Below are 56,981 nucleotides of genomic sequence, written 5' to 3' on the forward strand. Positions count from 1 at the left end.
GCAGATCCGGTTCTGCAACATCGTCGACGAGTTCACCCGCGAAGCCCTCGCCACCACGGCCGCTCGCTCGTTCACGGCTGATGACACGATAACCCTGCTCGATAAGGTCATCGCCGAGACCGGGCGCACGCCGCAGCATCTGCGGATGGACAACGGGCCAGAACTGACCTCCGCCGCTCTGGCCGACTGGTGCCGCTTCGGCGGCGTGTCGACCGAGTTCATCGAGCCCGGAGCGCCGTGGCAGAACGGCTACAACGAGTCGTTCAACGGCCGATTCCGCGACGAATTCCTGGCCACCGAGCAGTTCAACACGCTACTCGAAGCCCAGGTCCTGGCCGAGGACTGGCGCATCGAGTACAACACCTACAGACCCCACGGCTCGCTCGGCGGCCAACCCCCGACCACCTTCCGCGAGCAGTGGATCACCAACCAACCCGCACTCTCATAACCACTGGACCACCAAACGGGGCCCAGTCAGGGCAAGTCGATCACGGTGCACACGGGTAAGGGGAAGAACAATCCGTGGCACCGCTACTGGGGCCGGGGTTTCAAGCGTTACGTCTGGAACAACACCGGTGACCGCGCCACCCTGTTGGACGCGCGGGGACGCGCGTTGGACTCGTGTTCCTGGGGCCGCAGCGGCCGAGGCTGGGCCAACTGCTGAGTGGCCCGCCAGTGACCCGAAGGCAGATCTGGCGGCGCCGAACGCCGGTCTCGCGTGTCGGAGCGCAGACCTCGCGGTGCTGAATGCAGGAACGCCGCCCTCCGTGCTCGGAGGGCGCGTTCGCGATGCGCTGAGCGGGCGACGGGAATCGAACCCGCACCACCAGTTTGGAAGACTGGGGCTCTACCATTGAGCTACGCCCGCAGCGGCCGGTGACCGGCTGCGCAGGCAGTCTACCGGTACCCGCTATGGTGTTTGCACACCACCCTGCGGGTGGTGACACGGGGCGTGGCGCAGCTTGGTAGCGCATTCGCTTTGGGAGCGAAGGGTCGCAGGTTCAAATCCTGTCGCCCCGACCGGGAAGATGCAGGTCAGCGGGTCACACATCTGGGGGCGTCCTCACGAGCCCCCAGATGTGCCCCTGACCAGCGATGCGTTGGACACCTCAGGACACCTGACTCGCCGATCCCGGTACAGCGTGAGGCTGCCACGCCACCCCTCTACACGTGGGATTTGTACGGTCACCTCGCCGGTCCAGCTGCCATCGGCCATGACAGCCGCCACCGCGGCACAGCGGGAACCGCCGAGACTGCGGACGATCACGAACAGTAACCGGTGTGCATGTGGAGCCGGGCCGACTCAGCGGCGGGCTCGACGATCGCCATCGCGAACTCCCTGCGTGAACATCGAGGTTGATCACCGCTCAGCCTGCTGTTGCGACCTGGCGTCATGCGAACTCGCCAACCGCCACCGAAGCCAAGGATCCGGACGCGAATCCGGAAATCACTACAAGCGGTCGACATTGCTACTCCATTTGAACATTATGTCCTGATTGACCGAACTTTCCTGTAATCCCAGCGCAGGTCCGTCCACATCGACTGACGCCACGATCGTCCGATTAAGCGACGAGCACCACGCGGTCTTCCCTGAATACGTTGAACCACCCTGGCGTCGGTGCCACACTTCACCATCACAGCACCGCAAACATTTGAGGGGGCGCCATGGCGTTCGAGGCGAAAATCGAGGCCATCACAAGCGCTAGCACTGCGGCTGGAGAAGTGGCCGAAGGAGTGCGCTCGGTCAAACCGGCCGAGGCGCTTCCAGATGGCCCCGCGGGCGTGAAAGGCTCCCGGTCGGCCGCAAAGCTTGCACAGGTTAAGGAGTCCTGGCAGGGAAAGGGATCAAGGACTGCGGGCGCATTGGATCAGTACGCACAGGATCTGTCCACCGCCGCGGACCATTACCGCAGCTCGGACGAGGCCGCTCGCATCGATCTGGGCGGTTCGACAGGTCGCGCCCGGGCGATCTGATGGTCACCTGGCTGATGTGCGCCAGTGGAGCGGTGATCCGCTCGGCGAAGCGGTCGGGGCCCTGAACCGCGAGTACAACGAGCTCATCGCCGCCGGCGAAGACCTCGGCAAGATTGGCACCCCGGAGGGATGGTCCGGCGAAGCCGCGCAAGCGGCCGGCAGCCGGTGCGGCGAACTCGTGGAGAGCCTCGGTGAATGGACCGCTGAGATCGCAGCCGTTCGCAAGGCGTGCGGCGCGGCGAGCGATGCGATCGGCGGCGTGAAGAACGGTGTGACCGAGGCCGAGGAACTGGCGAAGGCCAACAACTTCAGCATCGCCGATGATGGTGCGATCAGGGATCAGGGACCACCGGCGGACACACCGGATGCCCAGCAACAAGCCGTCGCAGAAGAACGTGCCAAAATCAAGTCCGAACTGGACGAGCGGGTGAGCCAGGTTCTACGCAGCGCTCGGGACATCGACAGCGATCTCTGCGCCGTCCTGGACAAGGTCCTGTCGTCTGACACGATCGATGCCGACAGTACGGCGACATCTCTGTCGGCCGCAGGACACGCCGGCGCAAAACTCGGCGCACTCAGCATCCCAACCCCACCACTGATCAACGACGCAACCGCCGCGCAGAACGCAGCATGGTGGGCCACACTCAGCGACGCTCAGCGAAAGCGGTTCGCACAGGACTACCCTCGCCTGGTCGGACCACGCGACGGACTCGACACCACCACCAGAAGTTCGGCGAACATGACCATCCTCCGCGACGAACGCGAGAAACTTCGCGCCGAGCGAAAGTCCCTGAAGGAGGAGATGGGCACGAAGCACGGACCCGGTGGCCAACTTGAAAGGTCCAGCCTCGAGAGGAAGATCGAGAACATCGATGGCCGCATCAAAGGGCTGAACGACATCGAGAACAAGGTTAACGAAACCAAAGACCTCGACGATGACAGTAGCGAGAAGTACTTCATCCTTCAGGTTGACAGCGAAGGCGACGGCACCGCGGCTGTGTCACGCGGAAACCCCGATACGGCACAGTACGTCTCGACGTTCGTCCCGGGGACGGGGTCCGAGCTCGGTAACATCGACTCGACGATGGACCGCTCCGAGCGCATGGCTGAACAAGCTCGATGGGCGGGAGCAGAGTCGACTGCGACAATCTCATGGCACGGCTACGACGCACCTGACGAGTTCGCAAACGCCACGAGCGGAACCTACGCCGAAGAAGCCGAGCCCAAACTCGCCAAGTTCCAAGACGGGCTTCTTGAATCTCGAGACGAGAACGCATCAGAACGCCATAACACACTCGTCGGACATAGCTACGGAGCAACGACGATCGGTAAGACTGCGCAGAATCACGAAATGCCCGTGGATGATCTGGTCCTGGTTGGGTCGCCAGGGGTAGATGCACCACATGTCAGTGATCTTCAGATCCCAGAAGGGCACGTGTGGGCAACTGCGGACGAGAACGACCCGGTGGCAGAGGCTCCCGTGTTCGACATCGACCCCACCGAGCGTGAATTTGGAGCGAATGTGTTCGGGTCAAGTTCCGACTCCGAAGGAAAGTGGTACCAAGGTGGCTATAACTTGGACTCGCATAGTGACTATTGGGATTACAACAACCCGGCCCTGGAAAAAATGGGTAAGATAATCGCGGGGCAGTCGTGATGAAGTACTTCACAAGAAGGGCGGCAGCATGTGTCGCCACGACCTTCCTGCTCTGCCTGGGAGCATGTGGGAGTCCCACCGATGAATCCGGAGACACCATGGCAGAAACCATCACCATTCAGCGCGCAAACGAGAAGCTCGAAGAACACATGCAGCGCACCCGGGAAGCCCTTCCAGAAGAAGCGAGCTTCGAAACGTTCTCGCATCACAAGGAAAGTCCTTGCGAGGACCCCGGAGACCCGGGGCCCAAAGGTCGCGTGTTCGCGAGCCTCGCCTACCAAATAAAGAACATACCCGAAGAGTCTATCAAGGAACAATTCTTCCAACTGAAGGACTGGTGGAGAAAGAACGGCTATCGAGTACTCAGTGAGGACGCCGACACGCTACGTGTTGTCAGCGACGAAGACGAGTTCACAATCGGGCTCCGCACCAACCCACTGAATGAACTCTACCTGCTGGGAGATTCACCCTGCGTCTGGCCGAATGGAACGCCACAGCCCGAAGACTGACGGCAACAACACGGTTCACATCCTGTCGCCCCGACCGTACGAAACAAGGGCCCTGGCCACGTCGTGACGTGACCGGGGCCCTTGCTCGTGACTGCCCCGACCTCAGTCGAGGTTGTGGGTGTTCTTGTACTCCAGGGCGTAGGCGAGCTTGCCGGGTTTGTCGGCCGAGTAGGGGGTGGACAGGTCGGCGAACTCACCCTCGTCGGCGGGGTCGCCGTCGTTCCACTCGTCGAGGACGCCGAGGTCGCCTGCCGTGTACTCGCCGTCCACCACGTCGGACGGGTCGAGCTCGACCTGCGCCTCCGACACCGTGCGCACCGCGTCGAGGTAGCTGTCGAAGTCGGCGCGGTCCCAGTCGGACAGGTCGATGTCCGGGTTCGCGGTGATCCAGTTGCCCCACCGGAACTGGGCGTACAACGTGTCGGTCGACTCCCAGCCGATGTCACGCGTGTAGTACAGCAACGCCCGCAACTCGTCGTTGTTCATCGTGTCCAGGCCGAGCTGCCGCGGCAGCTGCGCGGGCGTGATCGTCGAACCGTCCGCGTCACGCAGCCACACCCGGTCCTCGTCCTTCATCCGCTGCCAGAACGCGCTCGGCGGCAACGTGGACAGGTTGTCCTGCACCTGCACCCGTACCCGCACGTCCGGACCGGCGACCTCCAACAGCGACGTGAACGTGTGGTGCCCGTCGGTCAGGTACGGCACACCGCCCGGGCCCACGACGAACGTCTTCATCTCGGCGATGTCGTCGTCGGTCTCGTCACCCAGGTCGACCTCGCACGTGAACGTCGACGGGTCGTGCAACGTCGCGTCCGGCTCCGCGTCCTCGACGCCGCCCTGCCCGTTGGCCTCGCACCAGTCGTCGAACCGCTTGTTCACGTCGTCCTTGCCGAGCGTGTACCGGCCCTGCTTGTAGTAGATCTGGTCGTAGCCGATCGCGGGCTGCGTCGGCCGCAGGTCCCCGATCCGCACCTCGACGAGATCGCCCTCCTCGGCACAGAACAGCTCCGCGGCGAGGCCGCCCCGCTGATCGTGCTCACAGAACGAGGGCCGCTCCCCCGGGACACCCGGCGCTCCCGGGAACGCCCCGGGCCCCGGAGCCGCCGGGGACGCCGCCGCGGGCAGCCCCGCCGCCAGCATCGCTCCTGCCAGGACCGGAACGCCCGCCGCCCACCTACCGATTCGACCGCGCACTACGTGACTCCTTCTCCGTTATGTCGGGTTCACACGGTCGGGTAGTCGTGTGACCCCGCGGAGAGCGGAGGACGAGCGGGCGGCGAACCCCGGGTGAACGGCTATTCCACCTGCCGCGCGGTCGCGGCCGCGCGATCGGCCTCCCAGAAGGCGCGCACCGACAGGATCCGCCCGTCCGACCCGGCCTTGTAGACGATCACGCAGTCGGTGTCGACGCGATACCCGCCGTCGAAGAGCGTCGTGATCGTGGCGACGTTCGCCACCTCGTCGCCACCCGCGTGCGAATCGCGGACGACGAACTGGAACCGCTGCACGTTCGCGATCGTCATGTCCCAGAACGCGGAGATCCCGTCCCGCCCGTGATGCCCCTTGCCCTCCTCGTCGAACCCCGACGGGCCGACGGGGTCCTCCACGACCGTCACGGGGTCGAACAGCTCGAGCCAGCTCTCCTTGTCCCCCGCGGTGACGGCCTCCATGGAGCGCAACGCCGCGACCCGGGCCGGCGGCTGCTCGGCGTCGACGTCCCAGCACACGGTCACACTCATACGCCTGCCCTTCTCAGAAGCGGTGGATGATCTCGTCGGCGAACTTCTTGATGGAGTCCTTCTTCTGCTCGATCGGCGCGTCGAAACCGAGACCCTCGAAAACCCAGGGCACGGTGATCACGTCGGTGACGCCGACGTCGGCCTGCTCGCGATACCCGTCGAGACCGAACCGGTCGATGCACACGGCCTGGATCTCGAACGGCTCCTCGGCGCGGCCGTACTCGGCGCGCAACGTGTGCAGCTGGTCGATCGTGTCGCGCAGGTCGTCGAGTTTCATCATCGCCGAGGACCAGCCATCGCCGACGCGGGCGGCCCGGCGCAGCGCCGGCTCGGTGTGCCCGCCGATGTAGAACGGCACGCGCTCGCGCGGCGCGGGACTCATCGAGAGCGTGTCGAAATCGAAGAACTCGCCGTGATACTCGACCGGGCCGCCGTCGAGGATCAACCGCAGCACGTCGATCGCCTCGTCGACGCGTTTGCCGCGGCGCCGATAGGGCACGCCGCACCACTCGAACTCCTCGGGCGCCCAGCCGACGCCGAGTCCGAGACCGAACCGGTCGCCGGTGAGGTTCGCGACCGACCCCACCTGTCGCGCCAGCAGCACCGGGTGGCGCGAGCCGAGTTTCAGCACCGCGGTGTAGAACGTGATCCTGCTCGTTGCCGCCCCCATCGACGCGGCCGCGATGAGCGGGTCGACCCAGGGCGTGTTCCGGTCCCAGAAGCGGCTGCCGTCCGGGGTGTACGGGTAGTCCGCCGACACCTGCTCGGAGTAGAAAAGTGAGTCGGGCAGCGCGATCGACGAGAACCCGCACTCCTCCGCGGTGACGGCCAGTTCGGTCAGCTGATCCAGCGGGCTCAGGGCCACCGACAGTGTGAACCTCATACGACAAAACAGTAACTTGTTCTAGTTTTCGGCGCCAGGGTTCGGCGGGGGCGAATACCGGGCGACCGAATCACCCGACATCACCCATTGATCACCGTTGTGGGTGCCGTCGAGTCGCGGACCTCGTCGAGCGCGTGTTTACGGTCGAGGCGGCCGACGGGGCGACTCGGCGGCCGGCACGGCGCCGATGCCACGAGAGCCTCGGCGTGGTCGGGGGGCCGTACGTGCACGATCCTTTCAGGAGGATTCGCGTGTCCACACCGTGGAAGCGCACAGCAGTGATCGGACTGGTCGGCGGCACGGCGCTGGTGGCGTTCGCCGGCAATGCCGGGGCGATCACACCGACGACCCAGTCCCTCGACGACGTTCCCGACAGCATCATGAAGGGGTCGAGCGTGACCCTCTCCGGCACGCTCACGGGAACCCGCGACCGGCCCCTGACCGACGAACCGGTCGCACTCGAACGGCGAACCGGCCAGGAGTGGACCCGGGTCGCCACGGCCGACACCGGCGACGACGGGAGCGTCACCTTCCGCCGCGCGCCGCACGCCACGGCCCAGTGGCGCATCACCTACGCCGGCGACACCTTCCGCGACGGCGCCACGTCCGAGGTCGCCCGGGTCGAGGTGCGAACCCCACCGCCGCCTCCCCCGCCGCGACCGCAGCCGGGCGGGTCGCAGCAGTCGACGCCGATCGGCCAACGGATCGTCGCGGTTGCCGCGGCGCACGCCGGGTCGCCGTACGCGTACGGCGCGAGCGGTCCCACCCGGTTCGACTGCTCGGGCTTCGCGCAACACGTGCACCGCGCGGTGGGTATCAACCTGCCGCGCACGTCGAGCGACCAGCACCGGGCCACCCGGTCGATCCCGAGGCACGCGAAGGTCCCGGGCGACCTGGTGTTCTTCCACAGTGGAGGGAGCGTGTACCACGTCGGCATCTACGCGGGCGGCAATCACGTGTGGGCGGCACCGGAGACCGGGGACGTCGTGCGCAAGCAGCACATCTACACGGGGTCCTACTACGTGGGCCGCGCCTGGTAGCGGTTCGCCCGACCCTGTGACCAGCTGGGGAACTCCCGGCGCGGCGTCCACGTTGTCCGGTTCGAAGGAGTATGTCCGGCGCAGGGCATACTGCGAGTGCCCCACGTGTCCGTCCCCGGGAGTTCCCCATGGATCTGATCTTCGTCGCCGTCCTGCTGCTGATCATCGTCGGCGGTGGGTACTACCTGGTGCAGTCACAGCAGGCGGCCAAACGCAAGCGGGTCGACGACGCGAAGGCCGAGGCCCGCCGCTGGGTCGAGCGGCTCGGGGGCCAGGTTCTCAGCCTGACCGGCACCGACCTCGCCTCGCAGCAGGCGCTGGCCGACGCGAGCGAGCGGTACACCGCGGCCGGGTCGCAGATGGAGCAGGCCGAGACCGAGGAACAGGCCAAGCTCGTCAAGGACACGGCCCTCGAGGGCCTGTACTACGTGCGGGCCGCGCGCGAGGCGATGGGCATGGACCCGGGCCCGGCGCTGCCCGAGGACCGCGAGCGCCAGGCCGCGGGCAAGGTCACCGAACACCGCTCGGTGGACGTCGAGGGCGAGCACTACGAGGCCTCACCGCAGCCGACCTCGGGCACGCCGCACTACTACCCGGGCGGCCGCGTGGCGGGCCGGCCGGTTCCGCAGGGCTGGTACAGCACGCCGTGGTGGAAGCCCGCGCTCATCGGCGGCGCATGGGGCCTGGGCTCGATGATGCTGTTCAGCGCGATGTTCTCCGGCATGGCCGGCATCCCCAGCGGTGAGGCGTGGGCCGACGGCTACGACGCGGGCCAGGAGGACGCCATGTCCGACGCCGGCGACGGCGGTGACGGTGGCGACATGGGCGACAGCGACTTCGGCGGAGACATGGGCGGCGGAGACATGGGCGGCGGAGACTTCGACTTCGGCTTCTGATCAGCCCAACGCCGTGAGGTCGATCGTCGCGGCAAACGGCTCGACGCTGGTGTGGACACCGGTGACCGCGCCGCTGTCCTGGTACCCGAACTCGCCTGCCCGATGGAAGGCGACGAGGGAGACGGGTGCGGTGAGATCGACGATCCAGTACGCCGGGATGCCGGCGTCCGCGTACTCGCCGCGCTTGTCGACGTTGTCGATCCGTTTCGACCCCGGGGACACGATCTCGACGACGAGTGCCACCTCGGAGGCCCGGAGCATTCCGCCGTGCTCGTTCACACGCTCGAACGCAGCACGATCGGCAACGACGATGTCCGGCCGCCGTGCGTAACCCGGTTCGTCCGGCGGCACCAGCTCCAGATCCACGTCGACGTCCTGAACTCCGTCCAGATCGGGCGGCAACTGCGGCTCAAGCTGCGCCAGCAGCCGGAAGGACGCCTTGTTGTGCCCCGGCGCGGGGCTCGGTGACATCAAGAGTCGTCCCCCAATGAGCTCCGAGTATCCGGGCTCGGTCTCCCCCAGTGCCAGATACTCGTCAATCGTCAGCAAGCGATCCATGCCGGGCATGCGAGACGGATCGCGATGGTCACGTGCAGTGGTCACAGCGACTCCTCATGGCTCCCTGACGTCCCAACAGAGTCTGCCACGCCGGGGTCAGTCCGGGGTGGCGTCGTCGAGCGGGGTCGACTCGGCTCCTGCGTTGCGCAGTTCGTCGCGCACGACTCCGTACGCCAGGCCCTGCGGGTAGCCCTTGCGGGCGAGCATGCCGAGCAGACGGCGGGTCGCCTTCTGCTCGTCCACGCCCGTCATGGTGCGCAGCTTCTTGCGCACGAGCTCCCGTGCCCGCTCCTGTTCGGCCGACGAGTCGATCTCGCCCGCCGCCTCGGCGGCGACCTCGCCGTCGACGCCCTTGCGGCGCAGTTCCGCGACGAGCGCGCGCCGGGCGAGCCCCTGGTTGTTGTGCCGGGAGCGCACCCACGTCTCGGCGAACGCGGCGTCGTCGATCAGCCCCGCGTCGTCGAGCTTGCGCAGCAGGTCTCGGCTGACGTCCTCGTCGAAACCCTTGCGGGTCAACGCCGAACGCAGCTCCTCCCTGGTGCGGGGTCGGGCGGCCAGGAGATCGAAGCAGATCTCCTTGGCCTTCCTCCTCGCCTCCTCGGGAGGCAGCTCCGACACCGGAGTGCGGGCTCGCGACCGGCGCGGGCCCGCCGTGTCCGGGTCACTCACGCCCGGTCCCCTCAGAACTCGACGGGTGCCGGCTCGGCCGCCGCGGTCTCCTCGGCGTCGACCTTGGCCCCGACCCCGAGCTTCTCGAGGATCTTCTTCTCGACCTCGTTGGCGATGTCGGGGTTGTCGCGCAGGTACTTGCGCGCGTTCTCCTTGCCCTGGCCGAGCTGGTCGCCCTCGTACGTGTACCAGGCGCCCGACTTGCGCAGGATCCCCTGGTCGACGCCCATGTCGATGAGCGAACCCTCCCGCGACACACCGTGCCCGTAGAGGATGTCGAACTCGGCCTGCTTGAAGGGGGGCGCGACCTTGTTCTTGACGACCTTGACGCGGGTGCGGTTGCCGACCGGGTCGCCGCCGTCCTTCAGCGTCTCGATCCGGCGCACGTCGAGCCGCACCGACGCGTAGAACTTCAGCGCCTTACCACCGGTGGTGGTCTCCGGGGAGCCGAACATGACGCCGACCTTCTCGCGCAGCTGGTTGATGAAGATCGCGGTCGTGCCGGAGTTGTGCAGCGCACCGGTGATCTTCCGCAGCGCCTGGCTCATCAGCCGCGCCTGCAGACCCACGTGGGAGTCACCCATCTCGCCCTCGATCTCCGCCCGCGGCACGAGCGCCGCGACCGAGTCGATGACGACGATGTCGAGCGCGCCCGAGCGGATCAGCATGTCGGCGATCTCGAGCGCCTGCTCACCGGTGTCGGGCTGCGAGACCAGCAGGGCGTCGGTGTCGACGCCCAGGACCTTGGCGTACTCGGGGTCGAGCGCGTGCTCGGCGTCGATGAAGGCGGCGATCCCGCCGTTCTTCTGCGCGTTGGCCACGGCGTGCAGCGCCACGGTGGTCTTACCGGAGGACTCGGGGCCGTAGACCTCGACGACCCTGCCCCGCGGCAGACCGCCGATGCCCAGCGCGACGTCGAGCGCGATGGCACCGGTCGGGATGACCTCGACGGGCGGGCGGGTGTCCTCGCCCAGCCGCATCACCGAGCCCTTGCCGTACTGCTTGTCGATCTGGGCCAGGGCAAGGTCGAGTGCCTTGCTCTTGTCCGGTGCACCCTTGTCCGCTGCTGCTGCCATGGAACCCACCTCATTGGCCTTGACGTTTGCTTGTGTCCGGTCGTTCTTGCGTCCGGGGCCCGACGGTACGGGCGGGGTCCGACAGTTCCAGGCCTGTCGTCAGATCTGTGGACAGCCGACCCCGGTGTGGACAACATCCTAGTGAACATCTGTTCGATCGCGAAACTGACACACCGAGGCGGTACGATTTCGCGCGCCGTCCTGTGCTCCGCGCCTGTGCCAGGGCCTGTGCCAGGGCCTGTGCCCAATGCCTGCTCAGTGCCTGATCACTGCCCTGACGACACGGGCGGTCACCGGCGTTCGGCCGGAACCTCGAACTCGACGCAGACCTGGCGCCAGACGTCCTTCGCGGGCACGCCCGCCTCGAGCGCCTCCTCGACCGTCCGACCGTCGAGACCGCTCAGCACATGGTCCTTGGCGAGCATCTCGGCCCTGGTGGCGCCGAACTCGTCGGCCATCAGCCGACGGAACACCGTGATCCGCATCGGCACCAGCGTAGCCACGCGCCCGCCCCGTACCGTGGGCGCCATGGAACTCGAAGCTGGATTGGGCTCGACGGCGCTGACCCTGGCCTCGATCGCCGCCGTCTCCGCCACCCTCGTCGTCCTCCTGGTGCAGATCCGAAGGAACCGCAAGAAGTGACCCGTCGTCCTGGCTCCGCGCCGGGATTGTCGGTGTCCCGACGCATCATGACGGGATGACCGAGTCGGCGACCGAGCTGTTCTCCCCCGCGACCAGGGACTGGTTCACGGGGGCGTTCGCCGCGCCCACGCCCGCGCAGGAGGGCGCGTGGCTGGCCGCGCACGCGGGTGAGCACGCACTGGTCATCGCGCCGACCGGCTCCGGCAAGACCCTCGCGGCGTTCCTGTGGGCCCTCGACCGGCTCGCCACCGCACCGCCGCCGGAGGACCGCAGGCGCCGCTGCCGCGTGCTGTACGTCTCGCCGCTCAAGGCGCTCGCGGTGGACGTCCAGCGCAACCTGCGTTCCCCGCTCACGGGCATCGCGCAGGCCTGCCGGCGGCGGGATCTGCCCGTCCCCGACATCACGGTCGGCATGCGAACCGGCGACACCACGGCGACCGAGCGCCGGTCGTTCCTGCGCACCCCGCCCGACGTGCTCGTGACGACGCCGGAGTCGCTGTTCCTCCTGCTCACCTCGTCGGCCAGGGAGTCGCTCCGCGGTGTCGAGACGGTGATCGTCGACGAGGTGCACGCCGTGACCGGCGGCAAACGGGGTGCGCATCTGGCGCTGTCGTTGGAACGGCTGGACGAGCTGCTGCCCGCGCCCGCGCAGCGGATCGGGTTGTCGGCCACGGTCCGCCCGGTCGACGAGGTGTCCTCGTTGCTGGCCGGCGGCAGGCCGGTGACCGTGGTCCAGCCGGCGACGCCGAAGACCCTGGAGGTCCGCGTCGAGGTGCCGGTCGACGACATGGCGACCCTCGAGGGCCCGGCGCGTTCGGCCGAACCGGGCTCGCTCGAGGACGAGGTCCCCGGCGCCGCGGCGCCGAAGCCGTCGATCTGGCCGTCGGTCGAACAACGCGTGCTCGACCTGGTGCGCGAGCACCGCTCCACGATCGTGTTCGCCAACTCGCGGCGGCTGGCCGAACGGCTCACCGCCCGGCTCAACGAACTGGCGGCCGAACGCACCGAGCTGGAGGCCGGCGACGAGTTCCCCGCCGAGGCGATCGGCGAGTCCGGGCTGACGACCGGTGCCGAGGCGGCCGTGGCGAAGGCGCACCACGGGTCGATGTCGCGCGAACAGCGCACCCGCGTCGAGGAGGAGCTGAAGTCGGGCACGTTGCCGTGCGTCGTGGCGACGTCGTCGCTGGAACTCGGCATCGACATGGGTGCGGTCGACCTCGTGGTGCAGATCGAGGCGCCGCCGACCGTGGCGTCGGGCCTGCAGCGCGTCGGCCGCGCCGGGCACCACGTGGGCGCCCCGTCGTCCGGGGTGATGTTCCCCAAGTTCCGCGGCGACCTCGTCTCGTGTGCCGTGACCGCCGAACGCATGAGCTCCGGCGCCATCGAACGCACCCGCTACCCGCGCAATCCCCTGGACGTGCTGGCCCAGCAGATCGTCGCGATGGTCGCCCTCGAACCCCGCACCGTCGAGGACGTCGCCGCGACCGTGCGCCGCGCCGCCCCGTTCTCGTCGCTGCCGGACGACGCGCTGCACGCCGTGCTCGACATGCTCGCCGGGCGGTACCCGAGCGAGGAGTTCGGCGAGCTGCGCGCCCGCATCACCTGGGACCGCGTCACCGGCGAGCTGCACGGCAGGCCCGGTGCGCAACGCCTCGCCGTCACCTCCGGCGGCACGATCCCCGACCGCGGCCTGTTCACCGTGATGACCCCCGGCGACGACGGCAGACCGGGGAGCCGGGTCGGTGAGCTCGACGAGGAGATGGTCTACGAATCGCGCGTCGGCGACACGATCCTGCTCGGCACGTCGTCGTGGCGGATCACCGACATCACGCACGACCGGGTGATCGTCGTGCCCGCTCCCGGGGTGCCCGCGCGGATGCCGTTCTGGAAGGGCGACGCGCCGGGCAGGCCGCTCGAACTCGGCAGGGCGCTCGGGGCGTTCCTGCGTGAGGTGGCCGGCGCCAAGGACGCGACCGCGCTGCGCCGCGCCGAGGCCGCGGGGCTCGACGAGCGCGCCGCCGCCAACCTCGTCGCCTACCTGCGCGAGCAGCGGGAGGCCACGCGGCACGTCCCCAGCGACCGGACGCTGCTGCTCGAGCGGTTCCGCGACGAGCTCGGCGACTGGCGGGTCGTGGTGCACTCGCCGTTCGGCGCGCAGGTCAACGCGCCGTGGGCGCTGGCGGTCGCCGCCCGGCTGCGCGAGAGCCGCGGCGTCGACGCCCAGGTGGCGCACTCCGACGACGGCATCGTGCTGCGCCTGCCGGAGGCCCTCGACGCCGACGGCCAGGAGATCACGATCACCGCCGAGGACGTGCTGCTCGACCCCGACGAGGTCGAGGCGTTGATCGTCGCCGAGGTGGGCGGGTCGGCGTTGTTCGCGGCGCGATTCCGCGAATGCGCCGCGCGGTCGCTGCTGCTGCCGCGGCGCACTCCCGGCCGCAGGTCCCCGCTCTGGCAGCAACGCCAACGGGCGGCGCAGCTGCTCGGCGTCGCCGCCAAGTACGAACGCTTCCCCGTCGTGCTCGAGGCGATGCGGGAATGCCTGCAGGACGTCTACGACGTCGGCGGGCTGCGCGAGCTGATGACCGACGTCCGCAACCGCAGCGTGTCCCTCGTCGAGGTCGAGACCCTGGCGGCGTCGCCGTTCGCCCGCAGCCTGCTGTTCGGCTACGTGGGCATGTTCCTGTACGAGACGGACGCACCGCTCGCCGAGCGCAGGGCCGCGGCGTTGTCGCTCGACTCGACGTTGCTGGCCGAGCTGCTCGGCACCGAGGCGATCCGAGAACTGCTCGACCCCGAGGTCGTGACGTCGGTGGAACGCTCGTTGCAGCGCCTCGACGAGGACCGGCACGTCCGCGACCTCGAGGACACCGCCGATCTGTTGCGCTTCCTCGGCGACCTGACCGTCGACGAGGCACGGGCGCGCGGGGCCGCGCCCGAGTGGTTGACCGAGCTGGTCGAGACCCGCCGCGCCATCGTGGTGCGTCTGGCCGGGCAGGACCGCTACCTGGCCATCGAGGACGCCGGTCGCGTCCGGGACGCCGTGGGTGCGGCGCTGCCCATCGGCGTGCCCGAGGTGTTCACCGAGCCGGTCGACGATCCGCTCGGCGACCTCGTCACCCGCTACGCGCGCAGCCGGGGTCCGTTCACCGCCGCCGACGTGGCCCACAGGTTCGGGCTCGGCGTCGCCGTCGTCACCGGCGTGCTCGACCGGTTGACCGGTGAGGGGCGGCTCGTCCGGGGCGAACTGCGACCACCGGGTGCCGTCGGCCTCGAGCTGGCAGGTGTCGAGTCCGGTGGTGGCGAGCACGGCGAGCGTGCGGGGACCGAGTACTGCGACGCCGCGGTGTTGCGCCGGCTGCGCCGCGCCTCGCTGGCACGGTTGCGGGCGGAGGTCGAACCGGTCGAACCGGCGGCACTGGGCCGCTTCCTGCCCGCGTGGCACGGCGTCGGAGCACGTCTGCGGTCGGCGCCGACCGCAGACGACGTGCTGGCGGTCGTCGACCAGCTCGCCGGCGCACCGCTGCCGGCGAGCGCGCTCGAATCGCTGATCCTGCCGGCACGACTGCCCGGCTATCACCCGGCGCTGCTGGACGAGCTCACCACGGCCGGCGAGGTCGTGTGGGCGGGCTGCGGGGCGCTCGCCGGGGGCGACGGGTGGATCTCGCTCGCGCCGGCCGACGTCGCCGATCTGGTGTTGCCGGACGCCGACGAGTCGGCCACGGAGACGAGCCCGCTGCACGCCGAGCTCGCGGCGGCCGTGCAGCACGGGGCGTTGTTCTTCCGGGATCTCGTCGACCGCGTCACCCCGCAGCTCGACGAGCGGCCCGCCGATGCGGACGTCGTGGCTGCGCTGTGGGATCTCACGTGGGCGGGACTGGTGTCCGGCGACACGCTCGCCCCGCTGCGCGCCCAGGTCTCCGGACGCGGGGCGACGCACCGAGCACGCCGGTCGCCGCCGCGCGGCCGCTACGCGCGCATGCGCGCCAGCCGGCCCGCGATGCCGTCCCGGACCGGACCGCCCACCGTCGCGGGCCGCTGGGGTCCGACGCCGCCGCGGGAACCCGATCCGACGCGGCGCACCCACGCGCGTACCGAGGTGTTCCTCGAACGGCACGGCGTGCTGACGCGGGGCGCGCTCGACACCGAACGGCTGACCGGCGGATTCTCCGGCGTCTACAAGGTGCTGCGCGGCATGGAGGACTCCGGCCAGGTGATTCGCGGCTACGTCGTCGACGGACTGGGCGCCGCCCAGTTCGCCGCGCGCGGCGCGGTCGACCGGCTCCGCGCCGTGTCCGACACCGCCGGCATGCGCGACACCCAACCGGCCGTGGTGCTGGCGGCGAGCGACCCCGCCCAGCCCTACGGCGCGGCGCTGTCGTGGCCCGACCCGCTCGGCACCACCAAGCACCGGCCGGCGCGGAAGGCGGGCGCGCTCGTCGTGCTGGTCGACGGCGCACCCGTGCTCTACGTCGAACGCGGCGGCCGCTCGCTGTTGTCGTTCACCGAGCACGAGACGGCGCTGCGCGAGGCGGCGCAGGCGTTGTCGGCCGCGGTCCGTGACGGCTGGCTCGGCCAACTGCAGGTGCAGCGCGCCGACGGCGAACAGGCCCTGACCTCCCAGCTCGCGGACGTGCTGCGCGAGGCCGGTTTCCGCGCGACCCCCAAGGGGCTTCGCCTGCGGGCGTGAGCGGGCCTGCGGGCGTGCACGCGGGCCGGGGCCTGGTCTGCACCAGCTGTGCGCATCGCCACTCGAGCGTGACGGGAACTTTGCCGGTTCGTAACCTGTCGACGCCCGGTCAGCCCAGCCCCCGATGAGCTGACACCCCCGAACGGGCCCACCCCGAGCGAAACCCCGAGGACCGTCCCCATGGCAGGTCGACATCGCGCGGACAACCGCGCCCGTCGCACACCCCGAAGATCCCCGTTCCACACCATCGGCACCGCCGGCGAGGCGCCCGAGAACGGCACCGAGGGGATCCCGAACCCCATCGGCGCCGACCCCGACGACGCCACCACTGCCACTGGCACTGGCGATACCGCCGCCGCCGAGGTGGGCGTCCACGCGGTCACGGCCGGTGCGGTGTCCGCCGCGCGGCAACCGTCCCGGTCGCGGTGGCGGACCCCCGTGGCGTTGGGCCTCGCGGCCGCGGCACTGTTGGGCGGCACGGCGTGGGCCAGCAAGGGCCTGACGACCGGTGACGAGCCGAACCGGGCGGCGATGGCGATGCCCGCGGCCACCGACCGCGCCACGTCGCAGCCGGCCGAGTCGAGCTCCGAGCGGCCGACGACGACAAGCCCCACCCCGAGCAGCAGCACCTCCACTGCACCTCCGTCGACCTCGTCGGAGCAGCCGTCGACCACCTCGCAGCAGCCGCCACCCCCGCCGCCGACGCCGACGCCGGAGCCGTGCTCGACGGATCTGGAAGGCACGCAGCCGCATGTGGCGCAGGTCGGCAACCATGTGCTGACGCAGTTCGACGTCGACTCGGTCGGCGGCGTCGCGAGCCGCTCCGGCGCGAGCGACCACCCGAGCGGGCTGGCGCTGGACTTCATGACGACGGGCGAGAACGGCGACCGGATCGCCGAGTACGTCCTGGCGAATCAGGCCGAGTTCGGCGTCACCTACGTCATCTGGGCGCAGCAGTACAACGACGGCAGCGGCTGGTCGATGATGGAGGACCGCGGCAGCGACACCGCGAACCACTACGACCACGTGCACGTGTCGTTCGCGGCCGGAGCCGAGGTCGACGTCAGCTGCTGATCGTGACGCGCAGGTAGCCGTCGTCGGTGCTGCCGGCCGGGTCGAGTCCGGCGCGGACCGCGGTGCGGCTGAGCACGTCGTGGTTGCCACGGGCCGAGGCGACGAGTTCGTCGTGCCCGCGCGCGGAGGCGACGTCGGAGAGTCGACGCAGCAGTGCCGTGCCGACACCGTTGCGCTGCCAACCGTCCTCGACGAGCAACGTCACCTCGGCCGGGCTGCCCGGTTCGTCGATCAGCTGGCCGAGTGCGACGATCTCGCGTCCACAGACGGCGACGACGCTCGTGCCGTGGGCGGGGGTCAGCAGGTCGCGCACTCCCCTGCGTCCGGTGTCGGCGGCACCGGGCATGCCGTCGCGGTAGCGGCCGGCCAGTGTCGCCGGCGAGCAGTGTTCGTGGAGCAGGACGACCGCGTCGGTGTCGGCGACGGCGCCGACCCGCAGGACGAGTTCGGCACCGTCGCCGCATGTGACGACGGTGGGGCCGGCGAGGTTCGTCCGCACGGCTGTGAGCAGGGCGAGCAGCGCCTCGGCCCTGGCGAGTTCCTGATGCAGGAACGGTGCCCAGCGGCGGCGCGCGACGAGCGTGCGGCCGTCGCCGACGGCGAAGACGCCGCGGTGCCCCGTTTCGTCGCGGTCCGGGTTGGCCTCCTCGTCGGGCACGACGGTCACGACGTCGGCGGCGAGAATGTCCCGGACGGCGTCGGCGAGTTCCTCGGGCGCGGTGACGACCCGACCGGCCGCGCCGAGGCTCGCGGCCGCAGGGTCGACGAGTTCGCGCACGTCGCGTCGGCGACTCCGACGCATTCGCAGTCCTCGTGGTCGAGGGCCCCGATGACGTCGGCGCGGGTGATGCCGGGTGCGGGGCGCACGACGATCTCGTCGAGCACGCCGCCCGGCACGGGCAGCACTGTGACGCCGAGGATGTTGCATTCGAGGTCGGCCAGCCGAATCGCGACCCTAGCCAGGGTTCCCGGCCGGTCGTCCATGCGCACTCGGAGGCGCCACGTGGCCGTTACCGGATCACCGTCGGTCACGTCGCCGGGCCACGCACGAGGGACGTCCGAGCGTGCGGGCACGTGTCTGCGGCGGAGGTTCATACCGTCCACGGTTCCGCAGCGGTGTTGCTCGTCGGCGGCGCCGGTGTTTCGCCCTGGTCAGAGCCGCCCACCGAGAGGCAACGAAACGGAAACAGGGAACTACGTGACACTCACCAGGTCGATCACCCCGCCGTCGGGGTCGGTGAGCCGGCCCGCACCCCGGCGGAGCGCGCCGAGCCGGGTGAGACGTTCCGCCTCGTCGGTGAGGCCGGCGGGACCGTCGGGAACGGACAGTTCGACCCGGCACCGCGGTGCGGCCGGCGGCCGGTCGTCGACCCGGAGCAGTTCGAGCCACGGCCCCCGGCCGTGCGGTGCGCGCAGGCCGACGCACACAGGGTCCTCCCGTCCGACGGGCCATCCCGCGGCGACCGACCAGAACTCGGCGGATCGGCGTGGATCGGCCGAGTCGACGACGACCGCGGCCAACGGACCGGTGTCGGCGTACGACGCGCGCGGTTCGAGCACGCAGAACTCGTTGCCTGCGGGGTCGGCCAGCACCACCCACGGCACTGCTCCGCCGTCGTGCTGACCGATGTCGATCGTGGTGGCACCGAGCCGGATCGCTCTGTCCACAGTGTTCTGTTGGTCGCCGGCGTCCCGGCCGCCGGCGAGGTCGAGGTGGATCCGGTTCTTCACGGTTTTCGGTGCGCTCGCGGGAACCAGTCGCAGGGCCGGACCGTTCCGGAGGTGGACGACTTCCCCGCCGTCCGCCGACGTGCTGCGTTCGGCGCCGAGCAGCACAGACCAGAACGTCGCCGCGTCCCGTGGTCGCTCCGCCTCGAACACCACCGCGGACAATCCGCTCATCACGCCACTCCTCTCCGCTCCGACACCCGGCCCGTCACCGCGTCGCCAACCGCATCAGCGCCCACAGCTGCGCGACGGCATCGTCCTTCTCCGCCTCACCTGCATCCTCGCCCGTTTCACCCGCTTCGTCCGGATTCCCGGCGCCCGCGCACCATCTGCGCCATCGGCAGGGCTGCCGATGGTCACAGCGCCGGGGCCGCGCCGACCCCACAACCAGAGGTAGACCTCCACGGGCTCCCCGGATACCACCGTGTGGACGCTCTGCGCCTCGGCTGGATCGCAGCGCCGCGCAAAGACCCGGTCGGGTCCGGCGACGGTGATCCATCCACGGCCACCGGTGACCACGGCGACCTCGCCGACGCGGGTTCCGCACAACCCCAGGCGTGGCAGACGGTGGCCGAACCACAGCATCAACGCCTCGTCGACACCGTCGACGGCGATGTCGTCGCCGTTCCCGGACGGTTCCGCGATCCCGGCCATCCCGCCGACCCCACCGGGGACACCGGAGCCGGTGATCTCGACGGGCATTGCCCCACCGGCGCCCTCGACGTCGACGCGGTGGATGACCGTGTCGTGGGCCATGCGCCGCCGCCAGAAGCCGTACGTCGGGTCGTCGGGCCACCACGTCGGGGCTTCGGCCTGCGCGTCGTGGAAGTCCAGGACCTCCTTCAGGTCGGCGTAACCCTGGCGGACGTAGCTCTCCTGACTCTGTCCCGGTGCCGGCTCACGCTGCCAGTCACCGGGCCGTCGACCGTCGATGAGCCACGCCTGCGCCGCTCGGTACACGCTGCCGACGTGGCGCATCGTGTCGCCGACCGTCCAGCCGGGACAGGTCGGAACCGGCGTATCGGGCGGGACACAGCGCGCCGCGTCGATCAACAATTCGACCTCGTCCCCGAACGCACGAACGATTCGACCGTGATCGATTGTGATCTTCCTCGACATCACCTTCTCCGAATGCGGGCCGGCCGCGCCCCCGATGCACAGCGCGGTGCGACACCCGATTCGGAGCCTGGTTCGGCACCGGATTCGGCGAGGGATTCGGCGATGACCACGTCCACGACCGCGACGAACGTTCCGGCGTGCTCGACGAGCGCCTCGGCGGACCACTCGTCCACGCCGCGCGAGGACCCGGATTGCGCCGCCGCGTGCCGCGCCGAGTGCGCGGCGAAGTAGGCCGCCCAGCCGGACAGTTCGGGTGCCGCCGACTCGAGCAGCGACCACACGCTCTGCGGCTTCGCACGCCCACGATGTGGCCTGCCACGTGCGGCGAGGACCGCCGCGGCAGCGCGCAGAGCCGACATGTACGCACCCGTGAACCGCTCCACGACGTCGGACTCCGCACGTGCCGCGGCGACCCCGCGCCGCGCCTGCGCGACCAGGGACGCGGCCACGGGCGTGACGGGCGGGCCGGCTTCGAACGGCAACGCCCGCTGCCGCGGACTGCCGCCGGACGACCGGACGGTCGACACCGTGTTCGACACACGTGACCCTTCCGGAACGCCCGCCGAAGCCGCCCTTCTCGACGCCCCCGACGTTGTCGCCGTGACGGACATACCCGCCTCCTCACCCCTCGGATCAGCCCTCGATCCACCCCGAGGGCCGTGTTCCGCGAATCCCCTTGATCGAACAACCGTTCGACGTCATCCACGTTAGCGCGCTCCCGCGTCCGGGGCAAGGGGCAGGCCCGCGCCCGGCTGCGTCGCACCGGAGCGGGCGGCCGTGATCTCATAAGGTCATGAGCACCCTCGACCATCCGTCGGTCGCGAAGGTCGCCGCAGCGCTCTCCGAGGCCGATCAGGACGCCGCCGCCCAGGGAATCCGGATCCTTCCCGCGGACGCCCGCACCGCCGAGCTCGCCGCGGCGGCCCTCGGTGTCGAGGTCGGCGCGATCGCCAACAGCCTCGTGTTCCGCGCCACGTTCGCCGACGCCGAGGTCCGCGCGCTGCTCGCGCTGACCTCCGGGGCGCACCGGGCGAACACCGACACCCTCGCCGCGCTCGTCGGCGCCACCGAGGTCGGCCGGGCCGACCCGGAGTTCGTCAAGGAACACACGGGCCAGGCGATCGGCGGGGTCGCGCCGATCGGACACCCGCAGCGGTTGTTGACCCTGGTCGACACCGCCCTCGCCGGCCACCCGGTCGTGTGGGCGGCCGCGGGGCACCCCAAGTCGGTCTACCCCACGACGTTCGACGATCTGCTGGCCGCGACGTCGGGCACCGCCGCCGACGTCAGCGCAGCAGCCGAAGCTGGGCGGCCACGATGACCGCGATGCCCAGCGCCCAGCGTTACGTCCGGCTCTCCGACGAGGAGTTCCGGGCACGGCTGCGCGAGGCGCTGGATCTGTACGTGGCCGCGATGCGCTACCCGGCCGGCACCGCCGAACAGCGTGCCCCGATGTGGCTCACGCACGTGCTGCGCGACGGGTGGCGCTGCGTCGCGGCGCTCGACGACGAGGGCGCGCTGGTCGGCATTGCCTACGGCTATCGTGGCCGCCCCGGCCAGTGGTGGCACGAGCAGGTGCGCCGCGGCGTCGCCGACCGCGAGGGCGAACAGGTGGCCGCCGCGTGGATGGACGACTACTTCGAACTCACCGAGATCCACGTGCGGCCGGGCAGCCAGGGCCGAGGCACCGGCGAGGACCTGCTGCGCAGACTCCTCGACGGCGTCCCCGACTCCCGTGTGCTGCTGTCCACGCCGGAGGGCGACAGCCGGGCGTGGAAGCTCTACCGCAGGATCGGCTTCGACGACGTCCTGCGGCAGTACCGCTTCGCGGGCGACCCCCGTCCGTTCGCCGTGCTCGGCCGCACCCTCCCCCTGGACTGACCGTCAGCGGCGGAGCGAACCCACCGCCACCGCCGACAGCAGCAATGCGGCACCGCACCAGCCGGCCACGCCGAGGGCGTCTCCGAACAACACGACCGCCAGCACCGTGGCCGTCAACGGTTCCAACAGTGCCGCCAACGCCGCGAGCACCGGCTGCGCCACCGCCAGCCCCCGGAAGTACGCGGCGTAGGCCAACGCCGTCGGCACCGCCCCGAGGTAGCCGGCCGCGGCCAGCGCCTCCCAGTGCAACGGGATCGCCAGCCCCGACCAGGCAGCCGCCGGCAGCAACAGCACGCCGCCGGCCAGCAGACCGAACGCCGTGGTCCGCAGCGGGTCGAGACCGGGCACGGGAATGCGGGTCACGAGCGTCAACGTCGCGAAACCCGCACCGGACACCAACGCCACCACCAGACCGGCGGTGAAGCGCCACCGATCGACGGCTCCGTCCGGCGTCCCGGTGAGCAGGACCAGTCCGCCGACGGCACCGGCGACCGACAGCGTCGTGAGCGGATCCGGCCACCGGCGTTCGCGCACGGCCGTGGCGCCGGCGACGAACACGGGCACGCTGCCGATCGTCGCCATCGTCGCGACGCTGACGGACGTCAACGACACCGCGGCGAAGTAGCACGCCTGGAACAGGGCGAGCAGGACGCCCGCGACGAGCACCCGCCGCAGCACCGGGACGGTTCGGGGAAGGAGCTCGCCGGAACCCGGCCGGAACCGGCCGATGAGACCGACCGCAACGACGGTGAACACGCCACCCAGCAGCAGACGGTAGGTCGCGACCGACAGTGCGGACAGGTCGGACGACGAGGCCAGGACCGTCCCGGCGATACCACCGGTGCCCCACAGGACTCCGGCCAGGACGAGACTTCCCGTGCCGGCGCGCGGGCGCGCCGGCACGTTCGTGGATATGGACACGAGAAACACTCCAGCGTCGGAAGAAGGGTGTGCAGGACTTCTTCACGCGGGGCGTTTCGGACGATCACGGTGCCGGCAGCGTTGGTCGCGCTGCTTGCGTTGCTCGCGCCGGCAGCGCTGTTCACGTGGTCGCGCTGGTCGCGCTGTCGACTGTCACGGCAGCACCGATCGCCGTGCGGCCACCGTGGTGTCGGGTGGTCGCACGGAGCGGTCCTGCTCGTCTACGCCCCGCGGAGGGGGCGCGGCGGTGGAGTGATCGGGAACAGCCGATGCATGCCGACCACCCTAGCGACCACGAACGCAGCACTCGCGGGGTTTTTGACGCCGATCTCGCGGTGCTCCACGCCGATCTCGCGAGGGGAAGATTCGTCGCATCGGGCGCTGCCGCGCGTCAGCGCGTCGTTGGGGGGTGGTGGTTGGGCGACGGGTGGGCGCGACCATGGGGCCCTTGGGGGCACTCTGGATGCGCCCGAGGCCATGGTGCTCGGAGGGACGTCAGCCGACGAGAAGGTCGCGGAGGGTGCCCAGGCCCATGCCGCCCATGCGGAGGGCGGTGCGGTGGAAGTCGGCCAGGTCGAAGGCGTCGCCCGCGCTGCGCCGGGCCTCGTCACGCGCCTCGAGCCACAGCTTCTCGCCGAGCTTGTACGACGGTGCCTGGCCCGGCCAGCCGAGGTAGCGGTCGATCTCGTCGCGCACGTGATCGGCGTCGGTGATCGTGCGGGTCAGCATGAATTCCAGCCCCAGGTCCGGGGTCCACCGCTCGCCCTCGTGGAAGCCGGTGCCCGCGGGGATCTCGAGTTCGAGGTGCATGCCGATGTCGACGATCACGCGGGCGGCGCGGAACAGGTGCGCGTCGAGCATGCCGAGCAGGTTGCCGTCGTCGTCGAGGTAGCCGAGGTCGCGCATGAGCCGCTCGGCGTACAGCGCCCATCCCTCGGCGTGCCCGGAGGTCAGGGCCATGAGCCGCTGGAACCGGTTGAGCGTGGGCTCGTACACCGACGTCGCGATCTGCAGATGGTGGCCGGGCACACCCTCGTGGTAGACGGTCGTGACCTCCCGCCACGTCGAGAAGTCGGTCTTGTCCTGCGGCACCGACCACCACATCGTGCCCGGACGGGAGAAGTCCTCGCTCGGCGCGTGGTAGTACGCGCCGACGCCGCCGCCGGGCGGGGCGATGCGACATTCGAGGGCCATCAACGCGTCCGGCAGGTCGAAGTGCGTGCCGCGCAGCGAGCGGAGCGCCTCGTCGGAGAGCTGCTGCATCCACTCGCGGAACGCGGCCTGGCCGCTGACGCGGTAGCGCGGGTCGGCGTCGAGCGCGGCGGCCGCCTCGGCCAGGGTGGCGCCCGGCTTGATGCGTTCGGCGACCTCCTTGGCCTCCCGTTCGACGCGGGTGAACTCCGCCCAACCCCATTCGTAGGCCTCGCGCAGGTCGAGGTCGCGCCGGTGAAGTAGCGCGACCACGTGCGGTAGACGTCCTCACCGACGGCGTCCTTCTCCGGCGCTGCGGGGCCAGTTCGGCACGCAGGAAACCGGCGAACTCGGCATAGGCCTCCTGAGCGGACGTCGCGGCGCGTTCGAGGTCCCCGCGCAACGCCTCGGACCCACCGGCCCCCGAGGCCCCGGAAATCAGGGTGCGGAAGTACCCGTCGCCGCTCATGCCCGCCCACGTCTCGGCCTGCTCGGCGACCTTGCTCAGCTGGCGGATCGCCGGCACCCGGCCCCGGTCGGCCGAGGCGAGCAGCGCGGCGCGGACGCTGTCGAGCGCGCCGGGCACCCGCGTCATGCGCTTGGCGATCGTCTCCCACTGTTCGGGCGTGTCCTGCGGCATCAGGTCGAACACGGTGCGGATCTCCTGCACCGGGCTCGCGATGACGTTCAGCGACGCCAGGTCCAGACCCGCGTCGTGAATCTCGAGATCGATCGTGCCGCGTTCGAGGAACACCGCCTTCGCGACGCGTTCGCCCTCGTCGGCGGGTTCGGTCGCCTCCACCTCGCGTACCGCGCGCCGGGTCAGCGCCGCACGATTGGCCCGCCCCTCGGGCGAGTAGTCGGTGAGCTGGTCGTCGTAGCCGGCGACCCCCAGTGCCGTGGCCTCGACCGGATCGGCGGCCGCGTAGTCGTCGACGAATCGGTTCTCAATCTCGTGCACGGTCATGGGCCGGACGTTACCCGGACGCGGGGGCGGTGCGCGTGCGGTTTGCGGCGGATTCGCAGGCGCACCGCATCCGCCCCGAACGATGCCTGGAACGATGGGGCCATGAGCCAGCCCGACTTCGACGCCGACCTGCCCGCGCGCATCGGCGAGGCGCTGACCGACTTCCTCGACGGCGCGGCCGCGACGATCGTCCGCACCGAACCCGCCTTCACCAGCGCCACCGACACGTTGCGCGATTTCGTGCTCGGCGGCGGCAAACGACTGCGTCCCACGTTCGCGTGGTGGGCGTGGCGCGGCGCGGGCGGCGACCCCGCCGGTGAGGACACGCGGGGCGTGCTGCAGGCGGTGTCGAGTCTCGAGCTGATCCAGGCGTGCGCGCTGATCCACGACGACGTGCTCGACTCGTCCGACTCGCGGCGCGGATCGCCGACGGTGCACGTGGCGTTCGCCGCCGAGCACGCGCGCAGCAGCTGGCTGGGCTCGCCCGACCAGTTCGGGTTGGCGGCGGCCGTGTTGATCGGCGACCTCGCACTCGCGTGGGCCGACGACATGTTCGCCGACGCCCCGCTGCCCGCCGACGTGCTGCGCAGGGCCAGGCCCGCGTGGCGGTCGATGCGTTCGGAGCTGATGGCCGGTCAGTATCTCGACGTGCGCACGCAGGCCACGGGTGACGAGTCGGTTGATGCGGCGTTGCGCATCAACCTGCTCAAGACCGCCGCGTACACGGTGCAGCGTCCGTTGCACCTGGGCGCGTCGCTGGCCGGTGCGGGCGAGGACGTCGTCGGCCCGCTGCTGACGTTCGGCGGCGACATCGGCGTGGCGTTCCAGCTGCGCGACGACCTGCTCGGCGTGTTCGGTGACCCGTCGGTCACCGGCAAGCCCGCGGGCGACGACCTGCGCGAGGGCAAGCGCACCCTGCTGGTGGCGCTGGGCCTGCAGCTGGCCCGCGAACGCGGCACCGACACGGCCGTGCTCGACTCCGCCCTCGGCACACCCGACCTGACCGACGAGCACGTCGACCGCGTGCGGGAACTGCTCACCGACGTCGGGGCCGTGGCCGAGGTGGAACGGCGGATCGACACGCTCACCGATTCCGCGCTCACCGCGCTCGACGACGCGCAGCTGGCCGACCCCGCGCCGAAGAGCCTCACCGCGCTCGCCGTGAAGGCCACGCAGCGCACCCACTGAGGGACCGGCCCGGCGGGCGGATCGCACACGTTGCTGCCCGCGCATTCGTGACTACGCTGGAAGCATGACCTCCAGGAACGTCCGAATTGGACTCCAGCTGCAGCCCCAGCACGCCGACTACGACACGATGCGCCGCACCGCAGCCGAGGCGGAGGAACTCGGCGTGGACATCCTGTTCAACTGGGACCACTTCTACCCGCTGTACGGCGACCCCGACGGTCTGCACTTCGAGTGCTGGACGATGTTGGGCGCGTGGGCCGAGCAGACGTCGGACATCGAGATCGGCGCGCTCGTCACGTGCAACAGCTACCGCAACCCGGATCTGCTCGCCGACATGGCTCGCACGGTCGACCACATCTCCGGGGGCCGGCTGATCCTCGGCATCGGCGCCGGATGGTTCCAGAAGGACTACGACGAGTACGGCTACGAGTTCGGCACCGCGGGCGGCCGGCTCGCCGACCTGGCCGAGGCCATGCCGCGGATCGAGAGCAGGCTCGCCAAGCTCAACCCGGCGCGACCCGCGACATCCCGGTGCTCATCGGCGGTGGCGGCGAGAAGAAGACGCTGCGGCTGGTGGCCAAGCACGCGAACATCTGGCACGGGTTCGGCGACGTCGAGGTGGCGAAGCGGAAGCTGTCGATCCTCGACCAGCACTGCGCCGACGTCGGCCGCGACCCCGCGGAGATCGAACGGTCCGTCGGCGTGAAGGGCGACCCGGCCGATTCGGGCAACGCCCTGCTCGACCTCGGCATCACGCTGTTCACCGTCGACGCGGGCGGTCCGGACTACGACCTGAGCACGCTGCGGAAGTGGCTCGCCTGGCGCGACGCCCAGAACGGCTGAGCCCGCTCAGGCACGGGCCTGCACGATACTGACGCGACCGAACGAACGGTCGATATGCCCGAGCTCGCCGGCGTCGGCGAATCCGGCGCCGGAGAGCAGCTCGACGAGCACATCGCCGGCATTGTTCGCCGTCTTCTCGTGCCCCGCTTTCCTGCGCCACCGGCGGCCGTGATGGTGGCCGTGATGGGGGCCGTGTCCGTGGTTGTGTTCGTGACCGGCCTCGGTCAGGTAGCCGTGGCCGCCGAAGTCGACGATCGTCACGGTGCCGCCGGGCCGGAGCACCCGGCGGGCCTCGCGGGCGAACGCCGTGCGCTGCTCGTCGGGGAGATGGTGCAGGGCGAGGGCGGAGACGACGTGGTCGAACGCGCCGTCGTCGGCGGGCAGCCGGTCGGCGTAGCCCTGCACGAGGGTGAGCGACCGCCGACGCTGCGCGCCTTGCCGGCAGCCGTGCGCAGCGCGCCACCGTCCGGGTCGAGCCCGGTGACCTGCGCGTCCGGGGTTTCCTCGAGGAGCGCCAGCGCGAGGTTGCCGGTGCCGCAGCCGACGTCGAGCACCGTCTCCCCCGGCGCGACACCCGCGGCGGCGACGCCCCGCCGGTGCAGCTGCCCGGCACGCAGCACGCGGGAGAAGACGTCGTAGATCGGCATCAGCCACGACCTGCCCATGCCGGGCAGGAACGGCCGGTCGCGTTCCTCGTCGGTGCGTGCGTCGACGATGCGTACCTCGTTCATGGGCTGCTCCCCTGGGCGGAACGTCACCGGCTCGGTGTCGCCGGTGCCTGTTGACTCCAGGATTGGACATTCCCCGGCCGGCGCGCAGGACATACGTTGGTGGGCATGGCACATTCTTCGGTTGCTGCGCGGCAGGGCGGCGTCCGGCAGCTGCGCACGGTCCGCCCGGACGGCACCCCGGTCTACCGGTACGCGCAGCCGACGGGCATGCCCGCCGTGACGGTGACCCGGTTCGGTGGCACCGGCGGACCCGCGGCGTCCGAGTACCCGATGCCCGAGAACCCTGCACCCGAGCGGGCGGCCGGCCCACCGGCCCGCAGTCATGCCCACGACTTCCTCGTCCTGACCTACGTCGAGCAGGACGTCGGGGCGATCGAGGTCGATGGCGAGGTCCGTGCGCTGCGGGCCGGCGAGGTGCACGCCCTGCTGCCCGGTCAGGTCGTCACACCGGGTCCCCCGCCGGCGGCAGGGTCGGGAGGCGAGCATCCGGGCGCTGGTCGGTGGCGTTCACGCCGGATGCGGTGCCGGCGTTGGCGTCGGTGTCGCCGTTGATGTGGACGCGGCATCCGTTGCTGGCGCTGTTCGCCCCGGACGCCGAGTCGGTGCTCGTCCCCGAACGGGACCGGGACCGGTGGTCCCGGCATCTGGCCGACCTGGCCGCCGAGCTCGCCGCGCCGGAACGCCTCGGGGCGCGCGAGGCGGTGGCAAGCCTGCTCACGCGGGTCCTGATCGACGGGGCACGCCTGGCCCCACCCCGCCCGGACGCCAGGGATGCCCTGGTCGAGCGGGTCTTCGACCGCATCGAGGAGACGTTCCGGGAGCCGATCTCCGCGGCCGACGTCGCGGCCGCCCTGGGGTACACCCCGGGCCATCTGACGACGCTGCTGCGCCGCCGCACCGGCAGGCCGCTGTTGGAATGGATCACCGAACGCCGGCTGACCGAGGTCCGCAGGATGCTGCGCGAGACGGACCTGCCGCTCGGCGTCATCGCGGCGCGTACGGGCCTGCGGGACGCGTCGTACCTGGTGCGCCGTTTCCGCGCCCGCTACGGCAGCACACCGCAACGTTGGCGCGAGGCACAGACCCGCTGACGTCCGGGCGATGCCGAGGCGGCGTCACCGCGGTCGCCGGCTGCGGCGGTGTGCGGCCACGCGTGCGCGGGTCGCGCAGCGCGGCGAGCAGAAGCGCCGCGGACTGCCACCGCCGGTGTCGGCGAACGGCCGTCCGCAGCGGTCCGCAGCACAGATCCCGCCGGGCCGGCGTTGCCACTGGGCCACCACGAACGCCATCGCCAGCCCCGTGGACGTCAACAGCCACTCGGCCATCGGGCCGTCGTCGTCGCGGTCGGCGTGCAGGTGCCACGGATGCCGGCCGCCGTGCGACGTGAGCCGCGGCGGGGTGGCATGCCGCGCGAGCAGGGCGTTGATCCGTTCGACGGCGGCAGGCGTCGACGGGGCGGCGAACACCTCGCGCAGCTGCGGGGCGACCATGCGCATCGCCTCGACGTCGTCGGCCGTGAGTTCGAACGGCTCCCGTTCGCCGTGTTCGACCAGCACGGCCGTCACGTCGCCGACGGTCGGCGACCCGTCGAGGACGACGAGGAGGTCGGCGGCACGCGCGATCGCGTCGAACGGCATGGCATCACCGGGCATTGAACGCACCCATAGGCTGATTGTAACGTCTCATTGATGGGAGGGCGTTACAGCTTTCCGAGGTACCTCGCCGGGGCCACGGCCGCCCGTACCGGTGACGAGATGGCCACCCCCGCGATCCTGCTCGCGGGCCTGGCCGCCATGGACTCGGTCGGCGCAGCATCGGCGCTGGTGACGGGACTGACGGCGTCCGCGGCGATCGGCGGTCCGGTCCTCGGCGCCCTGCTCGACGGCAGCACGCGACCCGGCAGGCTGCTCGCGGCGACGTTGGCGGGCTACGCAGCAGGACTCGGTCTGGTCATCGGTCTGCTCGGCGCCCCGTTCGCCGTCCCGTTCGCCGTCCCGTTCGTCGCCGTCGTCGCGGTCGCGGTCGCCGCGGGCCTGTTCGCCCCCGCCGTCGCGGCGCCTGGACGGCCCAGCTGCCCGGCACCGTCCCGGCGGCGACGCTGCCGCGGGCCACTGCTCTCGACGCGATGACGTTCGGTGGCGCGGCGCTCGCAGGACCCGCGCTGGCCGGCGTGCTCGCCGAGGTCGCGGGCGCGCGACCGCCGTGGTGGCCGCGGTCGTGCTCGTCGCGATCGCGACGGTCCCCGCGTGGCGACTGCCCGTCCGCGCGCCGGACCACCCGTGCGACTGCGCACGGCGCTCGCCGAAGGACTGTCGACGATCGTGACGACCCGGGCACTGTTGCGGGCGACGGTCGTGTCGATGGTGTCGTTCGCCGGGGTCGGCATGTTCGTCGTGGCGTGCCCGTTGCTGGGCGCGGCGTGGCTGGGCTCGGAGGGGCGCGGTGCGCTGTTGCTCGCGGCCGTCGCGGCGAGCGGCCTGGGCGCGAACGCCGTCCTCGCTCGCAGGCCCGACGCGATCGGCGCCGACACGCTGCTGGGAGCGACGACCGTCGCCCTCGCGGTCGCGACGGCGCTCGCGGCCCTGCCCGGCGCGGGGTGGGTCGTGGCGGCGGCCCTGCTGTCCGGGCTGGGGCAGGGTCCTCAGCTGACGGCGTTGATCAGGATCAGGCACCGCGACTCGCCCGCGGCCGTGCGCGGCCGCGTGTTCACCCTCGGCGCGAGCCTGAAGATCACCGCTATGGCCGGTGGTACCGCGCTCGCCGGCGTGCTGGCGACCCAGTCCGTGCTGACCTGCCTGCTCGTCTCGGCCGGGTTTCAGCTCGTGGCGACCGCACTGTTCCTGCTGCTGCGTCCCGGAAACGCCAACACGGCGACGCCGGATGCCAACACGGCGACGCGAAACGCTGACACGGCGACGTCGGGTGCTGACACGGCTGGTTAGAACGCCATGGCTTGGGCGCGGCGTTTGACCTCGGTGCCGTGGTTGCTGCGCAGCGCGTTGATGGGGGTGGTGCCGGGCAGGGTGTCGTCCTCGTCGAACAGCCACCGCAGCATCTCGGTGCGGCTGAATCCGGCGTCGGACAGCACCGTGATGGTGCCGGACAGGCCCTTCACGACGGTGTCCTCGCGGAAGAACACCTCGGGGATCATCAGTTCGCCGTCGCGGCGGACGGCGATCAGCTGGCCGTCGCGGAGCATCTGCCGGACCTTGTTCTGCGCAACGTTCAGTCTCGTCGCTACCTCGGCCGCGGAAAGCACCGCCACATCGGCGCCGAGCACATCGTCAGCCAGGGGGATCGCACTCACGCGCACTACTGTGCCATATCCGGCCCTGCGCCAGGGGTCAGCCGGCGGACGACGTACCGGGGACACCGGACGGGTGATGTTCGGCGCGTCCGTAGGATCCCGGGGTGTGACACGGACGGACGACACCCTCGTGGGCGCCCTGCTCGACCGGCGATACCGGGTCGACGGGCTCCTCGCCCGCGGCGGCATGTCCGCGGTCTACCGCGGCCTCGACACGCGCCTCGACCGCCCGGTCGCGATCAAGATCATGGACGAGCGGTTCGCCGACGACCGCAGTTTCGTCGAACGCTTCGAACGGGAGGCCCGTTCGGCCGCGAAGCTGCACCATCCGCACGTCGTGGCCGTGCACGACCAGGGCTTCGACCGTTCGCCCGGCGATCAGCAGGCACGCGCGTTCCTCGTGATGGAGCTCGTCGACGGCGGCACGCTGCGGGACCTGCTCGACCAGCGGGACGCGCTCACGCTGCCGGTGGCGTTCACGATCGCCGAGAACGTGCTGTCGGCCCTGGCCGCCGCCCACGAGGCGGGCCTGGTGCACCGCGACGTCAAGCCGGAGAACGTGCTCATCGGCCGCGGCGGCCCGGCCGGCGGCGGCGTGGTGAAGGTGGGCGACTTCGGCCTGGTGCGCGCGGTCGCCGCGGGCGGCAACACCACCGGCAGCGTCATCCTCGGCACCGTCGCGTACCTGTCTCCGGAGCAGGTCACGACCGGTTCGGCGGGCGAGGCGGGCGACGTCTACTCGATGGGCGTGCTGCTCTACGAGATGCTCACCGGGCAGGTGCCCTACACCGGGGACACGCCGATCTCCGTGGCCTACCGCCACGTCAACGACGACATCCCGGCGCCGAGCACGCACCGCGCCGACCTGCCGCCCGCGCTCGACAACCTCGTGTACCGCGCGACGCGGCGCGATCCGGAGGCCCGGCCCGCGAACGCCGGTGCGTTCCTCGCCGAGCTGCGCGAGGTGCGCGAGAGCCTGGGGATCGTGCCGACGGCCGTGCCCGTTCCCCCACCGCCGCCGCAGGCGGAGACCGACGCCGAGCAGACCGTCCCGTCGCTGCAGGCCGTCACCGCGCCGACCGCCGGCGGCCCGACCGGAACGCAGGCGTTGCCCCGTTCCGGCACCCAGGCGCTGCCGCGGTCGGCGGCGCAGGCGGAGGCCGCCGACGCTCCCCCGGACGACGCGGAGCCGCAGAACCGGCGCCGCAGTCCGTGGCTCGCCTTGTGGCTCGTCGTCGCGCTGCTGTTCATCGGCGGCGTCGGCGCGGGTTCGTGGTGGTTCCTGTCCGGCCGCTACGTCGACGTGCCCGACATCTCCGGCATGGACCGGCAGCAGGCTGCGGAGGCGTTGCGGCAGGCCGAACTGACGCCCACGTTCGGCGAGGAACGGCACAACACGGTTCCCGCGGGCACCAGCGTCCGCACCGATCCGCCCGCGGGCGCGCGTGCCTGCAGGGCGACCAGGTGACGGTGATGATGTCGCTGGGCAGGCCGGTCGTGCCCGACATCCAGTCCGGCATGTCGTTGGAGCAGGCCGGCGAGGCCATCGAGCAAGCCGAGCTCACGCCGCACCACGACGAGAGCACCGACGAGTACAGCGCCGACGTCGAACAGGGCGCGGTGATCTCGGTCAGCCCGCAGCCGGGCACGCAGGTCAACATCGGCGCCAACGTCACGATCGTGCTGTCGAAGGGACCCGAGCCGACACCCGTGCCGTCCGTGGCTGGCATGCCGCGCGATCAGGCGTTCACCACGTTGCAGGAGGCGGGTTTCGAGCCCTACGACGCCGGTGAGGAGTTCAACGCCGACGTCGCGGGCGGGCACGTCGTGCGCACCGACCCCGCGGGCGAGGAGACGCTCGACCAGGGCCAGCGCGTCGGGGTGTACGTCTCGAACGCCGTCGACGTCCCCGACGTCCAGGGCCGCCCGCTGCACGACGCCCGGCAGCTGCTGTCGGACGCCGGACTGCGCGTCGCAGGCGGCGGCGACGAGGGCGAGGACGAGGGCCCGCCGGGCCGTGGCTGGGGACGCGACCGCTTCACGTTCGTCGTCGGGCAGAACCCGGAACCGGGCACGCGCGTGGAACCCGGCAGCGAGGTCGATCTCGAGACGCTGCCGTGAACCACGTCGCACCCGCCGCGACCGGACGGTGTGACTCCGCACGCATCCGCTCAAGTCGCCCGCACCACGTGCCGACAACGACAACGGAAGGTGTAGAACCTTCCCTGCCTGGCGTTTCCGGGTCGGTAACACCACGACCACGCCCGTGTCATGCACATCTGATGCACTGACCGACAACGCATGGAGACCGGCCAGCGCCCGCACACCCACCATCGCCCGGGGAGACGCCGATGGCAGGAACAGACTCGCAGCGGCTCAGCGCGCTCGACATGGCTTTCCTCTGCCTGGAGGACGCCGCGACACCCATGCACATGGGAGCGGTCGCGACCTTCCGACCACGTCGGGACTTCAGCGCCGAACGCGTCGCCGAGCTGCTCGCCGACCGCGCCGCGCGCATGCCGCGGCTGCGCCGCAGGGTGCGCACGGGTCTGCTGCCGTTCAGCGGTGCGAGCTGGGAGGACGACCCGTCGTTCGACCCGAACCGGCACGTCGCGGTGAGCCGCCTCTACGACCGGTACGCAGCGGACCCCCTGGCGACGTTCGCCCAGCACTGGATCGCCGAACCGCTCGACCCGAAACGTCCACTGTGGAGCGCGCAGATCGTCACCGGCCTGCCGGACGGCGAGTTCGCGTTGCTGGTGAAGTTCCACCATGCGCTCACCGACGGCATGGGCGCGGTCGAACTCGGCCTGGCGCTGCTGGACGACATCACCCTGCCGGTGCAGCGGCGCATGCCGGAACCGGACGCCGATGTCGTGCCGCAGCAGCGGTCCCCGCTCGGCGCGGTGGCGGACTCCGCGGCGACGATGCTGGGCCAGGCCGCCGAGTCGGCGAGCATCGCGGGCTCGATCGTCACGTCGGCCCGGCCGTATCCGCTGTCGCCGACGGCGACGGTGAACTCGCCGAGCCGCCGGGTCGGCCTGGTGCGTCTGTCCGGATCGGACATCCGCACGATCCGGGCGGCCCACGGTGGGAGCACCCACGACGTCGTGCTCTCCGTACTGACGGGCGCGCTGCGGGAGTGGATGGTCAACCGCGGACAGCGGGCCGACGCACGGTCGTTGCGCGCGTTGATCCCGGTCAGCCTGCGCGGACGCGAACGCCGCCAGGCCGGCAACAGCCTGTCGGGCTACCTGTGCGACCTTCCGGTGGGCCTCGAGGATCCGGTGGAGCGACTGCGCCAGGTGCGCGAGTCGATGCAGCGCAACAAGGAAGCGGGGCCCACGCGCGGCGCGGGCGCGCTGCCGGTGCTGGCGAACCGGTTGCCGTCGGCGGTGCACCAGCTGGCGGCGAAGGCCGCGGGCCACGCGGCGCCGTTGCTGTTCGACACGGTCGTCACGACGGTTCCGGTGCCGAGCGTGCCGCTGTCGCTGGACGGGGCGCGGCTGCGCGAGGTGTATCCGTTCGTGCCGTTGGCGCCGCACCAGTCGGTGGGGATCGCCGTGGCGACCTACCGCGACGGGATCCACATCGGCCTGCAGGCCAACGGGCACGCGGTCGCGACGTCGGTTCGCTCGCCGACGCGGTCGGCAAGTCGATGGCCCTGCTGCAACAGCAGGTGTGACACCCCGCCCCGCCCGGCGTGTGCGGGCGGGGCGCGGCGGCCGGGTCAGGCCTTGAGCATCTCCGCGACGAGGAATGCGAGCTCGAGCGACTGCTGGGTGTTGAGCCGCGGGTCGCAGGCGGTCTCGTAGCGTCCGGCCAGGTCGAGGTCGGAGATGTCCTGGGCGCCGCCGAGGCATTCGGTGACGTCCTCGCCGGTGAGCTCGATGTGGATGCCGCCCGGGTAGCTGCCGATGCGGTTGTGCACCTCGAAGAAGCCCTGGACCTCGTCGACGACCCGGTCGAAGTGGCGGGTCTTGTAGCCGTTCGACGTCTCGTGGGTGTTGCCGTGCATCGGGTCGCACTGCCAGATGACCTTGTGCCCGGAGCTCTCGACCTTCTCCACGATGTCGGGCAGCACCTCGCGGACCTTGCCGTTGCCCATGCGGGAGATGAGGGTCAACCGGCCGGGCTCGTTGCGCGGGTCGAGCCGTTCGACGTACTCGACGGCCTGTTCCGGCGTGGTCGTCGGGCCGATCTTGAGGCCGATCGGGTTGGACAGCAGTTCGGCGAACGCGATGTGCGCACCGTCGAGCTGACGGGTCCGCTCGCCGATCCACAGGAAGTGCGCCGACAGGTTGTACAGCTGCGCGTCGGGCGAACCGGGCTTGTCGAGGCGCAGCATGGCGCGCTCGTAGTCGAGCAGCAGCGCCTCGTGGCTGGCGAAGATCTCGGTGCTGTGCAGGGAGCTGTCCTGCACTCCACACGCGGACATGAACCGCAGGCCCCGGTCGATCTCGGCGGCGAGCGCCTCGTACCGCTCGCCTGCCGGCGAGGTGCGCACGAAGTCCTTGTTCCAGTCGTGCACCTGGGCCAGGTCGGCCATGCCCGCGCCGGTGAGCGCGCGCACCAGGTTCATCGCGGCGCCGGCGTTGGCGTAGGCGCGGATCATGCGACCGGGGTCGGGCACGCGCAGCTCGGGCTCGGCGGCCAGCGAGTTGACGATGTCGCCGCGGTAGACGGGCAGGCCGAGCGCGTCGGTCGACTTGGAACGCGGCTTGGCGTACTGCCCCGCGATGCGGCCGACCTTCACCACCGGGAGGCTGGCGCCGTAGGTGAGCACCACGGCCATCTGCAGCAGCGTGCGCAGGTTGGCCCGGATGTGCGGTTCGGTGTTGGACTCGAACGTCTCCGCGCAGTCACCGCCCTGCAACAGGAACGCCTCGCCGCGCGCGACCATCGCCAGCCGCTCACGCAGCCGGTCGACCTCGGCGGGCATGGTGATCGGCGGCACGCTCTCGAGCAGCGACCGCACACCCTTGACGTTGTCGGCGTCGGGCCACTCGGGCTGCTGGGCAGCAGGCCGGGCGAGCGCGTCGTCGAGCTGTCCGCGCAGGTCGGTCGGCAGCGGGGGCAGCGAGGGCAAGGCGTCGAGGGGGACGTCCACAGTCCAGTTCACGACATCCAGCATACGAAGACCACATAGCGGGACGTGCGCGCCCCGAGCGCAGGCCCGGCCGTCGACGTCGGCCGTTTCCCCGGAATCCTGGAATTCCCCACGGCGGAATCATTAGGCTGCCCGCACACCTGAACCAAAGGGGGAAATGTGACGAATTCGGACTTCGAGGTCGATATCGGCGGCCTCGACGCACTGGGAAAGAATCTGGACCGAACAGCGGAAAACATCGAGAACGCGACGAAACGCCTCGAAAACGTCGGACCGGACAAGATCGGTCCCGACGAGCTCGACGAGCCTGCGGCGACTTCCGGGACGACTGGGAGGACGGTCTCGAGAAGCTGCGTGAGGCGATCGGCGAGATTCGCGAGGGCGTCGACAAGGCGAAGCAGAACTACACCGAGGTCGAGAACCAGCTGCGGGACAGCCTCACGAAGATGGAAGCCGGACTCGAGCAAGCGGGAGTGGGAAGCCGGTGAGCGAGGGCAAGTACCCGGCGCTGGGTTTCGACCCGGCGCGCGGCAACGTCGGGACCGTGCGCGAGCTGGCGTCGCAGATGTCCGACACGGCCACCTATGCCGGCGAGGCGCACGAGGTGCTGGTGTCGGTCCAGCAGAACAAGGACGTGTGAAAGGGACAGGCGTCGCAGGCGTTCGCGGACAAGCTCGGCGAGCTGCCCGGACACCTGGACAGCGCGCATACCTCGCTCAAGGACGCCGGCAAGGCGCTGCGCGCCTGGTCCGACCGGCTCGAACAGCATCAGAAGCGGGCCGGCGAGCTCGAGGAGGCGATGAAGCGGGCCAAGGAGGGGGCCGAACAGGCCGACGCCGCCGCCCAGCAGGCGAACGCCTCGGCGAACACGCCGGTGATGCACGATGGCAGTCCGGCGTCGGCGCAGGCCGCCCAGTCGCAGGTCAACCAGAAGGCGGAAGCGGCGGCGGCCGCGAACCGCGCCGCGGGCGAGGCGTGGGGCAAGGTCGAGCAGATCCGCCGGCAGGCCGAGCAGCTGATGGAGACGTGGAACCAGGACGGGGCGACGTGCGCCGAGGCGCTCAACCGCGCCGCCGAGCTCGCCCCGGACAAGGGCTTCTTCGAGTCGATCGGCGACGCGTTCGCCTCGGCCGGCGACTGGGTGATGGACCACCTCGGCGAGATCGGCGACGTCGCAGGCATGATCTCCGCCGTCGCGGGCGCACTGTCCTTCATCCCGGTGCTGGCTCCGGTAACCGGGCCGATTGCACTCGCCGCGGGTGGTATCGCCCTCGCCGCACACGGCGGTGAGATGGTCAAGGAAGGCAAGTGGGATGAACCGTCAGCGTGGGTCGGCCTCGGTGCGGACGCACTCGGTGTACTTCCGGGCGTAGGAGCCGTGTCCAAGGGCCTGGCGACCGCCACCGACTCGCTACAGGTCGTCGATGGCCTGGCACCAGCGGCCATGTCCGGCGGGAAGGTGATGTTGCAGGAAGCTGGAAAGGTCGCCGAACCAGCGAAACTGATGGGGGCGTTCGGTGAGAAGATGGCAGGGTCGGTCGGTGGCAACGCCGACACGATCGCCAAGGTCACACAGAACACGCTGAGCCTCGGGGGCCAGGTTCCGTCCGGTTTGGACATGGCCATCGGTAACGAGACGACAGGGGCGGCCAAGGACGTCGCAGGATACGCCGGAGGCGGTCTCGCGGGAGTGCAGAGCGTGGGCGAATGGGGCAATGCCGGTTCGGCGTTGAAGGACCTGGGTGGATCACTCGGAGACTTCGCCAGGGCAGTGGGCTGAGGCGCGGGAGCTGATCGACGATGCCTGACACCGATGTACGACCGTTCCCACTGACATTTGCCCTCCCCACCGAGTTCCGTGCCGTCGACCTCACGGCCGACGCTGCCACGCGCGCGACACGGCTTCAGGCGGAACTGGACCGCACCCTGCCGGGCCTCGAGGACGAGCAACGACTCCACCTGATCGTCGCCAACCAGTACGCAGTGGAGCGGATGCTCGACGAAGGCGTCCTCTACGCCGCGACGTTCATCGGCCGCTCCGATCGCAGGCCGGGCGCCGCGTCCATCGCCCAGTTCACGGCCCTGACCCGGGAGATGTCGGTACCGGGGACGGGCCGCCGCCCGCTGGAGCCCGTCCTCGACGCGATTCGCCGGCAACGCAAGAATGCCGACGCACAGTACGTCGACCTCGAGATCGGCCGCTGTCTCGTCGTCGTCGAGGACGACCGGTTCCAGCGCCCGGTGCGAGTGACAGGCGAACCGGCTGACACGGTCCGCCATGTCCGGCAGATCCAGGTCGTCTTCCCGCTCGCCGACCGCGGCGAGTTGGCGTTCTTCGCGCTGAGCACGGAATGCCTCTGGGACTGGGACGACTACGTCACGATGATGGCCGAGATCTGCAAGACCCTCCGCTGGGCCGCTCGAGACAACGAGTTCACATCGATCAGCAACGTATTGGATGGATAGCGGTGGACATCGCAATCTGGATTTTCGTCGGCGTCTTCTGCGCAGCGCTGATCGTGGTCGTCGGCATCGCCGCCTACGCCACGGTCCAGCAACGCAGGACACCGATGGAGCAGCGCGAGCAACAGGTGTTGGACAAGCTGCGCCAGGAGGAAGCGCCCGACGGCACCACCTCGGTCCTGTCGGGATACCGCAGTGGAGTGAACGACGACGCGGTACGCAAACTGGCCGAGAACCACGGTTATACGTGGACAGGGTACTCGGGCCGCAACGACCGCCGACTCAACTTCCGCAGGACACTGCCGGGAAGCACGTCATGAGCAACGAGAGCGGCCTCGCGGTGCGCAGAACACTCCGGTGACGCATGGACACCACGCTGTGGATCATCGCGGGTATTCCGGTCGCCTTCGCCGCGACCGTGCTCATCGCTTTCGCCTGGGCGATGGTCAGCCAACTGCGCACTCCGCTCGAAATCCGGAAACAGCAAGTTCTCGACGAACTGCGGAAGAACGAGACCCACTCCGGCGCCACGTACGTCTCGCGCGGATTCCGCATCGGTGTACGCGACGATGCCGTCCGCGCCCTCGCCGAGGCCAACGGCTACCGCTGGACCGACTACTACGGCCGCAGGCTCACCTTCCAACGCAACCTGCAGTCCGGACCGGGCACGTCCTTCGAGACGGGACACCCGTCAACGGCACGCGGTGCCGCGCCCGACCACTCGGCGTTCCTTGCCCAGCTCTCGACGCTCACACCCGACAGCACCGGCACCGCGAGGATCGACGTCGGCAACGCCCTTCCCTCTGATCAGGATGAGCTGGCCCGGGCCGCCGAAACGCACGGCTGGACCGTCGTGCGCCGCGAGTCCGAAGGCGGCCGGCTACTGTTCCGTGTCGCCCGGCGCGGCACGGAGCCGGTCATCAAGAACACCGAGTACTTCATCAAGGGGCCCGGCATCGAGGAACTCGGCCGCCAGCCCGGGGCACAACGAGCCGCCACCGACGCGCAGCGCGAGTTCGGAGTCAACCCGCTCTCCGAGACGGCGTATCGGGACGCGGCCGCGCAGTACAAGAAGGACAGTCAACGAACCAACCGGTGGGCGGCCGCGTTCTGCCTGCCGTTGCTGACGCTGGTCGGGGTCGCGGCGACGACCGCACGTCAGCTCACCGAAGGCGGCACAGGCGCCACCGTGGTGCTCGTCGTGTGGGCGGCGCTCGCCCTGCTGACGCTCGTCGGCCTCGTCGGAGTCATCCGCGCGCACGGGCGGCGCACGGCGAACTTCGCGCCCTACAAGAACGCCTACGAGAAGGTCGCTCACGCAGTCGTCCACGCGGACACGACCGGGGCCGGTCCGCCGTGGACGACGAACGGTGAGCGACCGTCAGGAAACAGCCGTCACGACACGGTGCTTCGGGTGGTGCGTCAGGAGGCGGATGCCTCCTCGTAGAGGGCCTGGGCCTGGTCACCGAAGTACGGCCCGAACATCACGTTCGGCAGGAACACGTAGCCGAAGCTGTTCACCGACTCCTGCACGCCCGTGCCCGTCTCCGGGTCGAACGAGCTGAACCACGGGCCACCACTCGAGCCGCCGGTCATGTCGCAGCGCATGCCGTAGTCGTCGGTCAGCAGCGGGTCGGTGAACGTGCCGCCCGCACAGTAGGTCAACGTGCTGCCGTCGTACGGCGCCGCGGCCGGGTAACCGAACGCGTGCATGTCGCGGCCGCGTTCGCCGTTGAAGGCGATCTCCGTCGACCCGACCGTGTCGGCGATCGTGGCGCCGTCCTTCTCCTCCACCACGGCGATACCGACGTCGTGGTTCATGTCCTCACCGGACTCCCACTCCGGCGGCGCCATCGTCTTCTCCGCGGCCCACTCGCCGTACGGTGCGTCGCCGTTGTCGTAACCGGGCACGAACACGAAGTCCGTGTGCCAGCCGCCCTGGTAGTACACGCAGTGGCCCGCCGTCATCACGACGCTGCCGTTCGGGCTGTCCACGACGTTGCCGCTGCAGGAGGCGTCCTGGCCGTCCATCTGGAAGAACACGCGACCGGTCGTCTTCGTGACCTCGCCGCCGCCGGTCCACTCGTCACCGGTCGACGCGCCCTCCGCCGACGGAAGAAGTCCCAGCACGGCGCCGACGATCGACGACGGAATCTGCAGCACCTGGTCCAACGGAATCGCCGAGCGCATCCGCTGCGGCGTCCATTCCTCGGACGAGGTGGACTTGACCTCGTTCACCGCCACGTCCGAACCGCCGGCGGCCTCCGACGGCGCAGCCACCGCGGGGGCGGCCACCATCGTCGTCGCCATCGCCGTCGCCGCGACCACAGCGCCGACGCGCCGCAGGCCCCGCTTTCCACCGATCCCCATAAGTCCTCCTTGCCGGAGTTTCGATCGAACTTCCAGCAAGGCTCGCCGCGCGGGCTCACACCGGGTACCGCTGCTCAGCCCAAGGTCACAGCGCTCAATGGGCGCACCCACCGGGGTGACGACGAAGGTCGTGACCCGTTCGGGTCAGACCACTGGACGGCCCCGGCCACGGCGAACGGACGGCGCGCAGCCTACGCCGAGGCTCAGACGACGGCGAGGGGCAGCGCCGTCGGATGCACCGGCGACGGCAGATCCGAACCGCCGGTCAGGTACGCATCGACCGACGCGGCCACCGAGCGGCCCTCCGCGATCGCCCATACCACGAGCGACGCCCCGCGGTGGGCGTCGCCGCAGACGAACACGCCCGGTGCGTCGGTCTGCCAGTCGGTGCCGCACGGGACGGTGCCGCGGCGGTTCAACGACACCCCGAGGTCGTCGAGCAGCCGCATGTGCTCGACCCCCTCGAAGCCGATCGCGAACAGCACCAGGTCGGCGGGCAGTTCCTGCACGTCGTCGCTGGTCGGCACGACCTGACGGCGCCCCGTCTCCGGGTCCTTCTCGACCCGCACCGTGTGCAGCTCGACCGCACGGACGCGGCCCTCGTCGTCCCCGACGAACCGCTTCACGGCCACCGCGAACAGCCGCTCGCCCGCTTCCTCGTGCACCGGGTAGGTGCGCAGGATGTACGGCCACGTCGGCCACGGCGACCGCTCGTCGTCGCGCGTCTCGGGCGGTTCCGGGTACTGGTCCAGCTGTGTCACCGACGCGGCGCCCTGGCGGATCGCCGTGCCGTAGCAGTCGGCGCCCGTGTCACCACCACCGATGATCACCACGTGCTTGCCCGCGGCCGTGATCTCCGGTGGGCCGTCGCCCTCGCAGTGTCGGTTCGCCGGCACCAGGTGCTCCATCGCCAGATGGACGCCCGCGAGGTCGCGGCCGGGTGTCGTCGTGTCGTCGCGGCCCCGCAGCGCGCCCACCGCGAGCACCACCGCGTCGTAGCGCTCCCGCAGCTCCTCGACCGTGATGTCGACGCCGACCTCGCACCCGGTGACGAACGTCGTGCCCTCGTTGCGCAGCTGCGCCAGCCTGCGGTCGAGGACCTTCTTCTCCATCTTGAACTCGGGGATCCCGTAGCGGAGCAGACCGCCCAGCCGGTCGTCGCGCTCGAACACCGTCACGTCGTGCCCGGCGCGCGTCAACTGCTGCGCCGCCGCCAGACCCGCCGGACCCGAACCGACGACCGCGACCTGCCGGCCCGTCGACTCGTCGGCCGTGCGTGCCTGCACGTAGCCGGCCTCCCAGGCCTGCGCGGAGATCGTCTCCTCGACCCGCTTGATGGCCACCGGGCCGCCCGCCAACGGCGAGATCGACAACGTGCACCCCGCCTCGCACGGCGCGGGACACAATTTGCCCGTGAACTCGGGAAAGTTGTTCGTGGCGTGCAACCGCTCGGAGGCCTCCGCCCAGTCGCCGCGGCGCACCAGGTCGTTCCACTCCGGAATCAGGTTGCCCAGCGGGCACCCCGAACGCTCGTTGTGGCAGAACGGGATACCGCAGTCCATGCACCGGCTCGCCTGCGTGGCGACCTCGGCGTTGCGCTCAGCCCGCGGCTGCTCGACGTAGACCTCGTGCCAGTCGTGCACCCGCTCGGCCTTCGGCCGCTTGGGCGGCTCGACCCGCTCGTACTTCATGAACCCGGTCGGATCAGCCACGAGCCGCCTCCTTGCTCATGCGGGACATCCCCTCGGGCGCGGGTGTCCCGCACCAACTCTGTCGGTCGGCGCACGTGCTGGCGCTCCGCACGCTCCGCGATTGTCAGCCACGAGCCGCCTCCATGATCGCCTCGTCGACGTCGCGGCCCTCCGCACGCGCCGCCTTCGTCGCCTCGAGTACCCGCTTGTAGTCGCGCGGCATCACCTTCGTGAACGCCGAGGACCGCCGCGACCAGTCGCCGAGCAGCGAGGTGGCCACCGCCGACCCCGTCAGGTCGGCATGCCGGACGACGATGTCGCGCAACCACGCCAGCTCGTCGACCGTCGGCTGTTCCAGCTCGACCATGCCCCGGTTGACCTTGCGCGTGTCCAGGTCGAGCACGTAGGCCTCGCCGCCGGACATGCCCGCCGCGAGATTGCGCCCGGACGTGCCGAGCACCACGGCCCGGCCACCGGTCATGTACTCGAACGCGTGGTCCCCCACGCCCTCGCACACGATCAGCGCACCGGAGTTGCGGACGCCGAACCGCTCCCCGACCTGGCCGCGCAGGAAGATCTCACCGCCCGTGGCTCCGTAGGCGATCGTGTTGCCCGCGATCACCTGGCCCTCGGCCGCGAACAGCGAATCCTCGTGCGGACGCACCACGATCCGGCCGCCGGACAGGCCCTTGCCGACGTAGTCGTTGGCGTCGCCGATGAGGTCGAGCGTGACGCCCGGCGGCAGGAACGCGCCGAGCGACTGTCCGGCCGACCCCGTCAACGTCACCCGGATCGTCTCGTCGGGCAGGCCCGCGCTGCCGTAGCGGCGCGTGATCTCCGCGCCCAGCAGCGTGCCGACGGTCCGGTTGACGTTGCGCACCGGCAGCTCGAGCCGCAGCGGATGCGCATCCTCCACGCCGCCTCGGCCAGCTGGATCAACGTGTGGTCGAGAGCGTGCTGCAGGCCGTGGTCCTGTTCGCGCAGCTTGCGCTTCGCATCGCCGTACGGGGTGTCGTCGGGTGCCGCGAAGATCGGCGACAGGTCCAGCCCGTCGGCCTTCCAGTTCTCCACCGCCTCGTCGACGTCGAGTGCGTCGACCCGGCCGATCGCCTCGTCGAGCGAACGGAAACCGAGCTCGGCCAGCAGCTCGCGAACCTCCTGGGCGACGAAGTGGAAGTAGTTGACCACGTGCTCGGCCTGACCCGTGTAGCGCTTGCGCAGGTCGGGGTTCTGCGTGGCGACGCCGACCGGACACGTGTCCAGGTGGCACACGCGCATCATGATGCAGCCGGCCACGATGAGCGGCGCGGTCGCGAAGCCGTACTCCTCGGCGCCCAGCAGCGCGGCGACGACGACGTCCCGACCCGTCTTCATCGCGCCGTCCACCTGCACGGTGATCCGGTCGCGCAAGCCGTTGAGCATCAGGGTCTGCTGCGTCTCGGCGAGGCCGATCTCCCACGGCGTGCCCGCGTGCTTCAGCGAGTTCAGCGGCGAGGCGCCCGTGCCGCCGTCGTGCCCGGAGATCAGCACGACGTCGGCGTGCGCCTTCGACACACCGGCGGCCACGGTGCCGACGCCCAACGAGCTCACGAGCTTGACGTGCACACGCGCCCGGTCGTTGGCGTTCTTCAGATCGTGGATCAGCTGGGCCAGGTCCTCGATCGATAGATGTCGTGGTGCGGCGGCGGGGAGATCAGCCCCACGCCCGGCGTCGAGTGCCGGGTCTTGCCGATCCACGGATACACCTTGTTCGGCGGGAGCTGGCCACCCTCGCCGGGCTTGGCGCCCTGCGCCATCTTGATCTGGATGTCGTCGGCGTTGACGAGGTACTCGCTCGTCACACCGAACCGTCCACTCGCGACCTGCTTGATCGCGCTGCGCCGCTCCGGGTCGTAGAGCCGTTCCGGATCCTCGCCGCCCTCACCGGTGTTCGATCGGCCGCCGATGCGGTTCATCGCGATCGCGAGCGTCTCGTGCGCCTCGGCCGAGATCGAGCCGTACGACATCGCACCGGTGTTGAACCGTCGGCAGATCGACTCGACCGACTCGACCTCGTCGATCGGCACCGGCGCACGACCCTCGGACCGCAGGCGGAACATGCCCCGCAGCGCGCCGCCCTGCCGGTTGAGCGCGTCCACCTCCTCGGTGTAGGCCCGGTAGGCCTCCTTGGCGCGCGTCTTGCTGGCGTGCTGCAGCAGGAACACCGTCTCCGGCGTGAACAGGTGCAGCTCGCCCTCACGGCGATAGGCGTACTCGCCGCCCGTCTCGAGGCCGCGGTGCGCACGTTCGGTGTTGTTGTCCGGGTAGGCCCGCGCGTGGCGCATCGCGACCTCGTCGGCCAACACGTCGAGCCCGACGCCGCCGAGCTTCGACGAGGTGCCCGTGAAGTACTCGTCCAGCAGTCCCTGCGACAGCCCCAGCCCCTCGAACACCTGCGCCGCCGTGTAGGCACCGACGGTCGAGATGCCCATCTTGGACATGATCTTCAGGACGCCCTTGACCAGCGCCGCCACATAGTTGCGGACCGCCTGCTGCGATTCGATGCCCGTGATCGCGCCCTGGGCGATCATGTCCTCGATCGTCTCGAACGCCAGGTACGGGTTGACCGCCGCCGCGCCGTAGCCGAGCAGCAGCGCGATGTGGTGCACCTCGCGGGCATCGCCCGTCTCGACGACGAGTGCGACGTTGAGCCGTTCCTTCGTGCGCACCAGATGGTGGTGCACCGCCGAGACCAGCAGCAGCGACGGGATCGGCGCCATGCGGTGGTCCGAGTCGCGGTCGGACAGCACCAGCGTTCGCGCGCCCGCGGCGATGGCCTCCGAGGCCTCCCTGCGGACCCGTTCGACGGCCTCGGCGAGCGCCGCGCCACCACCGTCCACGTCGTACAGTCCGGACAGGACGGCGCAGGCGAACCCTGGCAGGTCGCCGTCGACGTTGACGTGGATCAACTTGGCCAACTCGTCGTTGTCGATCACCGGGTACGGCAACTCGATGTGTCGACACGATGCGGGCCCGGGCGCCAACAGGTTCTGCTCCGGACCCATGATCCGGCTCATCGACGTCACCATCTCCTCGCGGATGGCATCCAGCGGCGGATTGGTGACCTGGGCGAAGCCCTGCTTGAAGTAGTCGTAGAGCAACCGCGAACGTTGCGAGGTCATCGCGGTCGGGGTGTCGGTGCCCATCGACCCGATCGGTTCGGCTCCCGTCGAGGCCATCGGCCCGAGCAGGATCTTCAGCTCCTCCTCCGTGTACCCGAACGAGAGCTGCCTGCGCAGCACCGACGCGTGCGTCTGGGTGATGTGGTCGCGGTCGGGCAGCTCCGACAGGCTGAGCAGCCCCGCGTGCAGCCACTCGTCGTACGGCGCCTCGCTCGCGAGCCCATCCTTGATCTCGTCGTCGCTGACGATGCGCCCGGCCTCGGTGTCGACCAGGAACATCCGGCCCGGCTTCAGTCGCCCCTTGGCGATGACGTTGTCGGGCGCGATGTCGAGCACGCCCGCCTCGCTGGCCAGCACGACTCGCTCGTCGCCGTGCGCCACCAGCGCGCGGGGCGCAGACCGTTGCGGTCGAGCACGCCGCCGACGAGCGAGCCGTCGGTGAACGTCACGCACGCGGGACCGTCCCACGGCTCCATCAGGCTGGCGTGGAAGCGGTAGAACGCACGGCGCTGCTCGTCCATCCCCTCGTGGTTCTCCCACGCCTCGGGGACCATCATCAGCACCGCGTGCGGCAGGGTCCGACCGCCCAGGTGCAGCATCTCCAGCACCTCGTCGAACGAGGCCGAGTCGGAGGCATCCGGCGAGCACACCGGGTACAGCCGCGACAGGTCGCCCGGGATCAGATCGGTCTCCAGCAGCGCCTCGCGGGCGCGCATCCGGTTGCGGTTGCCGCGCACCGTGTTGATCTCGCCGTTGTGCGCGACGAACCGGAACGGGTGCGCCAACGGCCACGACGGGAACGTGTTCGTCGAGAACCGCGAGTGCACCAGCGCGATCGCGGTGAGCATGCGCTCGTCGCGCAGCTCGGGGAAGAACTGGGGAAGCTGTTCCGGGGTGAGCATGCCCTTGTAGACGAACGTGCGCGCCGACAGCGAGGGGAAGTACACCCCGCAACCGGCGTCCTCGGTCTCGTGTTCGGCCCGCTTGCGCAGGCAGAACGTGAGCCGATCCAGGTCGATGCCGGACGGCAGCTCGCCGTCGGCGTCGGGCCTGCCCGTCACGTGCAGGTACGCGAAGTGCGGCATGACAGACCGCGCGGTGGGTCCGACGTCGGCGGCGTCGGCGTCGACCGGCACGTCGCGCCAGCCAGCGACCTCGAGGCCCTCCTCGCCGGCGATGCGCTCGATGATCGTCACGGCCTTGCGCCGCTGCTCCGCGTCGGCGGGCAGGAACGCGACGCCCGCCGCGTAGTGGTGCCTGCCGAACGCGTCCGGACGCGGCAGGTCGAAACCCGCCTCCGCACGCAACAGTTCGTCGGGCAGCTGCAGCAGGATTCCGGCACCGTCGCCGCTGGTCGGTTCGGCGCCGGCGGCACCACGGTGGTCGAGGTTCGTCAACGCGGTCAGACCGTCGGCGACGATGCTGTGGGAGCGGACGCCACGGACATGCGCGACCATGGCGACACCGCAGGAATCCTGTTCCGTTGCGGGATCGTAGAGACCCTGCCGAGACGGAATCGCGGAGAAGATCAACTCAGGCCTCCTGCGTCGTCTTCGTGCTCGTTCTTGGGGCACGGGACGACGATGGCCCGCTTATTATCGCGACCTTAACATCTGGGAAACGTCCCAGCGCCGGTTCAACCGGCCGATTTCCGCTTCGACCGTAACGATCCGGCGACCCCGGACGACCTAGTTTCTGATGGGCGCCTCGGTCCCGGCAAGGGGTGTGGCGTTAAGTCGCTGTGAGACCTCCGCGCCGAGCGTCCTTCACACCCAGTGTACGCCTGCGCGTTGCGACATTCGGGGCACACCTCCATGGGGCTGGTAACGTCGTCTCGACACGGGCGGTAGCGAAGTCCGGTGCGAATCCGGCGCTGTGCCGCAACTGTGATGCCCTCGCGGCGCCCCTCCGGGCGCGGTCGGAAGGGCGAGTCAGGTCGCCTTCGTCCGTGTCGACGCCTTGTCCACCTCCGGCGCAGAGGTGGGGTGTCAGGGACGGTGTCGACGCCGACTCGGGCGCTCCCGCCCCTCGGAGCCGGCCCAGCCACCCGAGGTCGCAGTGTTGTTCTCGTCGTTCCGGTTCTCGCTCCCCTCGTTCCGGTTCTCGCTCTCGTTCCGTCGTTCGCGGCATTGGCGAGGTTCCCGGGGCTCGCAGCGTGCCCGGCCTGCGGCGTTGCTTGCCGTGCTGCCGCTGCTCGCCGTGCTCGCCCTCGCCGGTTGCGCCCAGCGGGAGGACTCCCCCGACGACGGCAACGGCTCCGCCTCTGCCGGTTTCCCCGTCGAGCTGCGGCCGGCGGGCGCTCCCCCGGTCACGCTCGAGGACAAGCCCGAACGCATCGTCTCGCTCGTCCCATCGGTGACCGAGACGCTGTACGAGGTGGGCGCGGGCGACCAGGTCGTCGCGGTCGACGACGTGTCGACGTACCCCGACCACGCCCCGCGCACCGACCTGTCGGGCCTCAACCCGGACCCGCAGGCCATCGCCGGGCACAACCCGGACCTGGTCATCGTCAACGCCGACCCCGACGGTTCGGTCGCCGAGGCGCTCGACAAGACCGGGGTGGCCACGCTCGTGCTGCCCGCGCCCGGCACCCTCGAGGAGGCCTACGACCAGTTCGCGCTCGTCGGCGAGGCGACGGGGCACCCCGACGCCGGCCGGCAGCTCGCCGACGACGTCGAAGCGGAGATCACCGAGCTGGCCGACAACGCGCCGAACCGCGAGCTCAGCTACTACCACGAGGTCGACCCGAGCTACTACACCGTGACCTCGGCGACGTTCCTCGGCGAGATCTACGACCAGTTCGGCCTGCGCAACATCGCCGACCAGGGCAACCCCGACGCCATGGGCGGCTACCCGCAGCTGACCGCCGAGAAGATCATCGAGGCCGACCCGGACCTGGTGTTCCTCGCCGACGTGAAGTGCTGCGGGCAGAACGCGCAGACCGTCGCCGAACGGCCCGGCTGGGACACCCTGACCGCCGTCGAACAGGACCGCGTGTTCCCGCTCGACGACGACCTGGCATCGCGGTGGAGCCCACGGCTCGTCGAGTTCGTCCGCGACATCGCCGACGCCGTGGCCGAAGCCTGATGCCGCTCACCCACAGTTCCCGCTCTGCCGTCGCGGCGCACACCACCCGGCTGCGCCCCGGCGCGGTGCTCATCGCGCTGGTCGTGCTGCTCGCGGCGATCGTGTTCTCCCTGCTCGCCGGGTCGGGCGAGCTGGGTTGGCAACGCGTGCTCGGTGAACTGTGGGCCCAGGTCTCGGGCGGGGTGTCGCCGCTGTCCGAACGCGAGGCCGCGATCGTGTGGGAACTGCGCATGCCGCGGGTCCTTCTGGCCGGCCTCGTCGGCGCGGCCCTCGCCGGCGCGGGCGCCGCGTTCCAAGGCGTGTTCCGCAATCCGCTGGCCGAGCCTTACCTGCTCGGCGCCGCCGCCGGCGCCGGGATGGCGGCGACGATGGTCATGGTGTTCGTGCCCGCGGTGACGACATGGATCGTCGGTCCCCTTCCGCTCGCCGCGTTCGCGGGAGCACTGTTGGGCGTCGGACTCAGCTGGGTCCTCGGCCGTTCCGCGGGCGGCTCGGGCACCGCCGGGCTGTTGCTGGCCGGCGTGGCCGTCACCGCGTTCCTCACCGCCGTCCAAACTTTCGTGCAACAGCTGGACACCGACACGATCCGACAGGTCTACACCTGGACCCTCGGAGGGTTGAACGTCAGCGGCTGGTCGGACGTGCCACTGGCCCTGCCGTACGTCGCGCTCGCCGCCGTCGTGCTCGTGGCCGGCGCCCGCCTGCTGGACGTGCTCACCCTCGGCGACGCCGAAGCCGCGTCCCTAGGGTTGCGGCCCGGCCGGATCCGCCTCGTGCTGCTCGCCGCGGCGTCACTGGCCACCGCTGCCGCCGTCTCCGTGAGCGGCCTGATCGGGTTCGTCGGCATCGTCGTGCCCCACCTCGTGCGGTTGCTCGCCGGCGCGAGCTACCGCGTGATCGTGCCGTTGTCCCTGATCGGCGGCGCCGTCTTCCTGATTCTGGCCGACGTCGTCGCACGCACGATCATGCCGGGCGAGCTGCCACTCGGCGTGGTGACCGCCTTCGCCGGCGCACCGTTCTTCGCGCTCGTGCTCCGGACCAACAGGGAGCGGTTGTCATGACCGACGACACCACGCCCGCTCTGACACTTCACGACGTGGCCGTGTCCTACGGCTCCGACACCGTGGTCCACGACGTCTCGCTCGACGTCCTCCGCGGCCAGTGGCTCGCGATCGTCGGCCCCAACGGCGCCGGCAAGTCCACGGTGCTCAAGGCCATGGCCGGCCTCGTGCCACACGACGGATCCGTGACGATCGACGGCACGGACGTCGCACGACTGTCCCCGTCCGAGCGTGCACGCCACATCGGCTACGCCCCACAGAGTCCGGCACTGCCCGAACGACTGACCGTCACCGACTACGTCCTCCTCGGACGGACACCGCACCTCGGTGCCCTCGCCCGGGAAACAGCACACGACCTGTCCATTGTGGAGGACGCACTCGACCGCCTGGACCTCCACGGTCTCGCCGGCCGCCGCCTCGGCACCCTGTCCGGCGGCGAGGCGCAACGAGCCGTCCTCGCCCGCGTCCTCGCCCAACGGACAGCGTTGCTGTTACTCGACGAGCCCACTACCGGCCTCGACATCGGACATGTGCAGACCCTGCTCGAACGCCTCGACCGGCTCCGCACCGAGGACGGCACCACCGTCGTGACGACGTTGCACGATCTGACGATCGCCGCACAGTACGCCGACGAGCTCGTCCTCGTCGATCACGGTTGCATCGTCGCGGCAGGAAAACCGTCCGAGGTACTCACCGCCGAACGGCTCCACGAGCACTACGCCGCCGACGTCGAGGTGCTCACCACCACCGACGGCCACCCCGTCGTGGTCCCGAGGCGCACGCCGCGCACCTGACGGGCCGGCCGTCACCGTGTCGCGATCACCGACCGCAGGTCCGCCGTGCCGGCACCCGGCCCGACACCGTCAGGCGAGCCAGGCGAGAGCTCCACCGATCGCGACGAGCGCGGCGACTCCGAAGCTGAGGGCCAGGCCACGGGAGTCGTGCTTCCACGTGCTGTACACCCCGCCGAGCAGGAAACCCGCCACTCCCAACAACAGAATGGCAATCCATTCCTGGCCCACCTACAGCACACCCTTCGTCGACGGCACGCCACCGGCGCGCGGATCGTTCTCCGTGGCCGCGCGCAACGCCCGCGCGACGGCCTTGTACTGAGCCTCCGCGATGTGGTGCGGATCCCGGCCGTGGACGACGCGCACGTGCAAGGCCAGCTGCGCGTGGAACGACAGCGACTCGAACACGTGCCGCGTCAGTACGAACGGGTAGTTCCCACCGATCGTGAAGGTGTTGAACTCCTCGGGTTCACCGGCGTGGACACAATACGGCCTGCCCGACACGTCGATCGCCGCGTGCGCCAGCGTCTCGTCCATCGGAATCCAGGAGTCGCCGAAGCGGCGGATGCCCTTCTTGTCGCCGAGCGCTTTCCTGATCGCCTGGCCGAGCACGATGGCCGTGTCCTCGACCGTGTGGTGCGCGTCGATGTGCACGTCGCCGGTCGCGTCGATCTTCAGGTCCAACGAACCGTGTGTGCCGAACGCGTTCAGCATGTGATCGTAGAACGGGACCCCGGTCGACACGTCGACCTGACCCGTTCCGTCGAGGTCCACCTCGACACGGATCGACGATTCCTTCGTCGTCCGCTCTACCTCGCCCGTGCGGCTCACCGGCCGACCTCCTTGCTCGCTTCCAGGAAAGCGTCGTTCTCCTCCGGCGTCCCGATGGTCACGCGGAGGTGCCCTTCGATCCCGGTGTCCCGGATGAGCACGCCACGTTCCACATAGGACTTCCATGTCGCCGCGGGGTCACCGAACCGGCCGAAGAGGATGAAGTTGGCGTCACTCGGAACAGGTTGGAAGCCCAGTCCCCGCAACGCGTCCGCGACCCGGTCCCGTTCCGCCGCCAGCTTCGCCACCGACGCGAGCGTCGCATCGGCATGCCTCATCGCTGCCCGAGCCGCAGCTTGCGTGAGCAACGACAGGTGATACGGAAGCCGCACCAACTGCAGGGCGTCGACCACGGCTGCAGACGCGGCCAGGTAGCCCAGACGTCCACCTGCGAACGCGAACGCCTTACTCATCGTCCGCGACACGATCAGCTTGGCCGGATACCGGTCCAGGAGCGCCAGCGCACTGGGCTGCGACGAGAACTCGGCGTAGGCCTCGTCCACCACGACGATCCCGGGCGCAACCTCGAGCACCGCCTGTAGGTCGTCGAGCGGGATCGAACCACCGGTCGGGTTGTTGGGGCTGGTGACGAACACGATGTCCGGCCTGCGTTCCACGACGATTCGCGCCGCAACGTCGACGTCGAGCGTGAAGTCGTCGCGCCGTGGGGCGGGCAGCCATTCCGTGCGCGTACCCGCGGAGATGATCGGGTGCATCGAGTACGACGGCTCGAAACCGAGCGCACTGCGGCCGGGGCCACCGAATGCCTGCAGAATCTGCTGGAGGATCTCGTTCGACCCGTTGGCCGCCCACACCTGCCGCCGACCGACCTCGACGCCTGTCGACGCCGACAGATACGCGGCCAGGTCGTCGCGCAACGCCACGGCATCCCGGTCCGGATAGCGGTGCAACTCCGCAGCGACCGCACGGACCGCGTCCGCGACATCGTCGACGAGTTCCGGAGGCGGCGGGTACGGGTTCTCGTTGGTGTTGAGCCGTACCGGCACGTCCAACTGCGGGGCGCCGTACGGACTACGACCACGCAGGTCGTCCCGCAACGGAAGATCGTCGAGTGTGACCACGTCGACAGGACGTTCGTCGGTCACCGGGTTGCTCCTTCGAATCGCGCCTGTACTGCTTCCCCGTGGGCCGGCAGGTCCTCGGCATCGGCCAACGCGACCACTTTGTCGGCGATATCACGCAGCGCGTCCTCGCTGTAGTCGATCACGTGGATGCCGCGCAGGAACGTCTGCACCGACAGACCCGAGGAGTGGCGCGCGAAACCCCCGGTGGGCAGGACGTGGTTGGACCCGGCGCAATAGTCGCCCAACGACACGGGAGCGTAGGGACCCACGAACACCGCACCGGCGTTCGTGACCCGAGCGGCGTCCTTCCGCGCATCGGCGGTCTGGATCTCGAGGTGCTCGGCGGCGTACGCGTCGACGACCTTCAACCCGTCCTCCACAGTGGACACCAGCACGGTGCCCGACTGCGGGCCGCGCAAGGCCGTCTCGACCCGTTCGGTGTGTTTCGTCGTCTCGACCCGACGCTGCAGCTCGACGTCGACGGCGTCGGCGAGTTCCTCGGAGGTCGTGACGAGCACACTGGCGGCGAGTGTGTCGTGCTCGGCCTGGCTGATCAGATCGGCAGCGACGTGGCCGGCATCCGCCGTCTCGTCCGCGAGGATCGCGATCTCGGTGGGGCCAGCCTCGGAGTCTATGCCGATGATGCCGCGGAGCATGCGCTTGGCTGCCGTCAGATACACGTTGCCGGGGCCCGTCACCATGTCGACGGCGTCGAGCTCCGTGCCGTCCGTGTCCGTGGCGCCGTAGGCGAGGAGCGCCACCGCCTGGGCCCCGCCCACGGCCCACACCTCGTCGACGTCAAGCAGCGCCGCTGCGGCGAGCGTCGTCGGGTGTGGCAGTCCGCCGAACTCGGCCTGCGGAGGCGAGCACAGCACCAGCGAGCCGACCCCGGCGGCCTGCGCCGGCACGACGTTCATGACCACGCTGGACGGGTACACGGCCAAGCCACCGGGCGCGTACAGCCCGACGCGCGACACCGGCACCCACCGTTCGGTGACGGTTCCACCGTCGACGACGGTGGTCGTCGTGTCCTGCCGACGCTGGTCGGCGTGGACCGTCCGCGCGCGGGCGATCGCCTCCTCAAGCGCCGCCCGGACGGCCGGATCCAGGTCGGCCAGCGCCTTGTCGATCTCCGCACGCGGCACACGCACGGTGTCGGGGCGGACCCTGTCGAACTGCTCCGTGTACTCCAACACCGCTTCGACGCCCCGGTCTCGCACCGCGTCGACGACGGGACGCACCTGATGCAGAGCGGCGTCCACGTCGACCTCGGCGCGCGGCAGGGTGGCGCGCAGCTCGGCTGGCCTCGGGACACGACCTCGCAGGTCGGTGCGGTTCAACATGGGTCCCAGGGTACGAGGTGAGGCCGATCGCGAGGGCACGGGCCGCTGTCGGTGACGTGCGCGACAATGCAGCCGGCCCGATCCGCACGCGAGGAGGATCCGATGACGACGCACCCCAGCACCCTGCGAGTGGCACTGTGCCAGCTCACGTCGACCGGGGATCCGACGTCGAACCTCGACCTCGTCCGCAGGTGGACGGCCGACGCCGCCGCGCAGGGCGCGCGTGTGGTCGTGTTCCCGGAGGCGATGATGGCACATTTCGGGGTGCCGCTCGCACCACTGGCGGAGCCGCTCGACGGGCCGTGGGCCGATGCGGCGGCCGACATCGCGCGGGAGCACGACGTCCTCGTCATCGCAGGCATGTTCACCCCGGACGAGGAGCGTGTTCGCAACACACTCCTGATCACCGGCCTCGGCGAACATCGCGGCTACGACAAGGTTCATCTGTACGACGCGTTCGGCTTCCGCGAGTCGGCGACGGTCGCGGGTGGCAACGAGCTGGTGGCGGTGGACGTGGACGGCGTCCGACTGGGCATCGCCACGTGTTACGACGTGCGGTTCCCCGGCCTGTTCCAGGCACTCGCCGAACAGGACGCGAGCGCTGTCGTGGTAGCCGCCTCGTGGGGCGCGGGTGACGGCAAGCGTGAGCAGTGGGAGTTGCTCGTCCGGGCACGGGGACTCGATGCAGGCACCTGGATCCTCGCCTGCGACCAGGCCGACCCTGCAGTCACCGGTGTCGACGTGAACCCGAAGGCTCCCACCGGCATCGGCTACTCGACGGTCGCCAACCCCTTCGGCGTCGTGCAGGCGCAGGCCGGGCCGGGCCCCGAACTGGTTGTCGTCGACATCGACACCGAGGTCGCCGAGGCGTCGCGGAGGGCGACCGGCGCCATCGCCAACCGCAAGGTGCGCTGACCGAGCACGGTTTCCGGCGACTTGGTTCCCAGCGCCTTCGACGACCATCATTCCCCCTCACGCAGACGATACGAATATCGAACTCGAGTTCCCGGTTCGATGTTCGACTGAACCATCGTTCGCGCACGAAGTCAACTCGATGAGAAAACTTCCTCACCGACCAAACGAGACCTACCCCTCCTGATCACGGTCAGATAACCATGTCGTCCGAATGGGCGTCTCAAGCCTGGTCATAGCCACCCATCGATCAGTCTACCGAACACGCTTCGCGCACCCACCCTGCACGAAAGTCACCGCCCGTTCGCCACCGATCGGCCATATGGGGCCTTTCCAAAACAACAAAAGACTTTCGTTTTTTGGTGCGATATCGTCGTTCCCGTGAGCAGAAGACAGGAACTCGTAGAGATCGTGCGACAAGCCAGGGTGGCTCGCGCACAGAGCGACGCCACCGAGATGGCAGCCATGGCCGAACTGTCCGCCATGGAAGGAGACGATCGTGCGCTCGCGGACGAGCTGACGCCCGAACTTCGCGTCCCCACCGCGCAGGTGCGTAAGCGGATCACACGGGCACGGCATGTTGTGCGCACCATGCCCCGACTGCTGTCGGCGATGGAATCGGGCGAACTCGAAGCCTACGGCGCCGGCCGGGTCGTCAAAGTCACCGCACCGCTGAGTGAGGCCGACACGGTGGCAGTGGACGCACAGCTGGCGGAGAAACTCGCACTGGGAACGGCCACGATGTGGCACGCGGACAATCTTGCGCGGCACACCCGCACCATCGTGGAGACTGTCGACCCGGGCGGGCAAGCGGCGCGTGCGAGGAGCGCACGCACAAGCCGGAGCGTCGAGTTGGTGCCCGGCGAGAACGCGACCTCCTCGCTGGTGTTGACGCTACCCGCCGAGATCGCGTCCGCGTGTTATGCCCGCCTGGATGCCCTGGCCCGTGCCCGCGGCAAGGACGACCAGCGCACGATGGACCAGCGCAGAGCGGATTTCTCCGCGGACCTCCTCCTCGGCAACGATCCCGGTACGGCGCCGCCCCAGGCTGACGCGACGGTGTACCTGCACATGCCCGTCGACACCGCGCTCGGCATCAGCGATACCGGCTGCGAGCTGGACGGCTACGGCCCGGTCCCGGCCGTCATCGCGCGCGAGATCATGACCAACGAACGCAGCATCTGGCGGGCCGTGCTGTGCGACCCCGGCACCGGAAACCCGGTCGATCTGGGGCGGACGCAACGCCAGCCGACGGAGCACATCCGCACCATGGTCCGGGTCAGGGACCGGGAATGTGCCGTCCCGTGGTGCCACCGCCCTGCGCGACATTGCGATTACGACCACGAAGCCGAGTGGGTCCGGGACGGGGGCGACACCTCGACAGCCAACAGCGGTCCGAAGTGTCGGAGCCACCACGGCCGCAAGGACGATCCTCGCTGGGTCACGCACTACGACCCGGTACACGGCACGATGACGATCACGACACCCAGCGGTGCCACGTACACGGGCCGGCGAGAGCCCGTGATGCGACCACGCACCGATCACGAACTCGAGGATCAGGCGCTCAGGTCCATGCCGAGGTCCAAGGCGGGCGACGAATGCGTCAATGCACCGACCGCCAAGTAGTCCACGCCGGACTCGGCATAGACGCGGGCGTTCTCGAGGCGCAACCCACCGGAGGACTCGAGTTGTGCGCCGGGGTTCCGTTCGTCGCGCATTGTCACCGCGTCGGCACACCCCTGGGGAGTGAAGTTGTCGAGCAGGATCTCGTCCGCGCCGGCGTCGAGCGCCTC

The 56,981-nt window shown here is 70.2% G+C and carries 50 protein-coding genes, 2 tRNA genes, 7 pseudogenes and 1 riboswitch (1 of these 60 running past the window's edge); of the genes and pseudogenes, 30 read left to right on the top strand and 29 right to left on the bottom strand.

The window, feature by feature from the left end; translation table 11 throughout:
* Both BJF85_RS11245 and BJF85_RS27955 read left to right on the top strand, forming a co-directional pair.
* A partial coding sequence (locus BJF85_RS11245; protein WP_075847184.1) for an integrase core domain-containing protein occupies positions 1-448 on the top strand: 448 nt, incomplete at its 5' end.
* A 39-nt stretch (positions 449-487) separates the two neighbouring features.
* Positions 488-664, top strand: coding sequence for a hypothetical protein (locus BJF85_RS27955; protein ID WP_369822151.1), 177 nt, complete (start codon positions 488-490; stop codon positions 662-664).
* A gap of 133 nt (positions 665-797) precedes the next feature.
* Here the strand turns inward: BJF85_RS27955 and BJF85_RS11250 are convergent.
* Positions 798-868: transfer RNA gene (locus tag BJF85_RS11250), tRNA-Gly, on the bottom strand.
* 78 nt (positions 869-946) lie between these two features.
* Between BJF85_RS11250 and BJF85_RS11255 the strand changes: the two genes are divergently transcribed.
* The 4 genes from BJF85_RS11255 to BJF85_RS27290 all read left to right on the top strand — a co-directional run bounded on the left by BJF85_RS11255 (position 947) and on the right by BJF85_RS27290 (position 4,140).
* Positions 947-1,020: transfer RNA gene (locus BJF85_RS11255), tRNA-Pro, on the top strand.
* A 645-nt stretch (positions 1,021-1,665) separates the two neighbouring features.
* A complete protein-coding gene (locus BJF85_RS11260) occupies positions 1,666-1,974 on the top strand; it encodes a type VII secretion target (RefSeq protein ID WP_075847186.1) in 309 nt (102 codons plus the stop codon).
* 16 nt (positions 1,975-1,990) lie between these two features.
* Positions 1,991-3,631: an alpha/beta hydrolase gene (locus BJF85_RS11265; RefSeq protein WP_083666243.1), complete on the top strand. Its 1,641-nt coding sequence runs from the start codon at positions 1,991-1,993 to the stop codon at positions 3,629-3,631.
* 98 nt (positions 3,632-3,729) lie between these two features.
* Positions 3,730-4,140 (top strand): hypothetical protein, encoded by a 411-nt coding sequence (locus BJF85_RS27290; RefSeq protein ID WP_222844530.1) that lies wholly within the window; start codon positions 3,730-3,732, stop codon positions 4,138-4,140.
* Between the two features lie 102 nt (positions 4,141-4,242).
* Here BJF85_RS27290 and BJF85_RS11275 read toward each other — a convergent pair whose 3' ends face one another.
* From BJF85_RS11275 to BJF85_RS11285, 3 genes are all read right to left on the bottom strand, one after another.
* Complete coding sequence (locus tag BJF85_RS11275; RefSeq protein ID WP_255375561.1) at positions 4,243-5,334, bottom strand: ParB/Srx family N-terminal domain-containing protein; 1,092 nt, start codon at positions 5,332-5,334, stop codon at positions 4,243-4,245.
* 101 nt (positions 5,335-5,435) lie between these two features.
* Positions 5,436-5,879 carry a nuclear transport factor 2 family protein gene (locus tag BJF85_RS11280; protein WP_075847190.1) on the bottom strand — a complete coding sequence of 148 codons (444 nt, stop codon included), beginning with the start codon at positions 5,877-5,879 and terminating at the stop codon, positions 5,436-5,438.
* A 13-nt stretch (positions 5,880-5,892) separates the two neighbouring features.
* Positions 5,893-6,762, bottom strand: coding sequence for a TIGR03619 family F420-dependent LLM class oxidoreductase (locus BJF85_RS11285; RefSeq protein ID WP_075847192.1), 870 nt, complete (start codon positions 6,760-6,762; stop codon positions 5,893-5,895).
* Positions 6,763-7,013: 251 nt separating this feature from the next.
* On the opposite strand from BJF85_RS11285, the gene BJF85_RS11290 reads away from it, so the two are divergent.
* Positions 7,014-7,802, top strand: coding sequence for an NlpC/P60 family protein (locus BJF85_RS11290; RefSeq protein WP_255375562.1), 789 nt, complete (start codon positions 7,014-7,016; stop codon positions 7,800-7,802).
* 128 nt (positions 7,803-7,930) lie between these two features.
* On the top strand, positions 7,931-8,698 hold the full coding sequence (locus BJF85_RS11295) for a hypothetical protein (protein WP_075847196.1): 768 nt from the start codon (positions 7,931-7,933) through the stop codon (positions 8,696-8,698).
* On the opposite strand, the gene BJF85_RS11300 is transcribed toward BJF85_RS11295, so the two are convergent.
* The 4 genes from BJF85_RS11300 to BJF85_RS11315 form a co-directional block, all read right to left on the bottom strand.
* A complete protein-coding gene (locus BJF85_RS11300; RefSeq protein ID WP_369822145.1) occupies positions 8,699-9,256 on the bottom strand; it encodes a Uma2 family endonuclease in 558 nt (185 codons plus the stop codon).
* Between the two features lie 96 nt (positions 9,257-9,352).
* On the bottom strand, positions 9,353-9,874 hold the full coding sequence (locus BJF85_RS11305; protein WP_075847519.1) for a regulatory protein RecX: 522 nt from the start codon (positions 9,872-9,874) through the stop codon (positions 9,353-9,355).
* 62 nt (positions 9,875-9,936) lie between these two features.
* On the bottom strand, positions 9,937-11,001 hold the full coding sequence (recA, locus tag BJF85_RS11310) for a recombinase RecA (protein ID WP_075847521.1): 1,065 nt from the start codon (positions 10,999-11,001) through the stop codon (positions 9,937-9,939).
* 290 nt (positions 11,002-11,291) lie between these two features.
* Positions 11,292-11,486 carry a DUF3046 domain-containing protein gene (locus tag BJF85_RS11315; protein ID WP_075847523.1) on the bottom strand — a complete coding sequence of 65 codons (195 nt, stop codon included), beginning with the start codon at positions 11,484-11,486 and terminating at the stop codon, positions 11,292-11,294.
* Between the two features lie 212 nt (positions 11,487-11,698).
* Here BJF85_RS11315 and BJF85_RS11320 point away from each other — a divergent pair, with 212 nt between their 5' ends.
* Together BJF85_RS11320 and BJF85_RS31365 are read left to right on the top strand one after the other, a co-directional pair.
* Positions 11,699-16,333 (top strand): ATP-dependent helicase, encoded by a 4,635-nt coding sequence (locus BJF85_RS11320; RefSeq protein WP_075847200.1) that lies wholly within the window; start codon positions 11,699-11,701, stop codon positions 16,331-16,333.
* Between the two features lie 180 nt (positions 16,334-16,513).
* The gene (locus tag BJF85_RS31365) at positions 16,514-17,407 is read left to right on the top strand and encodes a hypothetical protein (RefSeq protein WP_369822146.1); all 894 of its coding nucleotides are present in this window, start codon (positions 16,514-16,516) and stop codon (positions 17,405-17,407) included.
* Here the strand turns inward: BJF85_RS31365 and BJF85_RS11330 are convergent.
* The 5 genes from BJF85_RS11330 to BJF85_RS11345 form a co-directional block, all read right to left on the bottom strand.
* The gene (locus tag BJF85_RS11330) at positions 17,397-18,185 is read right to left on the bottom strand and encodes a GNAT family N-acetyltransferase (RefSeq protein WP_255375563.1); all 789 of its coding nucleotides are present in this window, start codon (positions 18,183-18,185) and stop codon (positions 17,397-17,399) included. The two genes, BJF85_RS31365 and BJF85_RS11330, sit on opposite strands and share 11 nt — an antisense overlap.
* Entirely contained in the window at positions 18,071-18,502 is a 432-nt protein-coding gene (locus BJF85_RS29995) for an ACT domain-containing protein (RefSeq protein ID WP_255375586.1), read from the bottom strand. Before BJF85_RS29995 ends, BJF85_RS11330 begins: the two co-directional genes overlap by 115 nt.
* A gap of 99 nt (positions 18,503-18,601) precedes the next feature.
* On the bottom strand, positions 18,602-19,309 hold the full coding sequence (locus tag BJF85_RS11335; protein WP_139320584.1) for a VOC family protein: 708 nt from the start codon (positions 19,307-19,309) through the stop codon (positions 18,602-18,604).
* Positions 19,310-19,363: 54 nt separating this feature from the next.
* Entirely contained in the window at positions 19,364-20,191 is an 828-nt protein-coding gene (locus BJF85_RS11340) for a maleylpyruvate isomerase N-terminal domain-containing protein (RefSeq protein WP_255375564.1), read from the bottom strand.
* A 62-nt stretch (positions 20,192-20,253) separates the two neighbouring features.
* Positions 20,254-20,793 carry an SAV_6107 family HEPN domain-containing protein gene (locus BJF85_RS11345; RefSeq protein ID WP_075847206.1) on the bottom strand — a complete coding sequence of 180 codons (540 nt, stop codon included), beginning with the start codon at positions 20,791-20,793 and terminating at the stop codon, positions 20,254-20,256.
* Positions 20,794-21,047: 254 nt separating this feature from the next.
* On the opposite strand from BJF85_RS11345, the gene BJF85_RS11350 reads away from it, so the two are divergent.
* Positions 21,048-21,575 carry a YbaK/EbsC family protein gene (locus BJF85_RS11350; protein ID WP_075847208.1) on the top strand — a complete coding sequence of 176 codons (528 nt, stop codon included), beginning with the start codon at positions 21,048-21,050 and terminating at the stop codon, positions 21,573-21,575.
* Positions 21,572-22,135 carry a GNAT family N-acetyltransferase gene (locus tag BJF85_RS11355; protein WP_075847210.1) on the top strand — a complete coding sequence of 188 codons (564 nt, stop codon included), beginning with the start codon at positions 21,572-21,574 and terminating at the stop codon, positions 22,133-22,135. The genes BJF85_RS11350 and BJF85_RS11355 overlap by 4 nt, the downstream gene beginning before the upstream one ends.
* 3 nt (positions 22,136-22,138) lie before the next feature.
* On the opposite strand, the gene BJF85_RS11360 is transcribed toward BJF85_RS11355, so the two are convergent.
* Positions 22,139-23,050 (bottom strand): DMT family transporter, encoded by a 912-nt coding sequence (locus BJF85_RS11360; RefSeq protein WP_083666304.1) that lies wholly within the window; start codon positions 23,048-23,050, stop codon positions 22,139-22,141.
* Positions 23,051-23,551: 501 nt separating this feature from the next.
* Positions 23,552-25,214: pseudogene (locus BJF85_RS11365) on the bottom strand (DUF885 domain-containing protein).
* 102 nt (positions 25,215-25,316) lie between these two features.
* On the opposite strand from BJF85_RS11365, the gene BJF85_RS11370 reads away from it, so the two are divergent.
* Positions 25,317-26,402: a polyprenyl synthetase family protein gene (locus tag BJF85_RS11370; RefSeq protein ID WP_075847214.1), complete on the top strand. Its 1,086-nt coding sequence runs from the start codon at positions 25,317-25,319 to the stop codon at positions 26,400-26,402.
* A 64-nt stretch (positions 26,403-26,466) separates the two neighbouring features.
* Positions 26,467-27,245, top strand: a pseudogene (locus BJF85_RS11375) (LLM class F420-dependent oxidoreductase).
* Between the two features lie 6 nt (positions 27,246-27,251).
* On the opposite strand, the gene BJF85_RS30000 reads toward BJF85_RS11375, so the two are convergent.
* The 3 genes and pseudogenes from BJF85_RS30000 to BJF85_RS31370 all read right to left on the bottom strand — a co-directional run.
* Positions 27,252-27,527 carry a hypothetical protein gene (locus BJF85_RS30000; RefSeq protein ID WP_255375590.1) on the bottom strand — a complete coding sequence of 92 codons (276 nt, stop codon included), beginning with the start codon at positions 27,525-27,527 and terminating at the stop codon, positions 27,252-27,254.
* 21 nt (positions 27,528-27,548) lie between these two features.
* A pseudogene (locus BJF85_RS30005) lies at positions 27,549-27,650 on the bottom strand (class I SAM-dependent methyltransferase); the annotation flags it as partial.
* 65 nt (positions 27,651-27,715) lie between these two features.
* Positions 27,716-28,090 (bottom strand): annotated as a pseudogene (locus tag BJF85_RS31370) (methyltransferase domain-containing protein); the annotation flags it as partial.
* On the opposite strand from BJF85_RS31370, the gene BJF85_RS11385 reads away from it, so the two are divergent.
* Positions 28,082-28,528 carry a hypothetical protein gene (locus BJF85_RS11385; protein ID WP_075847216.1) on the top strand — a complete coding sequence of 149 codons (447 nt, stop codon included), beginning with the start codon at positions 28,082-28,084 and terminating at the stop codon, positions 28,526-28,528. The pseudogene BJF85_RS31370 and the gene BJF85_RS11385 overlap by 9 nt on opposite strands.
* Positions 28,477-29,067 carry an AraC family transcriptional regulator gene (locus BJF85_RS30015; RefSeq protein ID WP_255375565.1) on the top strand — a complete coding sequence of 197 codons (591 nt, stop codon included), beginning with the start codon at positions 28,477-28,479 and terminating at the stop codon, positions 29,065-29,067. The genes BJF85_RS11385 and BJF85_RS30015 overlap by 52 nt, the downstream gene beginning before the upstream one ends.
* A gap of 24 nt (positions 29,068-29,091) precedes the next feature.
* Here BJF85_RS30015 and BJF85_RS11395 read toward each other — a convergent pair whose 3' ends face one another.
* Positions 29,092-29,628 (bottom strand): CGNR zinc finger domain-containing protein, encoded by a 537-nt coding sequence (locus tag BJF85_RS11395; RefSeq protein WP_255375566.1) that lies wholly within the window; start codon positions 29,626-29,628, stop codon positions 29,092-29,094.
* Between the two features lie 36 nt (positions 29,629-29,664).
* On the opposite strand from BJF85_RS11395, the gene BJF85_RS30020 reads away from it, so the two are divergent.
* Together BJF85_RS30020 and BJF85_RS30025 are read left to right on the top strand one after the other, a co-directional pair.
* Positions 29,665-30,105, top strand: a complete 441-nt coding sequence (locus BJF85_RS30020) for a hypothetical protein (protein WP_255375567.1) — start codon at positions 29,665-29,667, stop codon at positions 30,103-30,105.
* Between the two features lie 117 nt (positions 30,106-30,222).
* Positions 30,223-30,918: an MFS transporter gene (locus tag BJF85_RS30025; protein WP_255375569.1), complete on the top strand. Its 696-nt coding sequence runs from the start codon at positions 30,223-30,225 to the stop codon at positions 30,916-30,918.
* On the opposite strand, the gene BJF85_RS11410 is transcribed toward BJF85_RS30025, so the two are convergent.
* On the bottom strand, positions 30,915-31,283 hold the full coding sequence (locus tag BJF85_RS11410; RefSeq protein ID WP_075847530.1) for an Rv2175c family DNA-binding protein: 369 nt from the start codon (positions 31,281-31,283) through the stop codon (positions 30,915-30,917). The genes BJF85_RS30025 and BJF85_RS11410 overlap by 4 nt on opposite strands.
* A 106-nt stretch (positions 31,284-31,389) precedes the next feature.
* On the opposite strand from BJF85_RS11410, the pseudogene BJF85_RS11415 reads away from it, so the two are divergent.
* Positions 31,390-33,404 (top strand): annotated as a pseudogene (locus BJF85_RS11415) (PASTA domain-containing protein).
* A 305-nt stretch (positions 33,405-33,709) separates the two neighbouring features.
* Positions 33,710-34,968, top strand: a pseudogene (locus tag BJF85_RS11420) (wax ester/triacylglycerol synthase family O-acyltransferase).
* A 45-nt stretch (positions 34,969-35,013) separates the two neighbouring features.
* Here BJF85_RS11420 and BJF85_RS11425 read toward each other — a convergent pair.
* Positions 35,014-36,417, bottom strand: a complete 1,404-nt coding sequence (locus BJF85_RS11425) for a class II 3-deoxy-7-phosphoheptulonate synthase (RefSeq protein WP_075847222.1) — start codon at positions 36,415-36,417, stop codon at positions 35,014-35,016.
* A 460-nt stretch (positions 36,418-36,877) separates the two neighbouring features.
* On the opposite strand from BJF85_RS11425, the gene BJF85_RS27960 reads away from it, so the two are divergent.
* From BJF85_RS27960 to BJF85_RS11445, 5 genes are all read left to right on the top strand, one after another.
* Positions 36,878-37,033, top strand: a complete 156-nt coding sequence (locus tag BJF85_RS27960; protein WP_158056901.1) for a hypothetical protein — start codon at positions 36,878-36,880, stop codon at positions 37,031-37,033.
* Between the two features lie 159 nt (positions 37,034-37,192).
* Positions 37,193-38,173 (top strand): hypothetical protein, encoded by a 981-nt coding sequence (locus BJF85_RS11430; RefSeq protein WP_075847224.1) that lies wholly within the window; start codon positions 37,193-37,195, stop codon positions 38,171-38,173.
* A gap of 20 nt (positions 38,174-38,193) precedes the next feature.
* A complete protein-coding gene (locus BJF85_RS11435; RefSeq protein WP_075847225.1) occupies positions 38,194-38,859 on the top strand; it encodes a hypothetical protein in 666 nt (221 codons plus the stop codon).
* Positions 38,860-38,861: 2 nt separating this feature from the next.
* The gene (locus BJF85_RS11440; RefSeq protein WP_075847227.1) at positions 38,862-39,176 is read left to right on the top strand and encodes a hypothetical protein; all 315 of its coding nucleotides are present in this window, start codon (positions 38,862-38,864) and stop codon (positions 39,174-39,176) included.
* A gap of 44 nt (positions 39,177-39,220) precedes the next feature.
* Positions 39,221-40,303, top strand: coding sequence for a hypothetical protein (locus BJF85_RS11445; protein WP_075847229.1), 1,083 nt, complete (start codon positions 39,221-39,223; stop codon positions 40,301-40,303).
* On the opposite strand, the gene BJF85_RS11450 is transcribed toward BJF85_RS11445, so the two are convergent.
* The 3 genes and pseudogenes from BJF85_RS11450 to gltB form a co-directional block, all read right to left on the bottom strand.
* Positions 40,279-41,226 carry a serine protease gene (locus BJF85_RS11450; protein WP_075847231.1) on the bottom strand — a complete coding sequence of 316 codons (948 nt, stop codon included), beginning with the start codon at positions 41,224-41,226 and terminating at the stop codon, positions 40,279-40,281. The genes BJF85_RS11445 and BJF85_RS11450 overlap by 25 nt on opposite strands.
* A gap of 203 nt (positions 41,227-41,429) precedes the next feature.
* Positions 41,430-42,938, bottom strand: coding sequence for a glutamate synthase subunit beta (locus BJF85_RS11455; protein ID WP_075847233.1), 1,509 nt, complete (start codon positions 42,936-42,938; stop codon positions 41,430-41,432).
* Positions 42,939-43,041: 103 nt separating this feature from the next.
* A pseudogene (gene gltB / locus BJF85_RS11460) lies at positions 43,042-47,610 on the bottom strand (glutamate synthase large subunit).
* A gap of 322 nt (positions 47,611-47,932) precedes the next feature.
* A riboswitch (cobalamin riboswitch) is annotated at positions 47,933-48,014 on the top strand.
* A gap of 236 nt (positions 48,015-48,250) precedes the next feature.
* Between gltB and BJF85_RS11465 the strand changes: the two are divergent.
* Genes BJF85_RS11465 through BJF85_RS11475 form a run of 3 tightly spaced genes read left to right on the top strand, consistent with a single transcriptional unit; the run spans position 48,251 to position 51,020 of the window.
* A complete protein-coding gene (locus BJF85_RS11465) occupies positions 48,251-49,165 on the top strand; it encodes an ABC transporter substrate-binding protein (RefSeq protein ID WP_075847532.1) in 915 nt (304 codons plus the stop codon).
* Positions 49,165-50,226, top strand: coding sequence for an iron ABC transporter permease (locus BJF85_RS11470; protein ID WP_075847235.1), 1,062 nt, complete (start codon positions 49,165-49,167; stop codon positions 50,224-50,226). The genes BJF85_RS11465 and BJF85_RS11470 overlap by 1 nt, the downstream gene beginning before the upstream one ends.
* Positions 50,223-51,020 carry an ABC transporter ATP-binding protein gene (locus BJF85_RS11475; RefSeq protein ID WP_075847237.1) on the top strand — a complete coding sequence of 266 codons (798 nt, stop codon included), beginning with the start codon at positions 50,223-50,225 and terminating at the stop codon, positions 51,018-51,020. Before BJF85_RS11470 ends, BJF85_RS11475 begins: the two co-directional genes overlap by 4 nt.
* 69 nt (positions 51,021-51,089) lie before the next feature.
* Here BJF85_RS11475 and BJF85_RS28430 read toward each other — a convergent pair whose 3' ends face one another.
* From BJF85_RS28430 to hisD, 4 genes are read right to left on the bottom strand one after another with little or no spacing between them, the layout of a single operon-like run.
* Positions 51,090-51,248 carry a hypothetical protein gene (locus BJF85_RS28430; protein WP_187346901.1) on the bottom strand — a complete coding sequence of 53 codons (159 nt, stop codon included), beginning with the start codon at positions 51,246-51,248 and terminating at the stop codon, positions 51,090-51,092.
* Positions 51,249-51,848: an imidazoleglycerol-phosphate dehydratase HisB gene (gene hisB, locus BJF85_RS11480; RefSeq protein WP_075847239.1), complete on the bottom strand. Its 600-nt coding sequence runs from the start codon at positions 51,846-51,848 to the stop codon at positions 51,249-51,251.
* A complete protein-coding gene (locus tag BJF85_RS30030) occupies positions 51,845-52,954 on the bottom strand; it encodes a histidinol-phosphate transaminase (RefSeq protein ID WP_075847241.1) in 1,110 nt (369 codons plus the stop codon). Before BJF85_RS30030 ends, hisB begins: the two co-directional genes overlap by 4 nt.
* Positions 52,951-54,276, bottom strand: a complete 1,326-nt coding sequence (gene hisD, locus BJF85_RS11490) for a histidinol dehydrogenase (RefSeq protein WP_075847243.1) — start codon at positions 54,274-54,276, stop codon at positions 52,951-52,953. The genes BJF85_RS30030 and hisD overlap by 4 nt, the downstream gene beginning before the upstream one ends.
* 102 nt (positions 54,277-54,378) lie before the next feature.
* Here hisD and BJF85_RS11495 point away from each other — a divergent pair, with 102 nt between their 5' ends.
* Entirely contained in the window at positions 54,379-55,191 is an 813-nt protein-coding gene (locus BJF85_RS11495) for a carbon-nitrogen hydrolase family protein (RefSeq protein WP_075847534.1), read from the top strand.
* A 378-nt stretch (positions 55,192-55,569) separates the two neighbouring features.
* The gene (locus tag BJF85_RS11500) at positions 55,570-56,814 is read left to right on the top strand and encodes an HNH endonuclease signature motif containing protein (protein WP_075847245.1); all 1,245 of its coding nucleotides are present in this window, start codon (positions 55,570-55,572) and stop codon (positions 56,812-56,814) included.
* Here BJF85_RS11500 and nadC read toward each other — a convergent pair.
* Positions 56,745-56,981, bottom strand: the final stretch of a protein-coding gene (gene nadC / locus BJF85_RS11505) for a carboxylating nicotinate-nucleotide diphosphorylase (RefSeq protein ID WP_083666246.1). 672 nt of this gene lie beyond the right edge of the window; the window shows 237 of its 909 coding nt (coding positions 673-909); its start codon lies beyond the right edge, outside the window — the gene reads right to left on this strand; the stop codon is at positions 56,745-56,747. The two genes, BJF85_RS11500 and nadC, sit on opposite strands and share 70 nt — an antisense overlap.

Origin of the sequence: Saccharomonospora sp. CUA-673 (assembly GCF_001942305.1) — a bacterium.
Lineage (GTDB): Bacteria > Actinomycetota > Actinomycetes > Mycobacteriales > Pseudonocardiaceae > Prauserella.

Coding starts and splice junctions, on each gene's coding strand:
- BJF85_RS11260 (WP_075847186.1), top strand. CDS start 1,666: ATGGCGTTCGAGGCGAAAATCGAGGCCATCACAAGCGCTAGCACTGCG.
- BJF85_RS27290 (WP_222844530.1), top strand. CDS start 3,730: ATGGCAGAAACCATCACCATTCAGCGCGCAAACGAGAAGCTCGAAGAA.
- BJF85_RS11280 (WP_075847190.1), bottom strand. CDS start 5,879: ATGAGTGTGACCGTGTGCTGGGACGTCGACGCCGAGCAGCCGCCGGCC.
- BJF85_RS11285 (WP_075847192.1), bottom strand. CDS start 6,762: ATGAGGTTCACACTGTCGGTGGCCCTGAGCCCGCTGGATCAGCTGACC.
- BJF85_RS11295 (WP_075847196.1), top strand. CDS start 7,931: ATGGATCTGATCTTCGTCGCCGTCCTGCTGCTGATCATCGTCGGCGGT.
- BJF85_RS11300 (WP_369822145.1), bottom strand. CDS start 9,256: ATGGATCGCTTGCTGACGATTGACGAGTATCTGGCACTGGGGGAGACC.
- recA (WP_075847521.1), bottom strand. CDS start 11,001: ATGGCAGCAGCAGCGGACAAGGGTGCACCGGACAAGAGCAAGGCACTC.
- BJF85_RS11315 (WP_075847523.1), bottom strand. CDS start 11,486: ATGCGGATCACGGTGTTCCGTCGGCTGATGGCCGACGAGTTCGGCGCC.
- BJF85_RS11320 (WP_075847200.1), top strand. CDS start 11,699: ATGACCGAGTCGGCGACCGAGCTGTTCTCCCCCGCGACCAGGGACTGG.
- BJF85_RS31365 (WP_369822146.1), top strand. CDS start 16,514: ATGGCAGGTCGACATCGCGCGGACAACCGCGCCCGTCGCACACCCCGA.
- BJF85_RS29995 (WP_255375586.1), bottom strand. CDS start 18,502: ATGAACCTCCGCCGCAGACACGTGCCCGCACGCTCGGACGTCCCTCGT.
- BJF85_RS11335 (WP_139320584.1), bottom strand. CDS start 19,309: ATGAGCGGATTGTCCGCGGTGGTGTTCGAGGCGGAGCGACCACGGGAC.
- BJF85_RS11350 (WP_075847208.1), top strand. CDS start 21,048: ATGAGCACCCTCGACCATCCGTCGGTCGCGAAGGTCGCCGCAGCGCTC.
- BJF85_RS11355 (WP_075847210.1), top strand. CDS start 21,572: ATGACCGCGATGCCCAGCGCCCAGCGTTACGTCCGGCTCTCCGACGAG.
- BJF85_RS11370 (WP_075847214.1), top strand. CDS start 25,317: ATGAGCCAGCCCGACTTCGACGCCGACCTGCCCGCGCGCATCGGCGAG.
- BJF85_RS11385 (WP_075847216.1), top strand. CDS start 28,082: ATGGCACATTCTTCGGTTGCTGCGCGGCAGGGCGGCGTCCGGCAGCTG.
- BJF85_RS11395 (WP_255375566.1), bottom strand. CDS start 29,628: ATGCCCGGTGATGCCATGCCGTTCGACGCGATCGCGCGTGCCGCCGAC.
- BJF85_RS30020 (WP_255375567.1), top strand. CDS start 29,665: ATGGGAGGGCGTTACAGCTTTCCGAGGTACCTCGCCGGGGCCACGGCC.
- BJF85_RS11425 (WP_075847222.1), bottom strand. CDS start 36,417: ATGCTGGATGTCGTGAACTGGACTGTGGACGTCCCCCTCGACGCCTTG.
- BJF85_RS11430 (WP_075847224.1), top strand. CDS start 37,193: ATGAAGCGGGCCAAGGAGGGGGCCGAACAGGCCGACGCCGCCGCCCAG.
- BJF85_RS11435 (WP_075847225.1), top strand. CDS start 38,194: ATGCCTGACACCGATGTACGACCGTTCCCACTGACATTTGCCCTCCCC.
- BJF85_RS11445 (WP_075847229.1), top strand. CDS start 39,221: ATGGACACCACGCTGTGGATCATCGCGGGTATTCCGGTCGCCTTCGCC.
- BJF85_RS11450 (WP_075847231.1), bottom strand. CDS start 41,226: ATGGGGATCGGTGGAAAGCGGGGCCTGCGGCGCGTCGGCGCTGTGGTC.
- BJF85_RS11470 (WP_075847235.1), top strand. CDS start 49,165: ATGCCGCTCACCCACAGTTCCCGCTCTGCCGTCGCGGCGCACACCACC.
- BJF85_RS11475 (WP_075847237.1), top strand. CDS start 50,223: ATGACCGACGACACCACGCCCGCTCTGACACTTCACGACGTGGCCGTG.
- hisD (WP_075847243.1), bottom strand. CDS start 54,276: ATGTTGAACCGCACCGACCTGCGAGGTCGTGTCCCGAGGCCAGCCGAG.
- BJF85_RS11495 (WP_075847534.1), top strand. CDS start 54,379: ATGACGACGCACCCCAGCACCCTGCGAGTGGCACTGTGCCAGCTCACG.